Annotated in this window: 68 protein-coding genes and 2 tRNA genes (2 of these 70 only partly in view); 43 read left to right on the top strand and 27 right to left on the bottom strand. The window is 56.2% G+C overall.

Annotation, left to right across the window (positions count from 1 at the left end; all coding sequences use genetic code 11):
• The 3 genes from BKP64_RS10865 to BKP64_RS10855 form a co-directional block, all read right to left on the bottom strand.
• Positions 1–493, bottom strand: the 5' portion of a protein-coding gene (locus BKP64_RS10865) for a Rha family transcriptional regulator (RefSeq protein WP_070969719.1). 251 nt of this gene lie to the left of the window's left edge; the window shows 493 of its 744 coding nt (coding positions 1–493); it begins with the start codon at positions 491–493; the stop codon falls past the left edge of the window.
• A 65-nt stretch (positions 494–558) separates the two neighbouring features.
• Complete coding sequence (locus tag BKP64_RS10860; RefSeq protein ID WP_070969716.1) at positions 559–966, bottom strand: RusA family crossover junction endodeoxyribonuclease; 408 nt, start codon at positions 964–966, stop codon at positions 559–561.
• A 281-nt stretch (positions 967–1,247) separates the two neighbouring features.
• Complete coding sequence (locus BKP64_RS10855) at positions 1,248–1,577, bottom strand: hypothetical protein (RefSeq protein WP_070969714.1); 330 nt, start codon at positions 1,575–1,577, stop codon at positions 1,248–1,250.
• Between BKP64_RS10855 and BKP64_RS10850 the strand changes: the two genes are divergently transcribed.
• The gene (locus BKP64_RS10850; RefSeq protein ID WP_157755420.1) at positions 1,571–2,020 is read left to right on the top strand and encodes a hypothetical protein; all 450 of its coding nucleotides are present in this window, start codon (positions 1,571–1,573) and stop codon (positions 2,018–2,020) included. The two genes, BKP64_RS10855 and BKP64_RS10850, sit on opposite strands and share 7 nt — an antisense overlap.
• A gap of 93 nt (positions 2,021–2,113) precedes the next feature.
• Here the strand turns inward: BKP64_RS10850 and BKP64_RS10845 are convergent, their stop codons facing one another.
• Positions 2,114–2,515 (bottom strand): hypothetical protein, encoded by a 402-nt coding sequence (locus tag BKP64_RS10845; RefSeq protein WP_070969704.1) that lies wholly within the window; start codon positions 2,513–2,515, stop codon positions 2,114–2,116.
• A 34-nt stretch (positions 2,516–2,549) separates the two neighbouring features.
• On the bottom strand, positions 2,550–2,987 hold the full coding sequence (locus BKP64_RS10840; RefSeq protein WP_070969702.1) for a transcriptional regulator: 438 nt from the start codon (positions 2,985–2,987) through the stop codon (positions 2,550–2,552).
• 112 nt (positions 2,988–3,099) lie between these two features.
• Here BKP64_RS10840 and BKP64_RS10835 point away from each other — a divergent pair, with 112 nt between their 5' ends.
• Genes BKP64_RS10835 through BKP64_RS10825 form a run of 3 tightly spaced genes read left to right on the top strand, consistent with a single transcriptional unit; the run spans position 3,100 to position 5,050 of the window.
• Positions 3,100–3,876 (top strand): S24 family peptidase, encoded by a 777-nt coding sequence (locus tag BKP64_RS10835; protein WP_083329306.1) that lies wholly within the window; start codon positions 3,100–3,102, stop codon positions 3,874–3,876.
• A 33-nt stretch (positions 3,877–3,909) separates the two neighbouring features.
• Entirely contained in the window at positions 3,910–4,440 is a 531-nt protein-coding gene (locus BKP64_RS10830; RefSeq protein ID WP_070969688.1) for a hypothetical protein, read from the top strand.
• Position 4,441: 1 nt separating this feature from the next.
• On the top strand, positions 4,442–5,050 hold the full coding sequence (locus BKP64_RS10825) for a hypothetical protein (RefSeq protein WP_070969680.1): 609 nt from the start codon (positions 4,442–4,444) through the stop codon (positions 5,048–5,050).
• Positions 5,051–5,104: 54 nt separating this feature from the next.
• Here BKP64_RS10825 and BKP64_RS10820 read toward each other — a convergent pair whose 3' ends face one another.
• Positions 5,105–5,605, bottom strand: coding sequence for an HNH endonuclease family protein (locus BKP64_RS10820; RefSeq protein ID WP_227515372.1), 501 nt, complete (start codon positions 5,603–5,605; stop codon positions 5,105–5,107).
• A 394-nt stretch (positions 5,606–5,999) separates the two neighbouring features.
• Between BKP64_RS10820 and BKP64_RS10815 the strand changes: the two genes are divergently transcribed.
• The 15 genes from BKP64_RS10815 to BKP64_RS10740 all read left to right on the top strand — a co-directional run bounded on the left by BKP64_RS10815 (position 6,000) and on the right by BKP64_RS10740 (position 11,871).
• Complete coding sequence (locus BKP64_RS10815; protein WP_070969676.1) at positions 6,000–6,389, top strand: response regulator transcription factor; 390 nt, start codon at positions 6,000–6,002, stop codon at positions 6,387–6,389.
• 242 nt (positions 6,390–6,631) lie between these two features.
• A complete protein-coding gene (locus tag BKP64_RS10805; protein WP_070969672.1) occupies positions 6,632–7,129 on the top strand; it encodes a hypothetical protein in 498 nt (165 codons plus the stop codon).
• Positions 7,101–7,289: a carbon storage regulator gene (locus BKP64_RS10800; protein ID WP_070969669.1), complete on the top strand. Its 189-nt coding sequence runs from the start codon at positions 7,101–7,103 to the stop codon at positions 7,287–7,289. The genes BKP64_RS10805 and BKP64_RS10800 overlap by 29 nt, the downstream gene beginning before the upstream one ends.
• Positions 7,282–7,488 (top strand): hypothetical protein, encoded by a 207-nt coding sequence (locus BKP64_RS10795; RefSeq protein WP_070969666.1) that lies wholly within the window; start codon positions 7,282–7,284, stop codon positions 7,486–7,488. Before BKP64_RS10800 ends, BKP64_RS10795 begins: the two co-directional genes overlap by 8 nt.
• Positions 7,469–7,690, top strand: a complete 222-nt coding sequence (locus BKP64_RS10790) for a hypothetical protein (protein ID WP_070969663.1) — start codon at positions 7,469–7,471, stop codon at positions 7,688–7,690. Before BKP64_RS10795 ends, BKP64_RS10790 begins: the two co-directional genes overlap by 20 nt.
• Positions 7,691–7,693: 3 nt before the next feature.
• Positions 7,694–8,308, top strand: coding sequence for an HNH endonuclease signature motif containing protein (locus tag BKP64_RS10785; protein WP_070969660.1), 615 nt, complete (start codon positions 7,694–7,696; stop codon positions 8,306–8,308).
• 42 nt (positions 8,309–8,350) lie between these two features.
• On the top strand, positions 8,351–8,539 hold the full coding sequence (locus tag BKP64_RS10780; protein ID WP_070969657.1) for a hypothetical protein: 189 nt from the start codon (positions 8,351–8,353) through the stop codon (positions 8,537–8,539).
• Positions 8,536–8,796: a hypothetical protein gene (locus BKP64_RS10775; RefSeq protein ID WP_070969655.1), complete on the top strand. Its 261-nt coding sequence runs from the start codon at positions 8,536–8,538 to the stop codon at positions 8,794–8,796. The genes BKP64_RS10780 and BKP64_RS10775 overlap by 4 nt, the downstream gene beginning before the upstream one ends.
• Positions 8,777–8,968 carry a hypothetical protein gene (locus BKP64_RS10770; protein ID WP_070969652.1) on the top strand — a complete coding sequence of 64 codons (192 nt, stop codon included), beginning with the start codon at positions 8,777–8,779 and terminating at the stop codon, positions 8,966–8,968. The genes BKP64_RS10775 and BKP64_RS10770 overlap by 20 nt, the downstream gene beginning before the upstream one ends.
• Entirely contained in the window at positions 8,962–9,189 is a 228-nt protein-coding gene (locus tag BKP64_RS10765; protein WP_070969649.1) for a hypothetical protein, read from the top strand. Before BKP64_RS10770 ends, BKP64_RS10765 begins: the two co-directional genes overlap by 7 nt.
• On the top strand, positions 9,189–9,836 hold the full coding sequence (locus BKP64_RS10760) for an ASCH domain-containing protein (RefSeq protein ID WP_227515371.1): 648 nt from the start codon (positions 9,189–9,191) through the stop codon (positions 9,834–9,836). The genes BKP64_RS10765 and BKP64_RS10760 overlap by 1 nt, the downstream gene beginning before the upstream one ends.
• Positions 9,836–10,135: a hypothetical protein gene (locus tag BKP64_RS10755; RefSeq protein WP_070969644.1), complete on the top strand. Its 300-nt coding sequence runs from the start codon at positions 9,836–9,838 to the stop codon at positions 10,133–10,135. Before BKP64_RS10760 ends, BKP64_RS10755 begins: the two co-directional genes overlap by 1 nt.
• The gene (locus BKP64_RS10750) at positions 10,128–10,409 is read left to right on the top strand and encodes a hypothetical protein (RefSeq protein WP_227515370.1); all 282 of its coding nucleotides are present in this window, start codon (positions 10,128–10,130) and stop codon (positions 10,407–10,409) included. The genes BKP64_RS10755 and BKP64_RS10750 overlap by 8 nt, the downstream gene beginning before the upstream one ends.
• A complete protein-coding gene (locus BKP64_RS10745) occupies positions 10,406–11,494 on the top strand; it encodes a hypothetical protein (RefSeq protein ID WP_070969641.1) in 1,089 nt (362 codons plus the stop codon). The genes BKP64_RS10750 and BKP64_RS10745 overlap by 4 nt, the downstream gene beginning before the upstream one ends.
• Positions 11,491–11,871, top strand: coding sequence for an ATP synthase subunit B family protein (locus BKP64_RS10740; RefSeq protein WP_070969638.1), 381 nt, complete (start codon positions 11,491–11,493; stop codon positions 11,869–11,871). The genes BKP64_RS10745 and BKP64_RS10740 overlap by 4 nt, the downstream gene beginning before the upstream one ends.
• Positions 11,872–11,873: 2 nt before the next feature.
• On the opposite strand, the gene BKP64_RS10735 is transcribed toward BKP64_RS10740, so the two are convergent.
• On the bottom strand, positions 11,874–12,536 hold the full coding sequence (locus BKP64_RS10735) for an SOS response-associated peptidase (RefSeq protein ID WP_070969635.1): 663 nt from the start codon (positions 12,534–12,536) through the stop codon (positions 11,874–11,876).
• Between the two features lie 51 nt (positions 12,537–12,587).
• Between BKP64_RS10735 and BKP64_RS10730 the strand changes: the two genes are divergently transcribed.
• The 5 genes from BKP64_RS10730 (at position 12,588) to BKP64_RS10710 (ending at position 15,552) form a co-directional block, all read left to right on the top strand.
• Positions 12,588–13,037, top strand: a complete 450-nt coding sequence (locus BKP64_RS10730) for a hypothetical protein (protein WP_070969632.1) — start codon at positions 12,588–12,590, stop codon at positions 13,035–13,037.
• A 1-nt stretch (position 13,038) separates the two neighbouring features.
• Positions 13,039–13,401: a nucleoside triphosphate pyrophosphohydrolase family protein gene (locus BKP64_RS10725; RefSeq protein ID WP_070969629.1), complete on the top strand. Its 363-nt coding sequence runs from the start codon at positions 13,039–13,041 to the stop codon at positions 13,399–13,401.
• A gap of 12 nt (positions 13,402–13,413) precedes the next feature.
• On the top strand, positions 13,414–13,818 hold the full coding sequence (locus BKP64_RS10720) for a hypothetical protein (RefSeq protein WP_070969626.1): 405 nt from the start codon (positions 13,414–13,416) through the stop codon (positions 13,816–13,818).
• Positions 13,819–13,820: 2 nt separating this feature from the next.
• Positions 13,821–14,216, top strand: coding sequence for a hypothetical protein (locus tag BKP64_RS10715; protein ID WP_070969623.1), 396 nt, complete (start codon positions 13,821–13,823; stop codon positions 14,214–14,216).
• Positions 14,217–14,436: 220 nt separating this feature from the next.
• Positions 14,437–15,552: a tyrosine-type recombinase/integrase gene (locus BKP64_RS10710; RefSeq protein WP_070969621.1), complete on the top strand. Its 1,116-nt coding sequence runs from the start codon at positions 14,437–14,439 to the stop codon at positions 15,550–15,552.
• 21 nt (positions 15,553–15,573) lie between these two features.
• Here the strand turns inward: BKP64_RS10710 and BKP64_RS10705 are convergent.
• From BKP64_RS10705 to BKP64_RS10665, 9 genes are all read right to left on the bottom strand, one after another.
• Positions 15,574–15,650 (bottom strand) — tRNA-Met (locus BKP64_RS10705).
• A gap of 91 nt (positions 15,651–15,741) precedes the next feature.
• A complete protein-coding gene (gene ychF / locus BKP64_RS10700) occupies positions 15,742–16,833 on the bottom strand; it encodes a redox-regulated ATPase YchF (RefSeq protein ID WP_070969618.1) in 1,092 nt (363 codons plus the stop codon).
• Positions 16,834–16,914: 81 nt separating this feature from the next.
• Complete coding sequence (gene pth / locus BKP64_RS10695; protein WP_070969615.1) at positions 16,915–17,505, bottom strand: aminoacyl-tRNA hydrolase; 591 nt, start codon at positions 17,503–17,505, stop codon at positions 16,915–16,917.
• A gap of 21 nt (positions 17,506–17,526) precedes the next feature.
• A complete protein-coding gene (locus BKP64_RS10690; protein ID WP_070969611.1) occupies positions 17,527–18,171 on the bottom strand; it encodes a 50S ribosomal protein L25/general stress protein Ctc in 645 nt (214 codons plus the stop codon).
• A 165-nt stretch (positions 18,172–18,336) separates the two neighbouring features.
• Positions 18,337–19,287: a ribose-phosphate pyrophosphokinase gene (locus tag BKP64_RS10685; protein WP_070969608.1), complete on the bottom strand. Its 951-nt coding sequence runs from the start codon at positions 19,285–19,287 to the stop codon at positions 18,337–18,339.
• A gap of 52 nt (positions 19,288–19,339) precedes the next feature.
• Positions 19,340–19,414 (bottom strand) — tRNA-Gln (locus BKP64_RS10680).
• A gap of 19 nt (positions 19,415–19,433) precedes the next feature.
• Positions 19,434–20,321 (bottom strand): 4-(cytidine 5'-diphospho)-2-C-methyl-D-erythritol kinase, encoded by an 888-nt coding sequence (ispE, locus tag BKP64_RS10675; protein ID WP_198402608.1) that lies wholly within the window; start codon positions 20,319–20,321, stop codon positions 19,434–19,436.
• Positions 20,294–20,935, bottom strand: coding sequence for a lipoprotein insertase outer membrane protein LolB (gene lolB / locus BKP64_RS10670; protein WP_070969602.1), 642 nt, complete (start codon positions 20,933–20,935; stop codon positions 20,294–20,296). Before lolB ends, ispE begins: the two co-directional genes overlap by 28 nt.
• Positions 20,935–22,680, bottom strand: coding sequence for a tetratricopeptide repeat protein (locus tag BKP64_RS10665; RefSeq protein WP_070969599.1), 1,746 nt, complete (start codon positions 22,678–22,680; stop codon positions 20,935–20,937). Before BKP64_RS10665 ends, lolB begins: the two co-directional genes overlap by 1 nt.
• A gap of 234 nt (positions 22,681–22,914) precedes the next feature.
• Here BKP64_RS10665 and hemA point away from each other — a divergent pair, with 234 nt between their 5' ends.
• Genes hemA through BKP64_RS10645 form a run of 4 tightly spaced genes read left to right on the top strand, consistent with a single transcriptional unit; the run spans position 22,915 to position 26,908 of the window.
• Positions 22,915–24,204, top strand: coding sequence for a glutamyl-tRNA reductase (gene hemA / locus BKP64_RS10660; protein ID WP_070969597.1), 1,290 nt, complete (start codon positions 22,915–22,917; stop codon positions 24,202–24,204).
• Positions 24,201–25,289: a peptide chain release factor 1 gene (prfA, locus tag BKP64_RS10655; protein WP_070969594.1), complete on the top strand. Its 1,089-nt coding sequence runs from the start codon at positions 24,201–24,203 to the stop codon at positions 25,287–25,289. Before hemA ends, prfA begins: the two co-directional genes overlap by 4 nt.
• The gene (gene prmC, locus BKP64_RS10650) at positions 25,279–26,169 is read left to right on the top strand and encodes a peptide chain release factor N(5)-glutamine methyltransferase (protein ID WP_070969591.1); all 891 of its coding nucleotides are present in this window, start codon (positions 25,279–25,281) and stop codon (positions 26,167–26,169) included. The genes prfA and prmC overlap by 11 nt, the downstream gene beginning before the upstream one ends.
• Positions 26,159–26,908 carry a molybdopterin-synthase adenylyltransferase MoeB gene (locus tag BKP64_RS10645; RefSeq protein ID WP_070969588.1) on the top strand — a complete coding sequence of 250 codons (750 nt, stop codon included), beginning with the start codon at positions 26,159–26,161 and terminating at the stop codon, positions 26,906–26,908. The genes prmC and BKP64_RS10645 overlap by 11 nt, the downstream gene beginning before the upstream one ends.
• Positions 26,909–26,954: 46 nt before the next feature.
• Here the strand turns inward: BKP64_RS10645 and phrB are convergent, their stop codons facing one another.
• Entirely contained in the window at positions 26,955–28,355 is a 1,401-nt protein-coding gene (gene phrB / locus BKP64_RS10640) for a deoxyribodipyrimidine photo-lyase (RefSeq protein ID WP_070969585.1), read from the bottom strand.
• A 155-nt stretch (positions 28,356–28,510) separates the two neighbouring features.
• On the opposite strand from phrB, the gene BKP64_RS10635 reads away from it, so the two are divergent.
• The 10 genes from BKP64_RS10635 (at position 28,511) to BKP64_RS10590 (ending at position 39,893) form a co-directional block, all read left to right on the top strand.
• A complete protein-coding gene (locus BKP64_RS10635) occupies positions 28,511–29,320 on the top strand; it encodes a hypothetical protein (RefSeq protein WP_070969582.1) in 810 nt (269 codons plus the stop codon).
• A gap of 51 nt (positions 29,321–29,371) precedes the next feature.
• The gene (locus BKP64_RS10630; RefSeq protein WP_070973649.1) at positions 29,372–30,232 is read left to right on the top strand and encodes a mechanosensitive ion channel family protein; all 861 of its coding nucleotides are present in this window, start codon (positions 29,372–29,374) and stop codon (positions 30,230–30,232) included.
• A complete protein-coding gene (locus BKP64_RS10625) occupies positions 30,213–30,710 on the top strand; it encodes an ATP-dependent zinc protease family protein (protein WP_070969579.1) in 498 nt (165 codons plus the stop codon). Before BKP64_RS10630 ends, BKP64_RS10625 begins: the two co-directional genes overlap by 20 nt.
• The gene (gene rimK / locus BKP64_RS10620; RefSeq protein ID WP_070969576.1) at positions 30,707–31,612 is read left to right on the top strand and encodes a 30S ribosomal protein S6--L-glutamate ligase; all 906 of its coding nucleotides are present in this window, start codon (positions 30,707–30,709) and stop codon (positions 31,610–31,612) included. The genes BKP64_RS10625 and rimK overlap by 4 nt, the downstream gene beginning before the upstream one ends.
• Before the next feature lie 3 nt (positions 31,613–31,615).
• Positions 31,616–32,680, top strand: a complete 1,065-nt coding sequence (locus tag BKP64_RS10615) for a succinylglutamate desuccinylase/aspartoacylase family protein (protein WP_070969573.1) — start codon at positions 31,616–31,618, stop codon at positions 32,678–32,680.
• A 24-nt stretch (positions 32,681–32,704) separates the two neighbouring features.
• Positions 32,705–33,130 (top strand): secondary thiamine-phosphate synthase enzyme YjbQ, encoded by a 426-nt coding sequence (locus BKP64_RS10610; RefSeq protein ID WP_070969570.1) that lies wholly within the window; start codon positions 32,705–32,707, stop codon positions 33,128–33,130.
• Between the two features lie 251 nt (positions 33,131–33,381).
• Positions 33,382–34,359 carry a TAXI family TRAP transporter solute-binding subunit gene (locus BKP64_RS10605; RefSeq protein ID WP_070969567.1) on the top strand — a complete coding sequence of 326 codons (978 nt, stop codon included), beginning with the start codon at positions 33,382–33,384 and terminating at the stop codon, positions 34,357–34,359.
• Positions 34,360–34,452: 93 nt separating this feature from the next.
• Positions 34,453–36,633, top strand: coding sequence for a TRAP transporter permease (locus tag BKP64_RS10600; RefSeq protein ID WP_070969565.1), 2,181 nt, complete (start codon positions 34,453–34,455; stop codon positions 36,631–36,633).
• Between the two features lie 96 nt (positions 36,634–36,729).
• On the top strand, positions 36,730–38,544 hold the full coding sequence (locus BKP64_RS10595; protein ID WP_070969562.1) for a sensor histidine kinase: 1,815 nt from the start codon (positions 36,730–36,732) through the stop codon (positions 38,542–38,544).
• On the top strand, positions 38,541–39,893 hold the full coding sequence (locus BKP64_RS10590; RefSeq protein ID WP_070969559.1) for a sigma-54-dependent transcriptional regulator: 1,353 nt from the start codon (positions 38,541–38,543) through the stop codon (positions 39,891–39,893). Before BKP64_RS10595 ends, BKP64_RS10590 begins: the two co-directional genes overlap by 4 nt.
• A 7-nt stretch (positions 39,894–39,900) precedes the next feature.
• Here BKP64_RS10590 and BKP64_RS10585 read toward each other — a convergent pair whose 3' ends face one another.
• Together BKP64_RS10585 and BKP64_RS10580 are read right to left on the bottom strand one after the other, a co-directional pair.
• The gene (locus BKP64_RS10585) at positions 39,901–40,422 is read right to left on the bottom strand and encodes a cytochrome b (protein WP_070969556.1); all 522 of its coding nucleotides are present in this window, start codon (positions 40,420–40,422) and stop codon (positions 39,901–39,903) included.
• Positions 40,423–40,435: 13 nt separating this feature from the next.
• Positions 40,436–40,783, bottom strand: coding sequence for a hypothetical protein (locus tag BKP64_RS10580; RefSeq protein WP_070969553.1), 348 nt, complete (start codon positions 40,781–40,783; stop codon positions 40,436–40,438).
• Positions 40,784–41,034: 251 nt separating this feature from the next.
• Between BKP64_RS10580 and BKP64_RS10575 the strand changes: the two genes are divergently transcribed.
• The 3 genes from BKP64_RS10575 (at position 41,035) to BKP64_RS10565 (ending at position 45,023) form a co-directional block, all read left to right on the top strand.
• On the top strand, positions 41,035–41,760 hold the full coding sequence (locus BKP64_RS10575; RefSeq protein WP_070969551.1) for a response regulator: 726 nt from the start codon (positions 41,035–41,037) through the stop codon (positions 41,758–41,760).
• A gap of 1 nt (position 41,761) precedes the next feature.
• On the top strand, positions 41,762–43,189 hold the full coding sequence (locus BKP64_RS10570; RefSeq protein WP_070969548.1) for a sensor histidine kinase: 1,428 nt from the start codon (positions 41,762–41,764) through the stop codon (positions 43,187–43,189).
• 139 nt (positions 43,190–43,328) lie between these two features.
• Positions 43,329–45,023, top strand: coding sequence for a methyl-accepting chemotaxis protein (locus BKP64_RS10565; RefSeq protein ID WP_070969546.1), 1,695 nt, complete (start codon positions 43,329–43,331; stop codon positions 45,021–45,023).
• Between the two features lie 54 nt (positions 45,024–45,077).
• Here BKP64_RS10565 and BKP64_RS10560 read toward each other — a convergent pair whose 3' ends face one another.
• The 3 genes from BKP64_RS10560 to BKP64_RS10550 all read right to left on the bottom strand — a co-directional run bounded on the left by BKP64_RS10560 (position 45,078) and on the right by BKP64_RS10550 (position 47,785).
• Positions 45,078–46,463 (bottom strand): PhoH family protein, encoded by a 1,386-nt coding sequence (locus BKP64_RS10560; protein ID WP_070969543.1) that lies wholly within the window; start codon positions 46,461–46,463, stop codon positions 45,078–45,080.
• Positions 46,464–46,487: 24 nt separating this feature from the next.
• A complete protein-coding gene (locus BKP64_RS10555; protein WP_070969540.1) occupies positions 46,488–46,979 on the bottom strand; it encodes a CBS domain-containing protein in 492 nt (163 codons plus the stop codon).
• Between the two features lie 68 nt (positions 46,980–47,047).
• Complete coding sequence (locus tag BKP64_RS10550) at positions 47,048–47,785, bottom strand: START domain-containing protein (RefSeq protein WP_070969539.1); 738 nt, start codon at positions 47,783–47,785, stop codon at positions 47,048–47,050.
• Between the two features lie 136 nt (positions 47,786–47,921).
• Here BKP64_RS10550 and BKP64_RS10545 point away from each other — a divergent pair, with 136 nt between their 5' ends.
• A complete protein-coding gene (locus tag BKP64_RS10545; protein WP_070969536.1) occupies positions 47,922–48,929 on the top strand; it encodes a DUF2804 domain-containing protein in 1,008 nt (335 codons plus the stop codon).
• Between the two features lie 29 nt (positions 48,930–48,958).
• Here the strand turns inward: BKP64_RS10545 and minE are convergent, their stop codons facing one another.
• The 5 genes from minE to BKP64_RS10520 all read right to left on the bottom strand — a co-directional run bounded on the left by minE (position 48,959) and on the right by BKP64_RS10520 (position 51,517).
• Complete coding sequence (gene minE, locus BKP64_RS10540; RefSeq protein ID WP_070969534.1) at positions 48,959–49,210, bottom strand: cell division topological specificity factor MinE; 252 nt, start codon at positions 49,208–49,210, stop codon at positions 48,959–48,961.
• A gap of 3 nt (positions 49,211–49,213) precedes the next feature.
• Complete coding sequence (minD, locus tag BKP64_RS10535; protein ID WP_070969531.1) at positions 49,214–50,026, bottom strand: septum site-determining protein MinD; 813 nt, start codon at positions 50,024–50,026, stop codon at positions 49,214–49,216.
• Positions 50,027–50,103: 77 nt separating this feature from the next.
• Positions 50,104–50,862 carry a septum site-determining protein MinC gene (gene minC / locus BKP64_RS10530; protein ID WP_070969528.1) on the bottom strand — a complete coding sequence of 253 codons (759 nt, stop codon included), beginning with the start codon at positions 50,860–50,862 and terminating at the stop codon, positions 50,104–50,106.
• Complete coding sequence (locus tag BKP64_RS10525) at positions 50,859–51,239, bottom strand: HopJ type III effector protein (protein ID WP_070969526.1); 381 nt, start codon at positions 51,237–51,239, stop codon at positions 50,859–50,861. The genes minC and BKP64_RS10525 overlap by 4 nt, the downstream gene beginning before the upstream one ends.
• A complete protein-coding gene (locus tag BKP64_RS10520; protein ID WP_070969523.1) occupies positions 51,239–51,517 on the bottom strand; it encodes a DUF1244 domain-containing protein in 279 nt (92 codons plus the stop codon). The genes BKP64_RS10525 and BKP64_RS10520 overlap by 1 nt, the downstream gene beginning before the upstream one ends.
• Positions 51,518–51,632: 115 nt before the next feature.
• On the opposite strand from BKP64_RS10520, the gene dinB reads away from it, so the two are divergent.
• On the top strand, positions 51,633–51,821 hold the 5' portion of the coding sequence (gene dinB, locus BKP64_RS10515) for a DNA polymerase IV (RefSeq protein ID WP_070969519.1). 876 nt of this gene lie beyond the right edge of the window; the window shows 189 of its 1,065 coding nt (coding positions 1–189); its start codon is at positions 51,633–51,635; the stop codon falls past the right edge of the window.

The following is a 51,821-nucleotide window of genomic DNA, read 5'->3' as shown; positions in this document are numbered from 1 at the left end:
TGGCCAGTGCCTGGCTTACCTTCTGGCAGTTCACGCCGTTTAGGCGTTTGGCGAACTCCGTAGGGGTCATGCCGTCTACGAACAGGTTCTGTAGCGATTCGATCTGCACGGCCTGCTGCTGATTGGCCAGGGTTAGCTGCTCGTTCTTCTCAGCCATTTCAGCTGCGAGGCGTAGCGACTCGGAAAGTGTCTTTGGGATTTTGTGGGCGCCGGCCTCGAGCTCCTGCCAACGATCGACAACTGCAGCGGTAAAATCTGGAGACAACCGAGCAACCAGTACCAGGGAGTCCCGTTTGTTGAATCGATACTCCTGATAAGCGTTGCCGCGGTGTTCGTAGCTGAACCCCTCCAATGGAGAGGTTAAAATTTGATCAGCCGCCAGCCGTTCTGCGGATCTCTTTACGTTGTCGTGGCGACTACCCGTAAGATCGGCGATTTCGCGACTACTCATCGTCGGAGCACTGGTGTTGCTGCTCAATATCAGTTCAGTCATAATCATTCCTTCTACTGATTGCCCGGCGAGGTGTTCCAGCACCGTTTGAGCCGGGTTTTCTTTTTTCAGGCCTCCGGCCCTTTCCCTGTAATCACCACTCGCACCTCTCCACCGATCACGACCTCGTCGCGCTTCAGGAATGGATGTGTCCGGAAGTGGCAGTCATCGATACCCAGCGCATCCGCCAGCCCATCACGGCCAGACTTGAATGCCGAAATAATGTTGTCGTCGTCCCGGGCTCGCCTGTTTGGCGGATAGAAGTCCAGGAACACGTGAATCTCACCGCCAGCCTCAACCAAGGCACGTAGAGGCTGCAGATCCCACTTGCCCTCCTGGATGGCTTCCTTGCTGATCATCTTGCAGGTGTACCGGTAGACCTCAGTAGCCCGGTGGCGCTTTCGCCAGTGTCCCCGGGCATTCGGGTTCAACGCCTTTGGTGGCCACGGAAGGGTGATCTCGAACTTGTCTGGCATTGCCTGCTCCGTTTCCGTAATTCAAAAACTGTCTTTACGTGACATGTCACGTTTTCTCGGAATACTTCCGGACATTCCGCCAGCCTGGCTTTTCTTTCGTCCCGATCGGTGCCTGCAGCTACGTAGGCATTCCACTCACCGAGACTTTCCAACGCTGGTTTTTCCATCGCCCTACTCAATACACGGATCGATATGTCGATTTTCGGAAACTTTTTCCGAACCCGAAGAAAGGGCCTCGCTCAGAAGCCCTTTCCGGCTTCGTGCTCGTCAGAGCAATTCGCTTAACTGGTGGTAGGTCCGCGTATGCCGATGCTGGCCACGCCAGCTGCACCCCCGGGCAGCACTTCTTTTTCGTTCGTGGTAATAGCAGTCGAGACGGTTACCTTTGCGATCACCCCGCCGGGTGACTCTGGCAATCGTTCCGGTGAGGCCATGGCCGCTGTTACTTCGCCAAGGTCGTAAACCGAAAATACATCGACGGATTGCTCCATCGGATCGAGCTGTAAGGCGTGTTGCTTAATTGCCTCAGCAGCAGCTGGCATGGATGCCAGCGAACACAACGCGAATACTGCGGAAGCCGCTGTGAGAACGATGATTCTCTGTCGTGCCATCCGGTGTTCCTCGTCGTTGGTTGCCGGGCTTCAAGGCGGGCCCGGAGTCGCCTACAAGTTCACTGCTGTCATTGCGATTGATGCGATGGCCGGATTCAAACCGACAGAACGCCATTACCTCGGGGATTCAGTGCCATACCCTCGACTTCGCTTTCGCTTTCGCTTTCAGCCCTGATCAAATTCGGCACGCTTTACGGGCCACCTATCGCATCGGGGAGGATTCTGCTGACGCTGGCGCGGCTGCCAGGGTCATCCTTGGTCAGAGGGACAGAATCCTCCCCGATGCGGCCTGTCTTTCCAGGCTGTCAGCGCGATCAACTGGGGCGGTGGTGGGTTACCTTTGCCTCGCGCTGCTGGCGTTCTATCGCCGGGACCCTGTCCCCGGCTGCAATGTCGGCACCTTGGCGATCTTCTGCCTGGCCAGCTTTACCGGCTGCTTCTGATAGCGCTGCAGCTCGCGCCTTCACTTTCTGTGCCTGGGCTACACTCTCCCTTGCCAATTCATCAAGGAAGGATCGATATGCCCAGGTATAAACTCAGATTTGAGGCCGATAATGACGACAGCAACCCGACTCACCACACAACTGAGCACCCCCTTGAGATAGGGGAAGTAATTCTTCTCGAGAACGGGTGGCATCACTGTGTGGTAGATCTTCGAACTGGTCGTCGAGACGTCGTCGCCATTCTGTCGAAATCCGCTCAAGATCCTGAGGAGGCACTGCTGCTAGCAAGGCAGTATGGACACTTATGATCAGCTCAGCGGCCTCCTTCGCTACCAGGTGCGGGCGAGTGACGTAATAGGGCCAGGTCACCCTGCTGGCCGTGCCAACCCCCACGTTCTCAGCGCCCATGGCCGCAACAAACAGGGCGGCCGCGTACTGCTGTGCAAACGTGGGCTCTGGCGCCTTCGGGTTAACGTCTTTCACCAACTTCGCCATTACTCGCTCCTATGTCCGCTACCAGTGATGGCCATCACGCAATTGACCGGCGATCATGATCCCGCCTCTCAGCTTCTCTGCGCTCAGAGTGGCGCCGCTCCTTATCTCGACGCTCTCTATCGCGACGCTCTGTCTCTCGACGCTCGCGCTCCTTTTCGCTGTATATGTATTCACCCCCTGTAAACGGGGTAAAAACCCTGGCCTGAGCTGGTTTAATAGCTTCAACGGTCGCAGGTAGCTGGGTGGCCAACTGATCAAAAGGCAGGCCGTCGTATGGGTTGGGATAAATATCCGGTCTCAACTCGTGAGGGGATACCTGCCAGTCCAAAGCACGACAAAAGTTAAGAACCATGTCAGCAGGTACTCGGCCACGGCTTCGCCAGTTAACGAGACGCTGAATCGTGATCTTCAACTGCTTCGCCAGTGCTTGAGGTCCGCCAGCGCGTTGTATTTCTTTTTCGAGAATGGTCATGCAGATGAATCTAAACGCTACGTGTAGTTCAGTCAACAGATTGTTCATTGCGAGTGACCGCGATTCTGTAAACAATCTGTTTATGAGCGACATATTAAGTAGGGTGGAATACATGCTGTCTGATCTCGGGTGGAGCTGGGCAAGGTTTGCCCGAGAGCTCGACACCACGGATCAGCGTGTTTACAACTGGAGAAAGCGCGGGGTACCCAAAAGTGAGGTTGATCGCATAGCAGACATTTTGGGTTGTAGTACCGATTTCCTGCTCAAGGGGTCTGACTTCGAGACCAGGGATGAAGACGGTAACCTGTTGATGCTTGTTGAAACTAAACAGGCTACTCGACGCATGCGGCGCCCCGACGAGCTTAAAGAGCATGAAATTGAAGAGCGGGAGCGGCGTGCAAAACATGAGTTAGAGTTCTTCGGCCACATGGATGCCTGGGACAGCAACACACCATTGGATGAGGACGAAGTTGAATTGCCTTTGTTCAGGGAAGTCGAGCTGGCCGCCGGCGCGGGCCAGACTCAGGTAGTTGAGAACCATGGCGCCAAACTCCGCTTTGCAAAATCCACGTTGTCCAGGGCAGGGGTGGAGCAGGAGTACGCCGCTTGCGCGTTTGTCCGGGGTAATAGCATGGAACCGGTCATGCCTGACGGTACATGCGTTGGTGTGAACACAGGTGACACCACTGTCCGTGACGGCGAGATCTACGCGATCGATCACGATGGCATGCTTAGGGTTAAGTACCTACACCGTCGACCAGGTGGCGGAATTAAGATTGTGAGCCAGAATGCATCAGAGCATGCGACTGAAGAATATTCGGCTCAGGACGTGATCGATAACAACATTCGGATTATCGGGCGTGTGTTCTGGTGGTCAGTATTGAGATAGTCGGCGCAAGTCAGAGTAAATAAGGAGAAGAAATTGAGTGGTAGCGAGACTCAATATTCGCAGGACGCTGTCAGTATAGAGGCTCTTCAAAAAGAGAATGATCTTCTTAAAGATCAAGTCGATTTTTTTAGGAGTTCCGCGTACCAAACCGCCCTTACCGGGTTAGTGTCGAAGCTGGTCCCGTGGATAGGGACTGCAGTATGTCTTTGGTTGGTTGCTTCCAGCAGCGTTGATATCGCTGGCGTTTTAGCAGGAAAAGAAACAAATGCCGTTATTGACTTCAAGACTGAAATGATTGGAGGCCTCGAATTATCAGGCGAGAAGGCAAAGGAAGTCATTGAGGCCGCGGGCGGATACACTATCTGGCAACTGATTTATTCGTCAGCTTTGGGCTGGATATTTGGAATTATCGGTATTATGTTTGGTCTCAAACATCGAAAGCTCCGAAAAAAAGCAATAGAAAGTATGTCGTCCAGAATGGAGGAATACGAACAGCGAGTCGACCCAGGCAGAACAAGCAGTGGTTTGGATCGAACTGGAGACACGCATAAAAGGGACAAATAATATGGGCTTCGTAACAGGTGTTTCGCTTCTACTTCTGTGGCTTTTTTACATTATTTTCTACCGGCAGTTTTGTGTCGATCGCCATAGAGCTGAGCTTTTTGAAATCAGAAATCGGCTTTTTGATCGAGCAGCTGCGGGAGAGATCTCCTTTGATAACAAGGGATATCAGCTAACTAGGTACACCCTAAACGCGTTCATCAGGCACGCTCACAAGTCGTGCTTGGCAGAATTTTTGATGACGCTGGTCTCTCAAAAGAGAATGCCGGAATCAATCAAGGATTCGTTCCGGCTGCGTCTCTCCGAATCGTTAGAGGGCTGTACTGAGGAAGAGAAGGAAATTATAAATGGTGTTTTTGAGGATCTTCACGCTCGATACGTCATTTTAATAGTGAAAACTTCTCCGATCGCATTGCCCGCTTTCCTTGCTTACGTGGTATTTAGCTCTGTATGGAAGCCAATCAAACAGATTGCATTTAGGAACCTTAAGAAGCTCAGCAATCCGTCTTCGAAGGGATCTGCTTCGGCTGCGCTGCTGTACGTCGACGAGCAGATATACAGCGAATCCGGGAATGATGTTTCGAGGGAGCGATTCCCGAGGGCCGTCGCGTGATAATGATTGTTAAAGCATTTTACGAGATATAGCCCGCTACGAGCGGGCTTTTTGTTACCCGCAATAATCAGCCAGCTGCTGCTTGTGTCGGTTGAAGTCTCCCTGTGACGGTTTCAGCCCGTAGACCTTTACGATCCTGACAAACCTGCTCACGTACTGGCACCGTCCAACTGGTGGAAGCCAACTCTCCGGGCCCTGGGCGCCTTTCTGGCGGTTCAGTGATCGTTCAACACTCCATAAATTCCCTGGATCATTTGCGAACTTCTCTCGCTTATCCCTAGACCAGGTGTTGGCTCCGTGATCCCAGGCCCACTTTAGGGGCACCACGTGATCGATGTCGATATCTGAGGCATTCTGTATTACTTTGCCGGTGAACGGGCTGATCCAGCGCCCTGTGACCACTCTGCAACGACGTTCATCCGCAAACCTGACATCTGTGCTTGATTGAGCAACCAGGGCCTCTGCTCGGCTGTTCTGGCAGTCCCCGTCCGCATCATCCCACCCATACCCAAATTTACTTCTCTCGTAATCTGAGTCGACACTGGCCAGCGCCATACCGGTGCTCCGAACAGACTCCCGATATCTGCTCAAGTCTTTCGGTAACCGTCCGCCGGACGCCAAGCATGACTCCACCGTGTCGAACTGCCGGTAATTCTTTGTCCGGTCGTAGTAGGAGCTGGCTGGCGGATGACATATCCCTGACTTTGATTTCTTTACCAGGTCAGCGCTGGTGGATTGGGATGTAAGTAAGAGCAGGGCAGACAGTACAGCTAAAACAATCCTTGGCACATCAAACTCCTTTGATTAGATGTGGCCAAAAAATAGCGCACTTTTGCTAAATAAAACAGCGGCCTAAATATCCAACTAAACAAAATAAACATTTTGTGTTGCACAAAACTAAACGTGGTGTTTATACTGAGCTCATAACGTTGATCAGGGAGACAACAGCATGAGCCGCAAACCACGAATCACTTTCCCCCGAATGGACGTCGAGCTGGCGGATAGAGCCGCACTGCCAAAGCGTCGTGGAGAAGTCCTCGAGCTCGCCGCCCGCGGCATGCAGTCAAAAGAGATCGCCCGGGCCATGGGCATATCGGTAGACACCGTCGACTGGCACCTCAACGAATTGAAAGACCAACTTTGCGCGTTTAGTCGGGCTGACCTGATCAGTCAGGGCTGGATGCACGGTCTGTTCCGGGCTCGTGCGCTGGCACTTCTTCTGATGGCGCTCTCAGTGGTTCCGGTCATGCGCAGCCGGCCTTCGCCGATCAACGGCACCCGGCCGCCAGCCGTCCGACACACCATTGGCAGAACCGCTATACGCGAAATCCGCGCATAACCAGGAGGGGACCGTATGAACAGAACAACCACAGACGCCCATATTGCCAGCAACGTGCATCCGAACTACCGGGAATTGGGCCTTTCCTCGATTCGGCAGATTCGACTGTATGGCCGCAGCCCTTGGTGCCAATCAAGTCGGTCTGAAATTAAAGAGCTTGTAAAAGCTGAACAGAGATCTCTCGCCCGCAAGAGAGCACTTCTGAAATCTGCTGAAAAGCACTCTTAACCGGGAGATCAATCATGGCAACTCTCACTATCGAACTGCCTTCACACGTTACCCAGGGCCAGATGATGGAAGCGCTCGAGTCCATCGGTTGCGAGCTACGACTTGCCCGGGACGGGCGCAACTACACCGCGGTACCGAAAGCCCGGGATATCCGTCCGACGTTGAGCGCGATGCAGCAACAGGCCCGGGTATTCCGCCAGCAGTACGACAAAACCCACTGCGGTGGCTACGTCATCTTTTTTAAGGGCCAGCCCGTGGCCTGGAAGCGTTGGCTGGACCACCCCAGTGGATGGGAACCGGGCTGCATTGCCCTGGCTGAATCGGGCAAGCAGTGGGTGGCTGCTGGTGGCAATGGCTATGAGGGCGCCATGCGCTGGGAGGAAGTGGCCGAAAAGCCCGCCAACGTAACCCGTATGCCGGCACGGATCCGGGCAGTCCGCCAGCCGGGACCCGGCGGCGCAGAACCAATACAAGGAGAGATGAATGCTGATTCTGACGCGCAGAGCTGGTGAGGCCCTGGTAATCGAAACCGAGTCCGGCGAGACCATCAAAGTGGTGGTCATCGAGACCCGAGGTATCCAGACCCGGCTGGGAGTGATTGCCGACCGACAGGTTTCTGTAGACCGGGAGGAGATCCACCTGCGCAAGAAAGCGGAGAAGCATCGTGCGTAATCGCCTGCGGTTTGTCCGCCAGCGGCATGCAGATGATCTCTACCAGGTTCTCAAGGACCTGACAGCCATGGCAAAGCTGGCCGCGCCGATCACCGCTCTCAATACCTACCAAGCAGCAGTTAGGAATGCTGACGAGCTGCTGAACAAGATCGATGAAGAATCCAAGGAGGATCCTGGCAATGAAGAACAAGCTCACTGACCTGAACGACCACTTATTCATGCAGCTTGAACGCCTGAATGACGAGAGCCTGAAAGGCGAGGAGCTCCAGGAAGAGATCGAGCGCAGCAAAGCCATTACCGGTGTCAGCAAGGAGGTGGTTTCTAACGCCAGGCTCGTGCTCGATGCCGAGAAGCACAAGCGTGAATTCGGGCTCACCACCGGCCCAAAACTTTTGGAGTGAGTCATGGTTACCTGGACTGCACAAAAGGATGAGTGGCTGAGATCGCTGTATCCGGACACTCCGAATCGGACGATCGCGAAGATGCTTAATTGCAGCTACCTGGCAGTGAAGAACCGGGCCACCGTTCTGGGCCTCAAGAAGTCTGAGGACTACATGACAAAGGGCCCTGGACGCTTCAAGCCAGGTCAGAACAGCTGGAACAAGGGCCTGAGCTATCAACCAGGTGGCCGAATTGCTGAGAGCCAGTTCAAGCCTGGGCACAAGCCTCAGACCTGGGTTCCGGTTGGAACGGAAACTGAGGACAAAGATGGATACCTCAAGCGCAAGGTCAGTGACGATCGGACGGTGCCGAGTCGGTACAACTGGAAGTTCGTCCACGTCCTCAAGTGGGAGGAGTACCACGGCCGGCCGGTACCGCCAAAGCACGTTGTGCGTTTGAAGGACGGCGATAAGCGGAACTTCTCCAAAGAGAACCTGGTGCTGGTGAGCATGGCCGAGAACGCGATCCTGAATAAGTTCTTTGCCATGAAAGAGCCGCCGGAAGGTGGCTTCGAAGTCCTCCTGAACCTGGCCAGAATCAAGCTGGCCACGACTAAACGGAAGCGGGAGCTGGCGTAATGAGCGGTTATACCCCCCCCCCAGATCAAGGTGTTGCAACACATGCGTGACACCAGGCAGAGCATCAACGTGGATGCCTCCGGACAGGCTTTCATGGTTGACGGTACGAAAGTAAATCAGCTGACACTTAGGGCGCTGGTAAAGAAGCAGGCGCTGGTCCCGTGCGGAACTGATCTGTTCGGGGAAGGGGTGACGGCTTACAGGATTTCGGAAGAGGCGAAGGCAGCATGAACGGAATAGATGCGAGGACCATCCTCAGCCTTAACGATCAGCGGGACAAGGCTGAAGCGAGTAAGCGCGAAGCTCTCCTGGAACTGGCCGAGATGAAGCATGAGCTGCAGATGCTCAGGCACATGAAGCGGGAAATTCTGGTCTGTCTGCTCGATCGGCGGTTGCCGATGCACAAGCGGCACGGCTCATCCGCCAGCTGTCAGCACACCGTGAGCCGGATAGCGAGGATTGTACGCAGTGCACACGCAGGTAACTGACCTAAGCCACGAGGATCGCGCTGAGGCGATTGTCGAGCTCATCGAGAGCACCGGCCTGGCCTATATCCATTCAAGCGGCTGCGCGGTGCTGAAAGACGGAACATGGCTTCAACCTGAGCAGTGGGATATGTGGTTGAAGCACCTGGAAGAAGGGGAGTGCGAAGCATGCTGACACAAGAGCAACGAGATGAGGCAAAGCGGGTAATTGGTACGTCCGCCAGCGATTGCGAAACCGGAATGATCCTGAGCGCCACAACCAGCCCGGTCAGCACACTAGCAACGGTTGCCGAGACGCTTCACTACATGAACGCCAACGGCATAGAGAAAATCAGTCACCGCAAGGCGCTGATGAAGGCCGGGCGCAAGGCGCTGAACGTGCTGGGAGTCCTTTGATGGATAGGCCAATTCTTTTCAAAGACGAAATGGTCCGGGCCATTCTGGAGGGCCGGAAGACGCAGACGCGGCGGGTGGTGAAAGGTATTGATCACGACCTGCTGGACATGATGAGCGAGGACTTGGAAACCGAGGCGCCGAATAGCGAGTTGCTCGAGCTCATTTATGGCCCCTCGACCGACGATGACGGCAAACGTGTGGCTGATCAATGGCTCGTGCGATGCACAGACTGCCCGGAGGAAGGAGTTTTAACCATTGGGCAAGGTCATGGAAAGCCCGGTGACCACCTTTGGGTGCGGGAGACATTCGGTTATCGAGACGACGGACGACTCTATTTTCAAGCCGACCAGACTCTCGGGCAACTCAATGTGGATCGTTGGAAGCCGTCGATACACATGCCCAGGAGTCTCAGCCGGATAACGCTGGAGATCACCGATGTTCGGGTGGAGCGGTTGCAGGACATCAGCGAGGAAGACGCCTGGAACGAAGGTGTTCAGGACTGGATGGGGAAAGAAACACCGTGGAAAGGCGAGCTTGCTCCTGTATCCGTCCACGCTTTCGCGGCGCTATGGGAATCTATCAACGGCAGTGACTCCTGGGACGCCAACCCCTGGGTATGGGTAATCGAGTTCCGGAGGGTTGATTGATGGCCATGACACCAACTGAGCGCAAGCGCCGCCAGCGCGAGCGCAACAAGTTCCTGGACATGAAGAACTTCACGATGGAGCTAGCTGCCAACGAACGGGAAGCGATCGAGGAGGCCGCCAACCTCCGGGAGTTCGATGACCAAACCGAGTACATCCTAGCGCTGGTTTACAAAGATCGTGACATGTCACGAAAAGAAAACGTGTGCAGCTATCCAAACTGCCAGTGCCCGTTTGATATGGGGCCGGATGGCAAATGCCTGGTTGGGAAGCCTCGGGAGCAGGAGGTGGAAAGTGACTGAATTAGAGCCACAGGTACAGATGCCCCGGGCCTGTGATAGCTGCGAACACTATAAGCCGGTCGGGTGGGACGAGGACAAACACTGCCCCTTCAAGGCTCGCTACGCCAGCTCACCAACGCCAACACGCACACCATACGGTCGGTGCGATCTGCACGGCGCAGAGGTATTCGCCACCGAAATTTGCAACAGCCACGAGCCGGAGCCGTTCGTTCACCTAGTGGACGTGACCAACCGGCCGGAGCCGAGAACTGCGATACAGGAGATACTGCTGTGAGCCAGATTCAGAGAGAAGGTGAAGTGCGTTTTGGTGATGCCAGTTTGAGCGTCTGGGAGAATCCGGAGCGCCGGGGCTGGGACCAGTGGCAGGAGTATGAACGAGACTTCAAGCGCCAGGTGTTTAAGAGGATCGTCCAGCAGCTGAACCGCCTAGGGTGGAGCGTTCAGGTGCCATCGGAAATGATCGAGCAGTATGGCCGGAGCTTTGCTGAAGGCCACCGCTACTGCCGGAAGGGCGACCTTCAGGGCTATCTAGATCTGAGCGGCCGTTGCATCAAGTTCGAAATGTGGCAAGACGTGGCTAATGGCGACAATCCCAATGGCGGCCGCTATGACTTCGACAAAGAAAAGCGTATGCCGTACCTCCTCTGGCTGGAAACGGAGCGCACTCGGCTCCGGGTCCGTGACTACCTGTGCAATGTTTTCTCGGGCTATGGGTTCTGCGACCGCAAGGGTGAAGGGCGACATGCAAAGCGTGGCCCCGGTGGCCTTACTGCAGTGGAATGGGTAGAGCAGTCCAATCGCTCGGGCGGCCATTACGACTCTGCACTGGGGCGTGCTCGCATCAACATGGCAAGCAACGCTCGGTCTGCTGACGGCGAGACAATCAATCATGGCGCACAAGTTTTTGCGATCGGGTATGACGACCGCGTTGTTGTCGGCACCGCTTACTACAACCTGAACAATATGTGGTGGGTGGTCACCGGCAAGTACGGCTTGCTCAATGTTCACAGCGGCGCCATCTATCTCACGAACCCGGGCGACCTCCGCCGTAAGCGTAACGATGGTAAGCGCCGTAGCCGTCTTGAAAGGGAACTGTCCAGGGCTGTGAAAGCAATGGACTTCCAGCGCGCTCAAGTCATCAAGGACATTCTTTTTCCGACCAACGAACCGTTGTTCATGGTTTACCACAAAGAGCATGGCTGCTATCACCGCTCGAATTTCTGCGGCTATGCGAGGGATTTAGTAGATGCAGGGCGATTTACCTGGGAAGAACTGGGGAGATTCCGGCCTAGAAACGGTGGCATGGAGGACGATCTAAGCCGAATTGTCCCGGTTGATCAGGAGGTAAAGGCGGCATGAGTGAGCACACTAGGATCTATCTGCAACCAGAATGCTGCGCCGGAGAGGAGGGGCGACTGTGGTGCCAGGACGATGAGCCGCAGTCCTGCCCGGATGGTGAGAAGTGGACGCCATACATACTGGTGAGTGAGTTCGACAAGGTTAAAGATCGGCTTGAAAAGGCGAACACCAGAATCGAGGAGCTGGAAAACGGTGAAGAGGTCGCTGCCCGGGAGCTTCTATTCTGGTGGGCGGAACGGTTGAGCAACGCACCAAACGAGAACCTCCGGCAGGTTATCAAAGAGGGTTACCAGCGAATAATCAACCTGGCGAACGTACTCGAGGATACATCTGTCCGAGTCCGATCGTACGCAGGCGGCTCGGGAGCCGCTCGATGATGTCAATCAGCTTCCAAAACTTCCGCATCACCCACGGGATCCAGATAGTTGGCGCTCCGAACGGGCTGGCAAATCAGCGGGGCCGCGATGTGGCTCTTCATCATTCCCTGGAATGCATCGGTCTGGTTGAAGTTCGGATCCAGCCACATGTCAAAATCATCCGGCCTGAGCATCAGCGGAATGCTCTTTGGGTGGATGTGACTGAATCGCGGGTGCGGCGGGAGCGTTATCACAGTGAAGGAGTTAACCAGGTCACCTCCAAACCGCCAGCTCTGCCACAGTCCGGCGAGCGCCGTGGCTTCACCTTTGGGGTGAATGTTGTACACCTGCTTTCCGCGCCATTCGTGGAAGGCGCTGACAGGGACGATGCAACGCCGGCTCGGGTATGCCTTGTTCCAGAGCGGGCTGGAAGTGAGTCGATCGGATCGGGCATTGAAGGTGTGGAACTTCGGGTTCGGTCTGTACCCGCTCCCGTCAGGTTTCTGCTCAATGAGCAAGGACCAGATGCCGTCGACCAGCTGGCGGCCGGCGCCGCCCTCAATGACAAATTCCGCATTGCCACCAGGTGGGACGTTGAGTTGAGGTCGCGGCCGCAACGGCATACCAAGCTTGTCCATCAGGTCTCCGACTACAGGGCTGTCAGTTACATTGAATCTGCCACACATTGCGGATCTCCAGTCATTCGCTGCCAGAGTATAGCCAAGGAGCTGCACTAAATGAGCCTGCCATACGAAAAAGCCACCAGCGGTGACAAAGCCCTGGGCGAAATCCAGAAGATCCTGCGCGGGTTCGGCTGCCAGAAGTTCGGAAGCATGGTCGACGACGAAGAACAGAGCCTTACGGTTCAGTTCCAGTATCGAGGAAAGATGGTAAGCGTGAAGGCCAGCTTTTCCGGATACGCCGCGGCCTGGCTACGTGAGCATCCCCACACCAGTCGGATGCACAAAACCAAAGCGGAGCACGAACGCCAGGCATACGACAAGGCCAGCGTTGCCGTGTACTCAATTCTCCGGGACTGGATCAAAGGGCAGGTGACAGCTATCGAAACCGGGATCCTTTCGTTCGAGGGCGCGTTCCTTGGGCAGATGATGCTCGAGCACGGCGAGACTGTTCTGGATTATGCGCAGAGGCAGAAGCTTTTGCCTGTGCCTGAAGGAGGTGAGTGATATGAAAAATCCAAGAAACATTGGCGGTGTGGCCATCGAGTACAGCGGCTCCCACCCTCGGGGGAAGTTCCTATTTGATGTCGCAATGGAAAATCAAAGGGCCAGAGAAAAATTTCCGCGCGGCGCCAATCTCGACACAGCCCTGATGGAAGAAGTCGGGGAGCTGGCCCAGGCTCTTCTGAAGATAAAGGAGTCTGGCTGGTCACCTGAACAAGTCTACAAAGAGGCTGTTCAGGTCGCATCCACCGCCATGCGAGTCGCAGTAGAGGGCTGTCCTGAGCACGACTATAGGGGCATGAAGTGTGGATTTGGCGGCTGCAAACAACCGGCCACCGGCGGGCCCTGTGCGCTCTGCTATGAGTAAGGGAGGTGGAAAGTGACCATTCAGCCTGATCTTTTCGAGGAGCAGTTGCCGCCAGCACGGGAAAGCAATCTCAATGAACACGGGATTCTTGAGGCGCTGGAGGTTTTGCGTATGCCGAAAGCCGGAAGTCGACCGGAGGCGCATGCAGAGATAAGACTGGCCTTCTGGAAAGGTCAGTTTTTCTGGTCGACAGATGTGAACCTGGTAACCGAAGGCAGCAGCTTCGCTCCTGGTGTGAAGTGGAAGGGTACATCAGCACCGGATCGCTTCAACGCGATCGCGGCCGCAGTGGAAAGTATCCGAAGAGATCTTGCTCGGCGTAACAGGCCTCGAGATACAAAGAAGATATTGGGGTGGCTGGAAAAAGTGTTCGGTCAACAGCCCGAAATTATACCACCTGAGAATTGGAGCCACTGATCATGAGCCAGGCAGAACTATTCCCAGTAGATCCGCCAGCACCCGCCTTTGAACATGGCGGTTACATGCCGCCAGCAACTCGGACCTTTCGAAAAGAGGAATTTCCGGCCAGATACAAAGATCTGCATGGCCTTATCACTGTGGAGGTGCCAACTCTGTTCTGGCTGATGGATCGGGTGATTGAGGTACTACGAGGTGGGCCTGTTCATTGGTATGGCATGGACAAGGCGATCGGTTTGCCAGTTTATACGACCACCTTGTCGCGGCACCTGGATCTGATGGCAAGTCGGGGCCTGATTCATGCGGAGCCGGTCTACTTCGGTAGTTCATCCCCGCACCTGGGGAATTACCGGGGCTTTCAGTATCGCTATTCACTGCCACAGAGGGTGCCTTCATGACGGAAGTAATGATTCAGCCGCGGATCATTCGGGCAGGCCAGGCCCCGGACTATTGCGGCATGGGTCGGGAAGTCTTTAACAAAGAAATCCGGCCGTATCTCACTGAAATTCCAATAGGCGAGATCGGAAAGGGATTTGACCGCCTTGATTTGGACAGTGCCCTGGACGAGTATATTTCTCGGCGAGGGCGTGCTCCGGCCCAAAAATGGAGTGAAGTAACATGTCGAAAAGTGGGAACGGTCTCCGCCTCCGTGGTGGGATCTGGCACATCGAGAAGCGAATTAACGGACGGAGGATTCGCGAAAGCACTGGAACGAGCGATCGGGTAGAGGCTGAGCAATACCTTGTCCGAAGGCTTGAGGAAATCCGCCAGGCTTCGGTCTACGGTGTTCGGCCAAGCCGAATCTGGCGAGAGGCAGCTCTCAGGTATGCCCGGGAGTTTGCTCACAAGAAGAGTATAAAGCGTGACGTGCAGGACCTGAAGTCGCTGGATCCGCACATCGGGAAGCTACCCCTGAACCAGGTGCACTCCGGAACGCTACAGCGGTTCATTGATGCGCGTCGTAAAGAGGGCATGAAGGCTGGCACCGTTAACCGATCACTGGCCGTAGCCCGGAGAATTCTCCGGCTGTGTGCCGAGCTGTGGCGGGACGAATTCGGGATGACCTGGCTGGAAACCGCCCCGATGATTCCGGATGTTGACTGGAAGGATAAGCGGGATCCGGCACCGGTAACCTGGGCAGAGCAGGGAAGGTTGTTCCAGGAGATGCCGGAGCACCTGAAGGAGATGGCCGAGTTCGCGGTCCATACCGGGTGCCGGGAAAGCGAGATCTGCGCTCTTAAGTGGGAGTGGGAGGTGTCGTTACCCGACAAGGGATTCGGGTTTATCTTGCCCGCCAGCGCCACGAAGAACGGATGTGATCGTCTGGTGGTGCTAAACGCAACGGCGAGAGCCGTGGTAAACCGCCAGCGAGGGAAACACGAGCACCAGGTGTTTACCTTCAGCAGTCGACCTGTGGCCTCAATCTTCAACAACGCCTGGAGGAAAGGGCGGAAGAAGGCAGGGCTAACTCACGTCCGCGGTCACGATCTCAGGCACACTTTCGGAAGGAGGCTGAGGGCGGCAGGGGTATCAGAAGAAACCAGGGCAGAGCTCCTGGGGCACAAACGCGGATCGGTCACCACACATTACTCGTCGGCGGAGGTTGCTGAACTGGTGAAAGCGGTGGAGCTGATCGCGGAGAAGAGAGGGCCGGATTCCGATGGCGTGGCCGTGGTGAAATTCCGGTTTGGGCACAAAATGCCCACAGTCGAAAAAAAAAGGGTCACGACGTGAGTCGCAACCCTTTATAAAACTTGGTAGCAAGGGGCGGAGTCGAACCGCCGACCCCAGCATTATGAGTGCTGTGCTCTAACCAACTGAGCTACCTTGCCATTTCGCTCTGGGCAACGCCCTAAACGAGGCGCGTATTTTCAGTATTTGGGTCCTTGCTGTCAAGGCTTGACCCCGTTTTTCCTGAAAAAATTACACGTTAAAGCGGAAGTGGATGACATCACCGTCCTGAACGATGTACTCCTTGCCTTCCAGGCGCCATTTGCCGGCATCTTTGGCACCTGCTTCGCCGTTGTACCGGACAAAGTCGTCATAGCCCACCACTTCGGCACGGATAAACCCGCGCTCGAAATCGGTGTGAATCACAGCGGCCGCCTGAGGGGCCGTGGCGCCAATTTTGACAGTCCAGGCGCGCACTTCCTTCACGCCGGCCGTAAAGTAGGTCTGAAGGCCCAAGAGCTCGTATCCGGCGCGAATCACACGGTCCAGACCGGGCTCTTCCATGCCCATTTCGTCCAGGAACATGGCCTTTTCGTCGTCTTCCAGCTCGGAAATCTCGGCTTCCAGCTTGTTGCAGATTGGCACCACCACGGCGTTTTCGGACTCGGCGATTTTTCGCACGGTGTCCAGGTGCGGGTTATTCTCGAAGCCGTCTTCATTTACGTTGGCGATGTACATGGTGGGTTTGACGGTGAGCAGGCAAAGCTCACGCACCAACCCCATCTGGTCTTTGTCCAGGTTCATGCTGCGAACCGGCTTGCCTTCGTTGAGAACCGGGAGCAGTTTCTCAAACATTTCCAGTTGGGCCTTGGCCTCTTTGTCACCGCTCTTGGCGACGCGCTGAACCCGTTTGATCGCTTTTTCCACGGTGTCGAGATCGGCCAGCGCCAGTTCGGTGTTAATGACCTCAATATCGGAGGCAGGATCTACCTTGTTGGCCACGTGAATAACGTTACCGTCTTCAAAGCAGCGGACCACGTGTGCAATGGCGTCGGTCTGGCGGATGTTGGCGAGGAACTGGTTGCCCAGGCCTTCGCCCTTGGAGGCGCCGGCGACCAAGCCGGCGATGTCCACGAATTCCATGGTGGTGGGCACCACGCGCTCCGGTTTTACAATTTCGGCCAGCTTGGTCAGGCGGGGGTCGGGCATGGCCACTACACCGGCGTTCGGCTCAATGGTGCAGAACGGGAAGTTTTCCGCGCCAATGCCAGATTTGGTCAGTGCGTTGAACAGGGTGGATTTGCCGACGTTGGGAAGGCCGACGATGCCGCAGTTAAATCCCATGGAATGCCTCTGCTGGTACTGAAAAATGTGGGCGGATTATACCGGTGTCTGCCGGATGGTGCGAGTAGGGGTAAGTGCGCCTCAGGGCGCTGGTTTGAAACTGTGCAGGCGGTTCATGGCTGCAGCCAGTTTGCCATTGGCGGCGTCTGGCAGCACCCGAATTACCTCGTCGAACACCAGGTTGAGTTCTTCGGTTTCCTTTTTACCGAGCCGGCCCAGGACAAAACCGGTGACTTTACGACTGTCTCCGGGGTGGCCGATGCCAAGGCGCAAACGCTGGAACTCTTTGGTGCCGAGATGAGCAATGGTATCCCGCAGACCGTTGTGGCCACCGTGGCCACCGCCTTTCTTCAGCTTGGCGGTGCCGGGAGGCAGGTCGAGCTCATCGTGAGCAACCAGGATCTGTTCGGGAGCAATCTTGAAGAAGTCCGCCAGTGCCTTAATGGACAGGCCGCTGCGGTTCATGAATGTGGAAGGGTTGAGCAAGTGCAGGTCAAGACCCTGCCACTGAATGCGGGCGTAAAGCCCGTGGTATTTTTTCTCGGGACGGAGCGTCTGGCCCGCATGGCGGGCCAGCGCTTCGACGAACAGGGCGCCGGCGTTGTGGCGGGTATTCTCGTAGTCAGGACCGGGATTCCCCAGGCCAACCACCATGACAATATCCTGTGCCATTCGCCGTTGCCCCCGGAGTACTTACTCCTTCTCTTCGCCTTCTTCGCCTTCTTCGCCTTCTTCACCCTCGTCGACTTTCGCGCCGCGAGGCTTGTGAATAGCGACAACCGGCAGGTCGTGATCTTCACCCTGAAGCAGTGCGGCGATCTTGACGCCTTCCGGCAGTTTCAGGTCACTCAGATGCACTACCTGGTCCATGTCTACGGTAGACATGTCAACTTCGATGAACTCCGGCAGGTTCTGCGGCAGACAGATGACTTCCACTTCGTTGATCTGGTGGTTTGCAACGCCGCCTTGCAGCTTGATCGCCGGTGCAGATTCTTCGTTGATGAAGTGCAGCGGTACGTTAACGTGGATCTCGTGATCCTTGTCGACGCGCAGGAAGTCAGCGTGGGTCAGCAGCGGCTTGTACGGATGACGCTGAAGATCTTTCAGGATCACGCTCTCTTTCTTGCCGTTCAGCTCTACGGTCAGAACGTGGGAAAAGAAGGCTTCGTTTTCGAGCGCTTTCTTCAACTCGTTGTGCCAGATGGCGATCGCAGTTGCTTCTTTGTTGCCACCGTAAATGATGGCCGGGATTTTCCGTTCCTCACGACGCAGGCGGCGGCTCGCACCTCTCCCCTGATCGTCGCGAGGAAATGCTTCGATAACAAATTCCTGAGACATGGTAGTAACCTCAATCGTCACCCGAACTGCCCGCGACCAGGCGTTGGATCAGGTGATGTTTCTGAAAAGCCGGGTTTTCCGACTGACTAAAAGAGTCGGGAGCCTTATAAGGCTCCCGACCCGGTAACTGCTCATTTTGCCTGACAATTAAAGCGTTAAATTCGCTCAGGCATTCTCGAACATGGCGCTGATGGACTCTTCATTACTGACTCGGCGAATGGACTCCGCCATCAGTCCGGCCATTCCGAGGACGCGGATTCTATCACAATTCTTCGCTTTGTCACTCACCGGAATGGTGTCGCAGACAACCAGTTCATCCAGCTGGGAAGCGTTTATGTTGTCAATTGCGGGGCCAGATAAAACCGGGTGCGTAATATAAGCGACAACGCGGGCAGCGCCGTGCTCTTTAAGCGCGTTTGCGGCTTTGCACAGAGTGCCGGCGGTATCGATTATGTCATCCACAAGAATGCAGGTCTTGTCCCGGACATCACCGATGATGTGCATGACCTGGGAAACATTGGCCTTCGGGCGACGCTTGTCGATGATGGCCAGGTCGGCATCGTCCAGTTTCTTGGCAACGGCGCGGGCCCGGACAACACCGCCAACGTCAGGAGAAACCACGACGAAGTTCTCAAAGCGCTGCTTTTCGATGTCTTCGAGCATGACCGGGGTGGCGTAGATGTTGTCCACCGGGATATCGAAGAAGCCCTGAATCTGATCGGCGTGCAGGTCAACGGTAAGGACCCGGTCGACACCGATGCTGGAGATCATGTCAGCTACCACCTTGGCGCTGATAGCAACCCGGGTAGAACGAACCCGGCGATCCTGACGCGCGTAACCATAATAGGGGATAACCGCGGTAACACGTGTTGCGGACGCACGGCGAAGCGCATCGGCCATCACGATCAGTTCCATCAGGTTATCATTGGTGGGGTAGCAGGTCGGCTGGATGATGAACACATCATGGCCGCGAACATTCTCATTGATTTCGACGGTTGTTTCACCGTCGCTAAACCGGCCTACAGTGGCCTGACCCATGGGAATGTGGAGTTTCTGGGCGATGGCTTTGGCAAGCTCTGGATTGGCGTTGCCAGTAAAAATCATCAGTTTGGACACGACGGCATCCTTCTCGGTATCGGCGGTTGATTCAGAAGAAGCGGGAGAAAGGTGGCTGGGGTGGCAGGATTCGAACCTGCGCATGACGGGATCAAAACCCGTTGCCTTACCACTTGGCGACACCCCAGTATCGTGCTTTTTTGGCATCATTTTAGCTCTGTCAGCTTTTTGTGTAGCGGTGAAATGTTCACCCCTTTAGCTACGAACCCCGTGATGCCGGAGGGTTTGCTTTCCCAGATAATCCGGGCTGCGGATTCTGTAGGGAAACGTCCAAATATGCAAGCCCCGGTTCCGGTTAATCTTGCAGGTCCGAATTGTGCAAGCCATTCCAGGCTCTGGTTAACCTCAGGATACAGTTTTCGAACTACATCCTCACAGTCGTTTCGGGACCTCGAGGCGTCTCCCTCAAAAGCGGGCGCTATTTTGATTCTAGGGGTGTTCCTTGTCAACCCTTCCTCTGAAAAAATCTTTCCAGTGTTGATGTTACAGTCGGGTTTCAAGACCACAAACCAGTCTTCCGGAGGGTTGGCCGGAGTGAGTTGTTCGCCTATGCCTTCGCCAAAAGCGGCATGGCCGCGCACGAATACCGGCACATCAGCGCCGAGGGCCAGCCCCAGGTGTGCCAGTTCCTCAATGGTCAGATTCAGGTGCCACAGATGATTCAGTGCCAGTAGGGTTGTGGCAGCATTTGAGCTGCCGCCACCGAGGCCGCCTCCCATAGGCAGGCGTTTGGTAAGGCTGATCGTGACGCCGGGGACGGGGCTCGTTGCCCGCGCCTCCAATGCCCTTGCCGCCCGGACGATCAGGTTGTCTTCATCTGCAACACCCTCAATGGATTCTGCCAACCGGATGCCGGGTTGGTCCGGCGTGGTGGTATAGGTGATGTCATCACCGTAATCCAGAAACTGAAACAGGGTTTGCAGTTCATGGTAGCCGTCTGGCCGCCGGCCAACGATGTGAAGAAACAGGTTGAGTTTCGCGGGTGAGGGCAGGGATAGGGTTGTGGTCACCGGGTCGGCTCCAGGTTTCGCCATTCGCTGACGACCAGCCGTACCCTCTTGTCTCCCTTCAGGGCTGTGATTTTTGACGGCAGCGCGGGATGGTCCGGCAGAAACTGCTGCCAGCGATCGTAGCGGATTTCCCAGCCGGCCTGTCGAATCATGGCCAACTGCCGACCTTCATCAAACAGCAGTCTGAAATCGCCTTCGGGGGCTGGCAGGCCGCGGATCCACCATGTCAGGTGGGTCAGGGGCAAATGCCAGCCAGTAGCCGCCTCCACCAGGGCTTCTGGTTCTCCGGAACGGTAGATGTCGCCATTGGGCATGGTCAGCTCAATAAAACCCGGTACACCTTTGAGGGCGGTTCGGCCCATGCCGAGAACGGAGGATGAGAGGGCAAGGTCGTAGGCTTCCCCGTTCTGGATCCAGTGATTGATCAAGGCGGTGCCGCTGTCCGATGGCTGGCGCACGGCCAGCTTCCCCATTAGTTGCCAGTGGTCAAAGCGGCTAAGCTGTGTCGCACGTTCCGTCCAGTCAGCCGGTGGCTGATCTGTCATGCCCTCTGGCAGCGGTTCAAGCTGAATGGTGGTGCAGGCGCCCAGAAGTGAAATAAGCGGCAGCAGAAGCCATGGGCGGAGCCACTCTCCCATTACAGGTCACCGTTGTTGGTCAGCCGCTCAATGGTTTCCCGGAGAATCTCGTGGCTGGCATCCTGTTCCAGCCCTTTTTTCCAGATAATGCGTGCCTGCTCCTCTGCGCCATTCATCCACAGTGCTTCGCCATAGTGGGCGGCTACTTCCGGGTCCGGGTAGGCGGACCAGGCGCGGGACAAATACTGCAGTGCGGCCTGTAGCTGGCCTTCCCTGAAAAGGACCCAGCCCATGCTGTCGAGAATGGCCGGGTTTTCCGGATCAAGGGTCAGGGCCCGTTCAATATAACTGCGTGCTTCTCTTAGCCGGTCGGTACGGGTGGTCAGGATGTAGCCGAGGGCGTTGAGTGCAACGGCGTTATTCGGCTGTTCTGCGATAATCTGTTTCAGATCGTCCTCAGCCGCAGCCGTTTGGTCCAGGGAGTCCAGCAGCATGGCGCGGGCATATCGGATCTGGACGTTTGCCGGGAACTTTTCAAGCGCAGTTGCGGTGGCTTCCAGTGCGGCCTGCGTCTGTTGCTGGTCCAGCAGCAGGTTCACCTGAAGAAGCCAGAAATTCTCGGCCTGCTGAGGATTGGCTCCACGGAGAGTGCGGATGTTTTCAATGGCCTCGTCCAATTTTCCGTCTGAAGCGAGAAGTGCGCTCGCCCGCGCCAGGGCAGGGAAGTAGTAGTTGCCCTGCTCTACGCTTTGGTAAAAGCCGATGGCCTGCTCGGTGTTGCCGGCCTGGTCTTCCAAGCGGCCGAGGTAATAGTTGGCTTCATTAGTGTGGTGGCCTTGTTCTATAAGGCGGGTGAGCTCTTCTTTTGCCAGATCGGTCTGGCCGTTTTCCAGTGCCACCAGTGCGTAGGAGAGGCGAAGTCCGGGGGTGCTGGGGTAACGTTGAACCAGCCTGTTGAACTCGTCCTGGGCGGCCTGCAGTTCGCCTTCGCTGATTAGCATGCGGCCGTAAAGTGTGCCCATCTGCCGGCTCTCGGGGAAGCGGCGGGTATTGGTCATCAGATGGTCCAGCGCCTCTCTCCTGTTACCTGTCTGGTACAAAAGGTCTCCCTTGAGGATTATGGCCGGCTGGAAATTGGGGCTTTCCGCCAGCAAAGGCGTCAGTCGGTCAAGGGCTTCGGCGGGGTTGTCTGTCACCTTCAGAAGCAGTGCAATGCTGTACTCCAGTTCAGGTGTGTCCGGGTGACGGTCGGCCATCTGGGTATATAAAGAGAGCAGTTCCTGCTGCTGGTCTGGACGCAGGTTGCCAGCCATGGCAGCCAGGCTGTCAAAATCGGCATCGCCTCCCTGGTCCATGATCTGTTCCATGTGGTCCAGCGCGGATTCCAGTTCGTCGCGTTTTACAGCCTGAATCGCGGAAACCCGGTGGGCCTGGATGTTTTGCGGATCAACCTCAAGCCAGAGTTCTGCAAGCTGTTTTTGGGCGTTGTCGCCATTGAGGGACTGTGCAATGCGCATCGCTCGCTCAATCACGCCTTCGTCCCGGGATTTCTGTGCGGCTTTCACATAGTTGACGAGGGTGACATCGAAGCGGCCCCGCTGTGCAGCAATTTCAGCCGACAACAAAAGGTACAGAACATCCGGTTCAAAGTTGGCGTATTCGATGTTCTCTTCACTGGTGGTTTTGCCACTGGCCTGCGCGGCATCCTTGATGGGGGGAGTGTCCCCGGGAGCAGTAAGGCTGGCGCAGCCTGATAATGAAAGGCCAATCAGGCAGGTAACCAAAAACAGTGCGGATTTGTGCATGCAACTTCCCGTGATTCTGTCGACAACGCATCGAAATTACCCATAAGTCAGCGCTTTTTTGCGCTGGGTCGGGGCGCGGCCTTGGCCGGTTCCCTATAATGGCATAAGCGTCTGATCTTGCCCAACCTGTCCGCAGTTGCCGAAGCGTCAGAGGTTTTGGGTGGCAGCAGAGGTCGCTGGCCGTTAAAATGGCGGTAATTTAACGTTCGTTGGCATAAGGTTGTTAAACCATAAATGGCATTGGTAACGCTGGGAATCAATCATCGCACCGCTCCGGTAGAGCTGCGAGAGAGAATTGCGTTCACGCCTGAACGTATGGGAGAGGCGTTTGCGGAGCTGCGCGCTGCGACCGGTGCTACAGAAACCGCCATTCTTTCGACGTGTAATCGCACCGAGCTTTACATTGCCGGCGACGACGACTGCGCGCCCACGGTTTTGCGCTGGCTCGCTGGCTTTCACGATCTTGAACCCGCAGAACTGGAACAGGCGTTGTATGTGCACCGCGATGGCGATGCCGTTCGGCATGTAATGCGCGTGGCGGCGGGGCTCGACTCCATGGTGCTCGGTGAGCCCCAGATTCTGGGGCAGTTAAAGGATGCCTACGCCCTTGCGCGGGAGAGTGGGGCCAGCGGCTCGTTCCTTTCCCGCCTGTTTGAACAGACATTTTCCGTTGCCAAACGGGTTCGAACCCAGACGGCTATTGGTGAAAACCCGGTGTCCGTTGCCTACGCCGCTGTCAGCATGGCGCACCATATTTTTTCAGACATGTCCCGGAACAAGGCTCTGCTGATTGGCGCTGGCAAGACCATGGAACTGGTGGCCCGGCATCTGGCCGAGGCCGGTGTGAATGACTTCCTGGTCGCCAACCGGACACTGGAGCGAGCACAGACTCTGGCCGCATCTCACGGTGGCAAAGGTATTCTGCTATCCGAAATTCCGGATCATCTGGCTGACGTGGACATTATAATTGCTTCAACCGCCAGTCCGCTGCCCGTTTTAGGCAAGGGCGCGGTTGAGCGGGCCCTCAAGAAGCGGAAGCATCGCCCGTATTTCATGGTGGATATCGCCGTACCGCGGGATATTGAGCCGGAGGTGGCTTCACTGGCTGATGTGTACCTTTATACCGTTGACGATCTGCGACACGTGATAGAGGAAAACATTCGCTCCCGGGAAGGCGCTGCCCGGGAAGCCGAAAACCTGATTACGGCCGGGGTGCAGGATTTCTTGAATCAGCTCCGCGCCCTGGATGCGGTATCGACACTCAAACAGTTCCGCCAGCGAGCAGAGCTGTTGAGGGATGCCGAGACGGACAAAGCCCTCCGTGCCCTGCGTAACGGCAGTGATCCTGAGACAGTCCTGCGCGGCCTCGCGCGTGGCCTCACCAACAAATTACTGCACGAGCCATCGGTTCAGGTGCGCAAAGCCACCACTGAAGGCCGCACAGAGGTAACCGAGTGGTTGCGTGAGTTGCACCAGCTGGATGCCTTGGAAGCGGACGAGCCGATCACTCCGGAAAAACTATGAAACCATCGATACAATCCCGCCTCGAACAGCTCACTGACCGGTTCGAGGAGGTCAGCGCGTTGCTCAGCGATCCCTCCGTCATTGCCAATCAGAACCAGTTTCGCGACCTTTCCCGGGAGTTTTCGGAGATTGAGCCGATCGTTCATTGCTTTGAGGCATGGCGCCGGTCTCTCGATGACATTGAGGAAGCCAGGGAGCTGGCAAAAGACAACGACGCGGACATGCGTGAGATGGCAGCCGACGAACTGGAGGCTGCTCAGCAGAAGAGCGAAGAGCTGGACGAGGAATTGCAGCGACTGATGCTGCCCAAGGATCCCAACGATAGCAAAAGCATCTTTCTGGAAATCCGGGCTGGTACCGGAGGCGATGAAGCCGCTATTTTCGCCGGTGACCTGTTCAGGATGTACAGCCGTTATGCGGAACGTCGCCGCTGGCAGGTTGAAGTGCTTAGTGAGAGTGAGGGTGAACATGGTGGCTACAAGGAAATCATCGCCCGGGTTGCCGGTGACGGTGTTTATGGTGCGCTGAAATTTGAATCCGGCGCGCACCGGGTTCAGCGGGTGCCGGAAACGGAATCCCAGGGACGCATTCATACCTCCGCATGTACCGTGGCGGTCATGCCGGAAGCGGACGAAGCCGAGGCCGTTGAAATCAACAAGGCCGATCTTAGGGTCGACACCTTCCGCTCCTCGGGCGCAGGTGGTCAGCACGTCAACAAGACGGACTCGGCCATCCGGATTACGCACCTGCCCACCGGCATTGTTGTGGAGTGCCAGGAAGAACGTTCCCAGCATAAGAATCGGGCCAAGGCTTTGAGCTTTCTGGCGTCCAGACTCCAGAATGCCGAAACGGAACGTCAGCAGAAGTCAGTGGCGGAGACTCGTAAGAGCCTGGTTGGCAGCGGTGACCGTTCTGAACGTATCCGCACCTATAACTTCCCCCAGGGCCGTGTAACCGACCACCGCATCAATCTGACGTTATACAAACTTGATGAGGTGGTCTCCGGTGATCTGGACGCGGTGATTGTCCCGCTGCAACAGGAACATCAGGCCGAGCTACTGGCCTCACTCGCTGATGATCAGTAAAACCTCAGTGGCCTGTGAGAGCCTTTTGCTCAAGGCGTCAGAATGCATAGGTGGCGACAGCCCCAGGCTGGACGCGGAATTGTTGCTTAGCCATGTAACTGGTCTGAGCCGCACGAGCTTCCGGGCCTGGCCGGATCGGGAAGTCTCCGCCGACCAGGCGGCGGACTTTGAATCGCTGGTGTCTGAGAGGGTGAGTGGGAAGCCCATTGCTTACCTGCTAGGGCATCAGGAATTCTGGTCACTTACCTTACTGGTCAGTGCCTCCACCCTGATTCCACGGCCCGATACCGAGTGCGTGGTGGAAGTTGCGCTTTCACTGCCGCTGCCCGGCAGTGCGAGGATTCTGGATCTCGGCACCGGCACCGGAGCCATTGCCCTCGCATTGGCCAGTGAACGCCCGAACTGGCAGGTGACCGCATGTGATTGCGTGGATGCGGCGGTGGAACTGGCGCGGCGCAACGCACGCGAACTTGGGCTGTCGGTCAGTGTGGTACGAAGTTCGTGGTTTTCCGGTCTGATGGCCGGGAAGTTTGATCTGGTTGTCTCCAATCCACCTTATATAGCCAGTGCCGATCGCCACCTTGAACAGGGGGATGTGCGGTTCGAACCGTCGTCCGCTCTGGTCTCTGGCAGTGATGGTCTGGATGATATACGGCTGATCGTCAGACAGGCGCCGGGTTGGCTGGAAGTGGGTGGTTGGCTGCTGGTGGAGCATGGCTTCGATCAGGCCGAAGCGGTCCGTTCGCTGTTCGAGTCCCGTGGATTTGTGGCGGTGGAAAGCCGAAAGGACTACGGTAATCGCGATCGGATGACTCTGGGGCAGTGGACTGGGGTCTCTGGGTTATCAAATAGGGAAACAGGAGACAAACATGCTCAGTGATGACGAGCTGCTACGGTACAGTCGGCAGATTCTGATGCCCAGGTTTGATGTGGCGGGCCAGGAAGCACTTAAATCTGCCCGTGTGCTGGTGATTGGCGCTGGCGGCCTGGGATGTCCGGTGGCGCTCTATCTCGGAGCGGCGGGCGTGGGCCGCCTCACTCTTGTGGATGATGATGACGTTGAGCTGGCCAATCTCCAGCGCCAGATCGGGTTTGAAAGTAACCAGCTCGGCGAGTCGAAAGCGGAAGCTCTGGCGGATCGTGTAACGCGAATTAATCCACGGGTGTCGGTAACCGCTCTGAATCAACGTTTGAGCGGCCATGAATTAATCCGTCAGGTGGAGGAGGCGAGCCTGGTGTTGGATTGTAGCGACAACTTCAACACCCGTTTTGCCCTGAACAGGGCTTGTGTTGCTGCCAGTGTTCCCCTCGTTTCCGGCGCCGCCATTCGAGGCGAGGGCCAGCTCTCGGTTTACGATTCGCGTGATGACAACAGCCCCTGCTATCACTGCCTGTATCCGGAGCAGGGCAATGAGGACCTGACGTGTTCTGAGGCTGGTGTTATCGCACCCCTGGTCGGCATGATCGGTTCTGCTCAGGCGATGGAGGCCATCAAGGTGATCTCGGGTGTTGGCAAGCCCTTGATTGGCCGGCTGTTGATTCTCGATGCCTGGGAAATGCAATGGCGGGAAATGAAGCTTGCCCGCGATCCCGAGTGCCCGGTCTGCGGAATACCTTAGCCGGATAGCAGAGGTCTTCCAGTCCGCGGCTGCACGATGCCTGTTTTTACTCCTTCAGCGCCTGAAACTTCGCTATGGCCTCCTTTCGACTCTCCTTCAGATCCACAATCGGTCTTGGGTACCCCTTCGGAATCACGCCGCTCTTGCTGGGGGCGTGAATCCGCTTATTGTCCAGTTTTGCCAGTTCCGGTAGCCATTGCCGGATAAACTCCCCCTTTGGATCAAACCGCTCGCTCTGGGTAACCGGGTTGAAGACCCGGAAATAGGGCGCGGCATCTGTGCCCGTTGAGGCACTCCACTGCCAGCCGCCATTGTTTGAAGCCAGGAAACCGTCCACCAGTTTTGACATGAAGTACGCTTCACCCAGGCGCCAGTCGATGAAAAGGTTTTTGGTCAGGAACATGGCCGTCACCATGCGCAGGCGGTTATGCATCCAGCCTGTTTCGTTGAGCTGGCGCATGGCGGCGTCAACAATAGGAATTCCGGTTCTGCCTTCTTTCCAGGCGCCAAATGTCTCGCCGGGATTATTCCAGGTAAGGGCTTCTGTTTCCGGCTTGAAGGCCCGGTGCATGCTCACCCGAGGGTAGTGGTAGAGAATGTTGATGTAGAAGTCGCGCCAGGCAATTTCGTTGATCCAGGTGCCAAGACCCTCCTGGTTGCCGCCCATTCCCTGGGCCTTGCGTGCGGCCAGCAAGCATTGGCGGCCTGAGAGAACGCCGTTGGCCAGATAAGGTGAAAGCTGACTGGTGCCGTCGATGGCCGGGAAGTCGCGCTCGTCCCTGTAAGCGCCGCCGCGCTCGTCGAGAAACGCTTCAAGCTGCTTGTGGGCTTCATCTTCTCCAACGGCCACCAGTGCCGGTGGAGCATTTCGGAAAGCTTCCGGAACACCGTCGAGAAGGGCCGGCTCAACAGGCTCACCCTGGGCGGGGGGGATCGGGAAGGCGGTGGGCGAGATTTCATCCAGCCAGCTGCGCCAGCGACGTGAAAACGGCGTGAATACCGAGTAAGGCTCCTGTTGTTGGGTCAGGATTTCGCCGACCGGCGCGACGGTCTGGTCCCGGTACTTGCATACGTCGATTCCCAGCTCATCCAGCTGTTGCTTGAGAGCTTTGTCCCGGCGACGTTCATTGACGCCGTATTCTTCATTGAAGTGCACTCGTGAAATGCCCTTGTCCAGGCAATGCTGTTTCAGCTTGCCGAGGCTGTCATCGAACCGGCTGGCGGTGACGAAGGTCAGCTGTATGCCCAGTGCTGCGAGTTCCTTCGAGAGCGCGTTGGCGTGAGCGATGACAAAGTGCACTCGTGCAGGTGACCAGTCGTGCTCCAGCCATTGCTCCGGTGTCACGATAAAACAGGCGTGCACGCCTGATCTCGCCTTGCAGGCGGCGGTAAGGGCGGGGTTGTCGGCAACCCGGAGGTCGTTCCGGAACCAGACCAGCTGTGTCATTGGAAGTCCTGTATCAGGTTGTGCTTGCAGGCATAGGGGTAAATACATGCCAGTGTTTCAATAAAATCACAGACTTGGATATTCGCTGAGGTGCCATGATTGGATTATAGTTAGTGAAATTCGCCAGCAATACTCAGAGGATGTGTGTGGCTCATATGGGACCTGAAACCGAAGGCCGACGCGATGGTGTCTGGGCTAAGCCCTATAGTCTGGCCTCGGGGCAAACCCAGTCTCATCAGCTGGGCCACGTTAATCTTTGGGTGACATTGCTCGACCGGGAATGGCAGATCCGTTCAGAAACGCTGGAGGTGGAGACCGATCCTGTCAGCTGGTCGGAGACCATAGGCCACACCCTCCCCTCGAAAGACGTTTCATTACAGCGTTTTATCCGTTCCGAAGGCTCGGATACCGTTACGTTTATTCCCGCCGTTGCTTCGCTTCCCACGGTGATTCGCCCCTATCAGCCGCTGACGATCCCGGCAGGAGAGCAGTGCGTTATTTACGTGGGTACATTGGTGTGGATGCAGGTTTGTGTCGGTGATGGGCGGACTGTACTCACGGAGGTCCCGTTGGCGGTGCCTTCGCTAACCTGGGTGGGGCGCAACACGATGGAAGGAGAGCTGTGTTATTCATCAGCCAGTGTTGCGCGCCTGGTACTGGAAGCGGTGCCCAAGCGACCCTGGCGGGCGGTAACGCCGGTCACGATTATCAACCGCCGGGAGGAGCCTCTGCTGCTGGAGCGTTTCAGCCTTCCGACACCCATGTTGTCGCTCTACCTGAATGAGCGCGGCCAGTTATGGACACCGGGCGTAACGGTGGAGTGCGAAACTGATATGAACTCGGCCAGTTTGCATGTGGATCAGACAGTATTTGCAGCCGCAGGTAAGTGTCAGCAGGTGGGGCTTGCACGGGAGAAGGTTTCCCGTGGTCGTTTTGTGCGCGCCTTTGACCGCATGTTCGGTTAACGCCGCTTTGAGGGAGTTGGAATTTTGTTAGAACAAATCCAGACCGGCGTTATGGCGGTGTTTACTGGTGTTGCCTGGGGCCAATGGGTCAGCTCGATTTTTCTGATGGTCCTCGGATTGGTGTTGGGCTCACTGGCGGCCCGAAGTGTCACCCGTTTTATGGCCCAAAGAAGTACCCGGCACCACACCGTTATGTTACGGCGGTTCGTGTTCTATCTCATTGTTGTGCTGTTTGCTATCGCCGCTTTGAGGGAAGCCGGGTTTTCACTGGATATTGTTTTAGGTGCTGCCGGCATCCTGACTGTTGCCATTGGCTTTGCATCGCAGACTTCCGCATCCAATATGATCAGTGGGCTTTTTCTGCTGGTGGAGAAGCCATTCGAAATCGGTGACTTTATTGAGGTTGATGCCACGATTGGTGAGGTAATCGGCATTGATATGCTGAGCGTAAAGCTACGCACACCGGACAACCTCTACGTGCGCATTCCCAATGAGACGTTGATTAAGACGCGGGTGGTGAATCGGTCCCGATTCCCCATTCGCCGGCTCGACCTGACAGTGGGTATTGCCTACGCTGAAGATGTGGAACGAGTCGAGGCTCTGTTATTAGGACTGGCTGAAAAGAACCCTGTGTGCCTCGAAGAGCCGAAACCATTTGTATTGGTTACCGCATTCGGGCCGTCCTCCGTTGATCTGCAGTTCTCATTCTGGGTCCCCAAAGACAAGGTGCTGGATGGACGCAGCAGCATCATGGTGGCGATCAAGAAAGCTCTGGATCGTGAAGGTGTCGAGATACCTTTCCCTCACACCAGTATTTATGCCGGTAGCCATTCCGAGCCCTTCCGCGTGCAGTTGCTGGGGCCGGAAACAATCACCGAGAAGGAAATTCCGGATGTCGACAAAGACCGTTGAAGTGATCAAGCCCATTGCCCCGAAGCCCAATGATAACAAGATCAGTCTTGGATGGCGGGAGTGGGTGTCGCTGCCGGACCTGGATATCAGCCGTATCAAAGCCAAGGTGGATACCGGGGCGCGTACGTCTTGTCTGCACACCTTTCGAACGGAACCCTACAACGAGAATGGTGAGCGTCGGGTCCGGTTCTGGGTGCATCCGGTGCAAAACGATATGCACAATGTCATCGAGTGTGATGCCAAAGTCCTGGACGAACGAAATGTTTCTGATTCGGGCGGCCACATGGAGTTGCGCGTGGTGATCGAAACCACATTGGTGGTGGGTGACCAGAGCTGGCCTATTGAAATGACATTGACCAACCGGGACTCCATGCGGTTCCGCATGCTGCTCGGGCGTACCGCGATGTCGGGGCGCTCCGTTGTTTATCCAGAAGCTTCTTACCTTGCCGGTGAGCCGGCCCTAAGGACTGAAAAATGAGAATTGCGATCCTGTCGCGTAACAAGAACCTTTATTCCACCCGCCGTCTGGTGGAGGAGGGGATCAATCGGGGCCATGAGGTAAGGGTAATCGACTGCCTTCACTGTTCCATGAATATCACATCCGCCAACCCCCAGATCCACTACCACGAGGAGGTTCTGGAAAACTACGACGTGGTGGTTCCGCGTATCGGGGCCTCGGTGACGTTCTATGGAACGGCGGTATTGCGGCAGTTCGAGATGATGGGTGTGTTCCCCGTCAACGAATCGGTCGCCATTACCCGCTCCAGGGACAAGCTGCGGTCACTGCAGCTGCTGGCCCGCAAGGGTGTCGGTATGCCTGTGACCGGTTTTGCCAACAAGCCGGACAACGTGCCGGAGTTGCTGAAAATGGTGGGCGGTGCGCCGGTGGTGATCAAGCTGCTTCAGGGCACCCAGGGCATTGGTGTGGTCTTGGCGGAAACCCGCAAGGCTGCCGAGAGTGTTATTGAGGCCTTTATGGGTCTGAAGGCAGATATCCTGGTGCAGGAGTTTATCAAGGAAGCCGGCGGTGCCGATATTCGCTGCTTCGTGATTGGTGACAAGGTTATTGCCGCCATGAAGCGCCAGGGCGCGGAAGGCGAGTTTCGTTCCAATTTGCATCGGGGTGGCAGCGCTTCCCTGATTCGCATTACGCCGGAAGAGCGCAGGACCGCGATTACTGCCGCCAAGTCCATGGGCCTCAATGTTGCTGGTGTCGATTTGCTGCGCTCCAGTCGGGGACCCCTGGTCATGGAGGTGAATTCCTCGCCTGGTCTTGAAGGAATTGAGAACGCGACCGGCAAGAATGTTGCCGGCATGATCATCAACTGGACCGAAAAGAATCAACAGCCGTGGAAAACCAGAACCAAGGGAAGGGGCTGATATATGGCCCGAGCACCTTTTAAAATCGCCGGTGCCACCGTTGAGGCCGGCACCCGAAAAACAGTAGAAGTCCCCGTTGCCAAGCTGTACACGCACACGCCTCTGCATATTCCGGTGGAGGTGGTACATGGCCGCCGGGACGGACCGGTGCTCATGGTGTGTAGCGCCATTCACGGTGATGAAATCAACGGTGTTGAGATTGTCCGGCGGGTTCTTACCAACTCTGCGCTCCGGCATCTGCGGGGAACGCTGGTGGCCGTGCCCATCGTCAATATCTTAGGGTTTGTCCAGCGCACGCGGTATCTGCCGGACCGCCGTGATCTGAACCGTTGTTTCCCGGGCAGTGAGTCGGGTTCGTTGGGGGGGCGTATTGCTTACCTGTTGCGTACCCAGATCATGGAAAAGGTGACGCACATTATCGACCTGCACACTGGTCCGGTTCACCGGTTCAATCTGCCGCAGATACGTGCGGAGCTGAAAAATCCTGAAACTACCCGCATGGCAGATGCCTTCGGCGCGCCCATCATTATCAATGCCGGATTGCGGGAAGGCAGTCTGCGCGCTTACGCCGATTCACTCGACATTCCTGTGATCACCTACGAAGGAGGTGAGGCGCTGCGCTTTGATGATGTCGTGATTGGCAGTGGCGTCAAGGGCGTCATCCGGGTTATGCGGGAGCTGGAGATGATTCCAGCGAAGAAAGCGCCCAAAGCCCCGAAGAAACGCTCCGAAACTGCCGCCAACTCCCAGTGGGTAAGGGCGGATATCGATGGCATCATGCGGCCAATAGCCAGCCTTGGGCAGAAAGTTCGCAAGGGGCAGCGCCTGGCCATGGTGGCAGATCCTTTCGGTGAGTCGGAAACGGCGATTGTGTCCCCGTGTTCCGGGATCGTGATCTGCGTGAACAACCTGCCGCTGGTAAATGAAGGGGAAGCCATCTACCACATCGCCCGGTTTGATGAGTTGAGTGAGGCCGAGAAGGCGATGGATTATTTCCGGAGTTCGTTTGAAGCGGAAGTCAGTGAGGCTGTGGTGCCGGTTCATCCCTGGGACGAGCTGCAAAAATAGAATCGACCGTATTGGTGAGCACCGATGATCTGGGATCAGACGATTATTGAACTGGCACCGTTACCTCGCGGGTTTCATCTGGTAACCAATGAAATTCTGGCCCAGGCGCCGGGCCTGACCAACTGTGAGGTTGGACTGTTACAGCTGTTTATTCAGCACACGTCTGCTTCGCTGGCCGTTAACGAAAATGCGGACCCGGACGTGCGTGGAGATCTGGAACGCCATTTCAACGTGATGGTTCCAGAAAACGCACCGCACTTTGCGCATACTCTGGAGGGGCCGGATGATATGCCGGCGCACATCAAGAGTGTTCTGATTGGCCCTTCCCTGACCTTGCCGGTCAATCGCGGCCGTCTGGCCCTTGGTACCTGGCAGGGAATCTATCTGTGTGAACACAGGGACAAGGCTGCCGGCCGCCGTATTGTCGCTACGCTCCAGGGCAGGTGGTAGGTTCTCTGCCAGTCGTTTATCTAATAACGCCCTAGTATCCGTTCCAGGGTGTGGCATTCCACCCATTGCCTGAAAATAATGGGTGGAGACTAACCCATTTCTGACCAAGATAGCCTTTGCGTTTCCCAAAGATTCTTGTTTTTTAACGTGTTTTTTAAACTGGCTTGCTCCTTGCTGTATGCAAGCCAGCGGAGTCTGTGACGGCTTCGTTGAAGCACCCAATAAACAAAATCAAACGGGGAGCATCCTCTATGAAAACCCAAGTTGTTATGGCGGCAGCGTTCGCTTCTACTCTCGTTGTTGCAAACCCTGCAGCGGCCCAGGACCGGTCCGGCTGGCCAGAAAACTTTACGGTCGGCACTGCCAGCCAGGGTGGCACTTACTTCGCTTACGGGTCTGGATGGGCCAACTTTGTTGCTGAAAGCCTGGGCGTTTCCGGTGGTGCGGAAATCACGGGCGGTCCAATGCAGAACATGGCACTGGTTCACACCGGTGACCTGCAATTCGGTCTGACCACGATGGGCCCGGCCCGGGAATCCATGGACGGTAACAGCCCCCTGGCTCCGGGCATGAAGATGGACAATGTCTGCGCCATGTTCCCCATGTATGAGACGCCGTTCTCCGTCACCGCATTGTCCAGCTCCGGAATCACCTCTATCGCAGATATCCCGGCCGGTTCCACCATCGGTTTTGGCCCGGCTGGTTCTACGTCGGATACCTATTTTCCCCGTATGATGGAAACTCTGGGCGTAGACTTTGAACGCCGTAACGGCAGCTGGTCTGACCTCGGTGGTCAGCTTCAGGACGGCCTGATTGATGTCGTGGCGTTCGCCGCAGGTATACCTATTCCGGCGGTTAGCCAGCTCGAAGTTCAGGCGGACGTGAACATCATCGAAATGACCGACGCCGAAGCCAAGACGATTACCGATAACTACCCGGTTTCCGAGTTCATTATTCCGGCCAGCACCTACCAGTCTCTGGAAAAACCGTCTCGCGTGGTTTCAATGTGGAACTTCGCCATGGCGAACTGTGACCTGCCGGAAAGCCTGGTGTATGAAATCACCAAGCTGACCATGGAGAACAACGATAGAATGGTCTCCATCCACAAGGCGTCCCGCAATTCCGTCCCACAGAACTACAGCAAGAATAATGTCTTGCCCTGGCACCCGGGTGCAGCACGTTGGTTTAACGAAAACGGCTACGCGATCGAAGCAAGCATGATCAAGTAACAGCCGGACGCAGCTCAGGGGCTGGCTGTCAGCCCCTGATACCTGGCCGACAGTCAGTCGGCAATATTTGAGTAACTGCCCTTAGGTCGCCCTATGTCCACAAATCCCCAACACCAGGAGTCGTCTACGGCTCTGCCCGAAGATGATCACATCCTCGCCCATGACGTCGATCAGGAGCCGGTTGAAGCCAACCGGCGGCTCTTTGAGGGCGGATTGGTGAAGTTCGTTGCACTGCTTTGCATCCTCTATTCGGCGTTTCATCTTTACACACTGAACATTGCGCCACTGGAAACCTGGTCCTATCGGATTATTCACGTTGCCGGTGCTTTGGTACTTGGTTTCATCCTTTACGCTGGCGCCCGTTTTGTCTCGTCTGAGGAAGGTGAGGCACGACATCGCTGGACAACCTGGATCAGTGCCGCAGCGATGCTGCCAGCAGTCTATGCCCTGTATCAGACCCTGGCTTTCTACCAACTGGTTCAAGGTGGTGCCCTGCGCATTCCGGTTGAGCTGGAGACCTGGCACTTTGGCTGGCCGCTGTTGGCAGCAACTGCCATAAGTATCGTAATGAGCTGGTTTCACCAGCGTCAGCGGTCCCGCTTCAGCGTGCCAGACCTGGTGCTGGTAGTCTGCTCAATCGCCGTCGCATGCTACTTTCTCGTGGCTTATAACACGACCATGCGGATGTCCACCGGAACATCATTTGCACCCATCGGAATTTCGTTTGCCGCAGTTGGCGGCACTGCGCTGATTATGGAGCTGACACGCCGTGTTGCCGGCCTGGCTCTGGTGATCATCGCCATGGTTTTTCTGGTTTATGTTTTTGCCGGCCCCTATTTGCCCGGCTTTCTGGGCTATCCCGGCCTGTCTGTGCAGCGTTTCTTCAGTCAGGTGTATACCGATGCCGGCATCCTTGGGCCAACCACGGCGGTTTCTTCGACCTACATCATTCTGTTTATCGTCTTTGCCGCCTTTCTGCAGGCCTCCAAGGTGGGCGATTATTTTGTGAATTTCGCATTTGCGGCGGCTGGTCGCTCTCGGGGTGGTCCCGCGAAAGTTTCCATCTTTGCTTCCGGTTTGATGGGCATGATCAACGGCACCAGTGCAGGTAACGTCGTATCGACCGGCTCCCTCACCATTCCGTTGATGAAGAAGGTGGGTTACAGCAAGCAATCGGCTGGCGCAGTCGAGGCCGCAGCGTCCACTGGTGGTCAGATCATGCCGCCGATTATGGGTGCCGGCGCCTTCATAATGGCCGAAATTACCGGAATTCCTTACTCCGAAATCGCCATTGCAGCGATCATTCCGGCCATCCTGTACTTCGCATCGGTCTATTTCATGGTGGATTTCGAAGCTGCGAAGACGGGCATGCGCGGTATGCGGGAAGACGAACTGCCGAACCTGAGAAAGCTGGCCAAGCAGGCTTACCTGTTCATTCCTATTGTTATTCTGATCGTAGCGTTATTTGTTGGATACTCTGTGATTCGGGCGGGTACACTCGCGACGGTGTCAGCGGCGGTAGTGAGCTGGATATCCCCGAACAAAATGGGCATCCGGCAGATTCTCCATGCGCTGGAGATCGCCGCCCACATGTCGATCCAGATCATTGTGGTGTGTGCTGCTGCTGGTGTGATTGTAGGCGTAATCTCCCTGACCGGCGTTGGCGCCCGCTTCTCTGTGCTGCTGCTGGATGTAGCCGCAACGAGCCAACTCCTGGCGCTGATTTTCGCCATGTTTATTTCCATTCTTCTGGGTATGGGTATGCCGACGACGGCCGCTTATGCTGTGGCAGCGTCAGTCGTGGCACCGGGCCTGGTGCAGTTAGGCATTGAGCCGCTGACCGCGCACTTCTTTGTGTTCTATTTTGCCGTGGTATCGGCCATTACCCCACCCGTGGCACTGGCCTCCTACGCCGCGGCAGGTATTTCCGGTGCCAAGGCCATGGAGACGTCGGTTGCCTCTTTCCGGATTGGCATCGCAGCATTCATCGTGCCTTTCATGTTCTTCTACAACAGTGCACTGCTGATGGACGCGGGCTGGTTCGAAATTGCCCGGGCTCTGGTTACTGCTACCTTTGGCGTGTACATCCTGTCGGGTGGTGTTCTGGGCTGGTTCGCGAATGTCTCGGCACCATGGGTCACCCGCATCCTGTTGATTGTCGCAGCCTTGCTGATGATCGAGGGTGGTTTGTGGACCGATCTGGGCGGTGTCGGCCTGGCGGTTGTGGCCTTCCTGAGCCAGCGCCAGCGAGCGCTAAGACAGGCTATCGCCTGAGCCTGGCGCCAGGGCGGGCGGGGCGGTCACACTCGTTGTGGTTGTCCTGCCCGACTCCGGGCGCTAATCTAGCCGCTTTTACAGGAGCCGGTTTTTATGCGGTACCGGATTGGCGCAGTTTCACTTCTTGTTGCGACGTTGGTGATCTCCTGGATATTCGGTGGCTGGGTTGGCTATCGCCAGGTGGAGCAGGAGAGCCTCGAAGAATCCTTTCGCTATCGGCAACTCGTTGCCAATGAGTTAAACCGTTATTTGCCTATTCCCGAGCTGATGGCTGAGCATCCCCTGCTCGAGGAAGCCCTGAAACGCCCTGATGATTCAGAGCTTATTCTCCAGGCCAATGAAGAAATGCAGCGCATGGCAACTATCGTTGGCAGCTCCGATGTCTATCTTATGGACATAGACGGCTTGACCATTGCCGCCAACAATTACCTGCAGGCAGACAGTTTCGTTGGCAGCAACTATTCGTTTCGCCCCTATTTTTCCGATGCCGTTGAATCCGGTGATTCGGCCATCTATTTTGCTCTTGGTCTTATGTCCGGAGTGCGTGGCCTGTATTTCTCCCATCCTATTCGTGGTCCGCAAGGCACAGTACTTGGTGTTGTCGCCGTGAAGGTTCTTGTGGATGAGCTGGAATCCCAGTGGCATCGTCCAGCCTCTCTCAGTGAGGCGGAAATGGTGGTGCTCGATCATGCGGGAATAAGCTTTTTGGCCAGCACCCCCCGCTGGCTCTACCGGGACTTTAAACCTGAAAATGGAGCAATGCCGACACAGGCGTCCCGCCAGCGCTACCCGGACCGTGAGCTCGCCCCTATTGATATCGAATACCTGAATCGGCCTTTGGGACTCTCAGAGCAGTCCGGCAAGATTCGCATTCTTGAAAGCAAAGAGCGCGGAGAGTATCTCAGTGTTCGAACGGCACTACCCAAACTGGACTGGACCCTTCAGGTAATGGTGAGCACGGGCCCTGTTCTGTGGACCCGGATGGGCTTTTTGCTTGGGGGGCTAGCTGTTTTCTCCGGAGGGTTCCTGACCTGGCTATACGTCCGGGAACGCTATCGGCGGGAAGCGGAGCTTGCCCTGCGTGGCGAACAGCTCGAGATCAGTGTTGCGGAGCGCACCGCTGATCTCGAGCGCTCCAATGAACAGTTGCTTGAGGAAATAAACGAGCGTGAGCGCACCCAGAACGAACTGCGGGAAACCCAGCAGGAACTGATTCAGGCGGCCAAGCTGGCCGTGCTTGGCCAAATGTCCGCCGGGCTGAATCACGAAATGAATCAGCCTTTGACGGCGATTCAGACCTATGCCCGCAACAGTCGGAAATTCCTTCAGAAAGGCGCTGAGACGATGGTGGATGATAACCTCGTCGAGATCATTACCCTGTGCGACAAGATGGCGGAGTTGACCCGTCAGTTCAAAGTATTTGCGCGCAAGTCTGAAGGGCCGCCCGCCATCGTCGATTTGCGGCTGTCCGTCGATGCCGCTCTCAAAATTATTGTTGCCCAGGAAAACAGTGCCGGCATCAATATCCGTTGGCATCGGCCGGAGAAGCCGGTTTGGTGCCACGGTGACCTGATTCGCATTGAGCAGGTCCTGGTCAATCTGATGGCTAACGCCGTTCAGGCGGTCGAGGAACAGGCCCAGCCCCAAATAACGATTGATATTGAGGAAGATGACGATTGCTGGCGGTGTATTGTTAAAGATAATGGTTCGGGGCTTCCCGGCAACACCGAACAGATTTTTGAGCCCTTTTTTACCACAAAATCCATCAAGCAGGGGCTTGGGCTGGGTTTGTCTATCTCACGCCAGATTGTAGATGCCCTTGGCGGACGGCTGACCGGCCATAACCGGAAAGACGGCGCAGGTGCCGAGTTTGTACTAACCGTGAAAAAGCGAGAGGCAACGGAATGACAGAACCCTCAGTAATTTTCGTGGATGATGACCCGCATATTCGCAAGGCAATTGCCCAAAGCCTGACTCTGGAAGAGCTGTCTGTGGCCTGTTTTGAGGGTGCGCAGTCCGCCCTGGATCTGATTTCTCCGGAGTACGAGGGTGTGGTTTTATGTGACTACAACATGCCAGGCATGGACGGCCTGGAGATGCTGGACAGGGTGAGCTCGATGGATGATGCCATTCCCGTCATCATCCTTACCGGACAGGGGGACATCAGTACCGCAGTGACCGCCATGCAGCAGGGGGCCTATGACTTCATCGAAAAGCCCTTTGATCACGACGAGTTGATTGAGCTTCTGCGCCATGCCCTGGAGAAGCGGCACCTCGCTCTCGAAAATCGCCGGCTGAAAGCCCAACTGCGTCAGTTGGCCCGCCCAGGTCCGCGAATGCTGGGTGATTCACCCATCATGCAGAAAGTGATGGCGACCATTGATCCGATACTCGATATTTCTGCCAATATACTTCTGCACGGCGAAACCGGCTCTGGTAAAGATGCATTGGCTCGGTATATTCATGAAAACAGCCAGAGGAGTGCCCATAATTTTGTAGCGATTAACTGCGGAGCTGTTCCGGAAAACCTGATTGAAAGTGAGCTCTTTGGTCATGAGGCTGGCGCTTTCACCGGCGCTGAGAAACGCCGGATCGGAAAGATTGAACACGCTCACAAGGGCACCCTGTTTCTGGACGAAGTTGAGAGCATGCCCATGCCGTTGCAGGTAAAGCTGCTCCGTGTGCTGGAAGAGCAGAAAGTTGAGCGGTTGGGCAGCAATCAGGTTCAGGACGTGGATGTGCGGATTATTGCTGCCACCAAGGCTGACCTGAAGGCGCTCAGCGATGAAGGGGCATTCCGTTCGGATCTCTACTACCGCCTGAACGTGGTCAAGGTCGATATTCCGCCACTCAGGGCGCGGAAGGAGGACATTCCCCTGCTGTTTCACCATTTTGTGCTGATTGCCGCTGCCCGATATGACCGTGAGAGCATTCCCGTGGATGCCTGCCAGGCGGCGCGGTTGATGCAGCACTCCTGGCCAGGTAACGTTCGGGAGCTGAGAAACCTGGCAGAACGCTATGTGTTGCTGGGCCCGGGGTCACTGGATGAAGGTGAGTCTGCCGGCCCGACGAACGTCGCTGGCCGGCAAACCTTGTCCGAGATGATGGATGGGTTTGAGCGCTCGGCAATCATCAGCGCACTCAATGCCAGTCACGGCAGCATCAAAGACACTATGGTACAGCTGGGCATCGCCCGAAAGACCCTGTACGACAAAATGAAGAAGCACGGACTGGACAAGGCTGAGTTCAAGGACTGAGCCCCGTTCAAGCCATTTTCCGCAGGGTGCCGTCACCTTTCACGTGTTGATGAAAGAGTGCCGCAGCAACATGGCCGGCAATCACGAACCAGAAAAGAGTGGTGGTGAATTCGTGAGCCTCCTCGCCACCGTCTTCGAGCCATTCCATTTCGGGCCCCGGAGAAATAAGGTGCAGTCCGAAGAAATCAACGCCATGGCCGCTGCCCCATGCGGCCAGAAAGCCGGTCAGCGGAATGATCAGCATCAGGCCATAGAGGGCGAGGTGACCAATCCGTGCGGCCAGCTTCCAGCTCTGTGTCGGCTGTACACGGCCACGGTTAATCAGTCGCCACACCAGTCGTACACCGAGAAGCGCAGCCAGTGCCAGGCCTGTGCCCTGATGGATGGCCATTCCGGACAGACCGGCGATATGTTCCAGTGCCTCCATCCACCACTCACTGAGCAACATAAAAACCAGTACTGCGGCCATCAGCCAGTGGATAACACGCGAAACCAGACCGTAGTGATTTTCAGAATCCAGCCATGTCATTGGCTTGCCTCCGTTATTTAGCGTCTGATGGTTGCTGTAACTGACCGAGAACATTCACCTCGGTTTCCTGAACGACATTGTGCCGGCTATCTTTGAGTTGGATCTTGTAGCTGTCGCTATCCTTATTGGCGATGATTGTAGCGGTTGCACCAGGGCCATAGCGTTTCAGGGCATTGGCTCGCGCAAGGGTACGGATCTCCTCCATGGAATAGCTTTTTCCCATATTGCTGTGGGCCCAGTCGTGACGGTTTCGGTCATCATAATCATTGCCTGCCAGCGTATAGATGGGTGCCAGGCTGATCACTGCCGCCACCGAGATGGCGGCAAATGGGTGGCGCTTAATGGCGCTGGATAGGGTCACGGTCAATATTCTCCTTTACCGGATATGTCATGATGGCGGGCCTTCAACGGTCCATAGGGTTGGCAGTCGGCGCCCGTTCAAGGGATACAGTTAACCTTGGCCTTGTCGCTAAAGTTTGTCGGGCTGCGGGTAATTTTGTCGCAAATTGTCGCAGGCAAGAGTGTGGCGACAGGCTGCGACACATTCGGCTCCCATACTGTCTCTTTCGGGCCTTATACTTTTCCAACAAGTCGGACGTGCCAAAGAGAATGATGAACGAGGATCAGAACCCGCAGATCCTGGTGGTTGATGATCACCGGGAGATTCGAGACCTTTTGGGTCGGTACCTGAGCGATCACGGTTTTAGGGTGGTGTTGGCTGGCGATGGCGCAGCCATGAAAAATCAGCTCCGAAACCACCGCATCAGTCTTGTCTTGCTGGACATTATGATGCCAGGGGACGATGGACTGGTGCTTTGCCGGTTCCTGAGAGAGCACACATCACTACCGGTGATTCTTTTGACTGCCATGGGTGAAGACACGGACAAGATTATCGGGCTGGAAATGGGGGCCGATGACTATGTCACCAAACCGTTTAACCCGCGAGAGGTATTGGCGAGAATCAAGTCTGTTCTTCGGCGGGTGGAGGCACTTCCGCCCAGAAGGGGCGAAGTGTCTGGTCAGCAACTGGCGTTTAATGGCTGGCACCTCGATGTTGACCGCCGACGCCTGACCGATCCGGACGGCGTCGAGGTGGCCCTCAGCACCGCAGAATTCAACCTTCTTCTGGTGTTCCTGAACCATGCCGGCCGGGTTCTCTCCCGCGATCGCCTGCTGGATCTCGCGGAAGGTCGTGAGGCTTCGCCATTCGAGCGAAGTATTGACAATCGGGTGAGTCGACTTCGCCGCAAGCTGGAAAAAGATCCGCGTAACCCCGAGTTGATCAAGACGGTCTGGGGTGGAGGTTATCAGTGGACCGCATCCGTGGAGGCTGGCTGACATGGGATTGCTGCCCCGCCGCGCGGCTAGTCAACTGGTAGTGCTGGTCATCGTCATGATGCTCGCGGCCCAGGGTATTACTTTCTGGATCATGGTGAATGAACGCCAGGGGGCGCTGCAGACCGCAGGGCTCAACACTCTGTTGAATCGGGTTGGCAATGCGTATTCACTGGTGGATGTCATGGCGCCTGAGGACCGGGAGCGCGCGCTGGTGGCACTTGAGGATCCCATGCTGACACTTTCGAGTGACAGTGTCCCGGCGCTTCCCACCGATGTTTCGACGCCTTTTTCTGAGTGGTTACTGTCTGAGGGACCGCTGGCCAACCTAGTTCCGGGGAGCGAAGCCCTCCATACGAGGATTCTGGTGGATGATGACCGCTGTGAAAGAGGTGAGGACGATGACCATGAGCATGACGAGCATCATTACCGAGGCGGGGACCTGATCGATGAGTATCACGAGGACTGGCGCAAGCGCATGCGGAAAATGGATTGTCCCCCAGTGCTTGAACTCTCTCTCGAACTGGCCGATGGCGAATGGCTGAATGCGGTTGCGAGCCCGCCGCAACCGTCCTGGCTCTGGCTAAAGGCGGCGCTGATGGGCGCAGGAATAACGGCAATCCTTCTGGTTTCGGCGGTGTTGTTTGCCATTCGCTATATCCTTGCACCGGTTCGCCGGTTGAGGGAGGCCGCCCAGGCATTCTCCCGGGGTAACCCGAGGCAGTTGCCCGAACAGGGCCCGGACGATATCCGGGATGTTATCCGTGCCTTTAACCATATGCAGGTTCAGGTGGGTCGTTCCCAGGACGAAAAAGCGCGCCTGCTGGCTGCACTGGCTCATGATCTGCGAACACCGGTGACCGCGATGCGGTTGCGGGTTGAAATGCTGCCGGAGGGGGAGGACCGAAACCGCTTATTGGAGAATCTGGCGGAGATGCAAAGCCTGGCGGAAGATACCCTGGAATTTATTCGTGGCAGCGCCTCGGAATCCGGTCGACGTTACGATCTCAGCGCTCTGCTGGAAAGCCTTTGTGACGATCTCGCCGAAATTGGCATGCCGGTTAGCTGCAACGAACTTCCCCGTTGCGTTCTGGTCGGCCGCCCCGAAGCTGTGCGCAGGGCTATTCGGAACCTTATTGAGAATGCCGTTAAATATGGAGAGCAGGCAGATGTCTCTCTGTCGACCGAGTCTGGCTGGGTGTCGATTACCATTGCCGATCACGGGCCGGGCATTCCCGGCGAGCTTCGTGAAAAGGTCTTTGAGCCCTTCTTCCGGGTGGAAGCGTCCCGCAGCCGGGAGAGCGGAGGAGCCGGACTCGGTCTGGCGATTGCCCGGACGCTGATATTGGGGATGGGCGGCAGTATCTCCATTAACGATCGGAAGGGCGGGCAGGGAGCTATCGTCACGGTTCGATTGCCATCCGGGCAGTAACCTGGACAGTTACACTCTGTATACAAAATACGCAGTACCCTCGATGATATTTTTCCTCGGTCTTCTGTAGCATCGCGCTCCTTTGCCAAGGGCCGGAGTATCCGGCCGTTCCCTGGAACAGACAGAAGACATTCCTGCCATGAAAAATCTGACGATACAGACTCGAGTGCTGTTGCTGGCGCTGGTGCCGGTGATTGTGCTCACTGCGTTCCTGACCACCTATAACCTGAATCAGGCCCGAGAAATTGGTGATGGCGCGGTGGCCAGCTTTTCCTCCGATATGGAGGAGAGTAAGCGTCAGGAGCTAAAAAACTATCTGGAGCTGGCTCGTACCTCAATTGCCCACCTTTACAGTCAGCCGGGATCAGCTGATAACCCTGATATTCGTGAGCAGGCCTGGGAAATTCTGCGCCAGCTGCGCTTTAACGATTCTGACAATGCCGGTTACATGTTCGCCTATGACACCAACGGCGTGAATGTCATGCATGGTGTAAAGCCTTCCCTGGAAGGCAAGAACCTCTGGGATTTTCAGGATCCCAATGGCACTTATCTGATTCGCGAACTTGTAAAAGCGGCACGCAGCGGCGGTGGCTACGTTTCCTATGGGTGGCAGAATAGCGACACCGGTAAAGTAGCGCCTAAGCTTGGTTACGCCGAAATGCTGCCGAAATGGAACGTCATGATCGGTACAGGGTTCTGGGTAGATGGTCTGGAAAACCAGGTTAATGCTATGGATAGCAAAGTAGGGGAGGCGCTTTCCGACGCGGTGATCGGCTCAGTCACGACCTCGCTGATTGCATTGGCGATCATCGTATTTCTGGCTCTGATCGTCGTGCGCAGCATTATCCGGCCGCTGAAATCGGCAGTGACTGCCATGAACGACATTGCGAGCGGCGATGGCGACCTGACACGTCGGCTGGAAATGGACGGCAAGGACGAGCTTAGCCAACTGGCTACCGCGTTTAACAGTTTTGCCGATCAGGTGCACGGGTTGGTGGAACGGGTTCTTTCCTCCACACGCACGCTCAATGAAGCCTCTGAAGAGCTGAACCAGATAATGGGCGAGGCAGAGCAAGGCGTGGAGCGTCAGAAGTCCGAGAGCGACCAGGTGGCGACTGCCATGAATGAGATGACGGCCGCGGCCCAGGAAGTCGCCAACAATGCCAGCGAAGCCTCTGATGCCGCAGACCACGCCAATGTCCAGGTATGCGACGCCCAGGGTATGGTGCATCAATCCATCGAAGTGATTGGCGGCCTTTCCGAACAGGTGGAAGAGGGCGTTAAGGTTATTGAGAAGCTTGGGGCGGATTCCCGCAAGATCGACAACGTTCTGGAAGTTATCAGGGAAATTGCCGATCAGACGAACCTGCTGGCCCTGAATGCAGCCATCGAGGCGGCCAGGGCTGGTGAGGCGGGCCGGGGTTTCGCGGTGGTCGCGGATGAAGTTCGTACCCTGGCGAGCCGGACGCAAAAGAGTACCCAGGAAATTCAGGACACGATTGAGAGGTTACAGGCGGGTGCCGGCAACGCGGTAAAGCTGATTGGTGCGATCAATGAACGCAGTGAGGCCACTGTTGTGGAGACACGTCAGGTGAGCGATGCTCTGCAGCGGATCAATAAGGCTGTGGGAACTATTAATGAGATGAACACCCAGATCGCCAGTGCCGCCGAAGAGCAGACCAGCGTCTCCGAAACCATCAACGAGAATGTTCACGAAATCGTTGCCATAACTGAACAGACCTCCCAGGGAACACGTCGGGCGGGGATTGCTACCCAGCGACTGAAAACCCTGGCGGCAGAGATGTCGGAACAGGTGGGTCGTTATCGCGTGTAACTGACAGGCCGACACAAAAAACCGGGGTTCTCACCCCGGTTTTTTGTGTCGGCATCAGAGGTTGGCTTCAGCGAATTCCGCCAGAACCGAACGTGGCACGCCCTGCAAGTGGATGTGCGCGCCATGCCGAAAGCTCTTGAAGCGTTCGGTCATGTAGGTCAGGCCGGAACTCAAGGCGCTCAGGTACGGTGTGTCGATCTGGGCCAGGTTGCCCAGACAGATTACCTTGGAGCCATTACCGGCTCGGGTAATGATGGTCTTGATCTGATGCGGGGTCAGGTTCTGGGACTCGTCAATGATGATCAGGCTGTGCTGGAAACTGCGCCCGCGGATATAGTTCATGGACTTGAAGTGCAACGGGACCTTGCTGAGGATGTAGTCAACGCTGGCGGTCATGTTCTCATCGTCCTCGTGGAGCGCTTCGAGGTTGTCGACAATAGCGCCCAGCCACGGCTCCATCTTCTCGGCTTCGGTCCCGGGCAGGAAGCCGATATCCTCGTCCAGTCCCTGGGTGGAGCGAGTCGCGATGATGCGCTTGTACAGCTTGCTGGCGACAGTCATCTCGATACAGGCGGCGAGGGCCAGAATGGTTTTACCGGACCCTGCGGAACCCGTCAGGTTAACCAGGTGGACGTCGGGATCCAGCAACAGGTTGAGGGCCAGGGCCTGATAGATATCCCGCGGCACGAGCCCCCACACTTCCTCGTTCATCAGATCGTGCTGATGCAGGTCCCGGATCACAATCTGGGTGTCCGAGAGATCTGAAACCTTTCCGACAAAACCTTGTTGATCAATGACAAACTCGTTGATGTTGAGCCTCGCCAGCTCACCCTCGCGCTTGAGGATGTGTTCGGTAATACCTTCCCGTTGTACGGTTTCGACTTTTTCAATGGTGTCCCAGAAGGAGTTTGGAAATTCCCGATAACCCTTGGGCAACAGGTCGATGTCATCAATCAGCTGATCGTTATGGTAGTCCTGTGCTTCAACCCCGAAGCCGCGCGCCTTGAGGCGCATGTTGATGTCCTTGCTCACCAGGATGATGTCCCGGGCTTTGTGCTTGTTCTGGAGGGCCGCCAGGGTATTGATGATCTTGTTGTCGTTCAGATGTTCGGGCAGTGAGTGGGAGTTCAAATGCTCCGTGCTCATCAAGATAAGCAGCTTGCCCAGGGGGGCTGCTTTATTTCCCCGAACGATGGGAACGCCTTTTTCGATGTCCTTGGGAGTTGCATCACCCAGCAGCTTGTCGATGTTGCGGATGGCCTGGCGACAATCCGCTGCCACCGCCTGTTTGCCGGATTTCAGGCTATCGAGTTCTTCGAGGACCGTCATCGGGATGATGACATCGTGTTCTTCAAAGTTCAGGAGGGCGTTGGGGTCGTGGATCAGGACGTTGGTGTCGAGGACATACATCTTTTTGCGAGCTTGCGGTGCTCTGGGCATAGGGGGCGCTACCTCTCTGGTGGCTCAGTCGTTTAGGGCGCAGCGTTGCGTGAGTTCCTTTTCCGAAATCAGTTTCAGCATATCGTAAGTTGTTATGATACCGGTAATTTTTGAGCCTTTCGTGACGAAGATCCGGTGCAGGTGCTCGCGCATCATGATATTGGCAATGTCGCGCACAGGGGTCTGTTCGTCAACCGATAAAACGCTGGGCGTCATAATGTCCCGGACTTCCACCGGGACCTTGCCCATTTCTTCGAAGATCACCATTCGCAGGCGGCGGGCTTCCTGCTCTTCTTCCGGGGTGAGCAGGGCGTCGGGTTCGGACCTGTTGGCGTTCCAGCGGAATTCGGTGATGTCTTTGAGTGTCGCAATCCCGACGATATCGCCGTTCTCATCGGTAACCGGGCTGCCGGTAATTTCGTTGTCTGTGAGAAATCGGGCGAGCCTGTCCATGGTCCAGGACTGAGGTACTGCCTTGATACTTGGAGTCATGATCTCGAATGCGAGAACCGTCATTTGGCTGGGCCTGTCTCTGGGGTTCCTTTTGCTAAAGCTTAACGCGTCCTCCGGGACACGTCATCCCCTCAGCCGTCTGAAAGGCGCACATCGATAAGGTGGCCATCCGCATCGTACACAAGTCTGAACCCCTGATAAGGTTCTGTTGCAGCAACCTTCTCAAGTGCCTGAAGCGAACGGACTGGAATGTCCACCAGTAACGAATTAACCAGCCAGCCGGGCAGCGCGCCATTGGGGTCGGTATGCTGAACCCAGATCATACGGGTTTGATCGCCCTCGGGGATAAAACGGTAAAGTGTGTCTGAACGGTCTACCCGGACACGGTTATCATTCTCGGCCCGCTGGTTAGGCGTCGCATTCAGATCCATAATGATTTCGCCGGACGTTTCGTCGCCATAGGTCCGGATTCGGAGCACGTAATCCCGGTCAGTCACCGGCCAGGGCATATCATTCACGGAATAGGCGTAACGGTCGTGAAAGCTGCCCTTGCCAAAGGCATAGGACTCGGTGCAGTTGTACACCCACTCAACACAGGACCGGGGGTTGACCATCACCGCCATCAGGTTTCCGATGGGTACATCCAGCAGCGCTACTGCTTTGAATGCCTTGAAACTGGATTGGTCCTGGTCGATTGTGTAAACGCGGATATTTTCTTCTTCCTTGTGCAGGCTCCAGCCTTCGGCATCCTCCGCGGGTAATTCTGCCCGTGCATTGGCCGCTGCGAGGGCGGTGACCAACAGGGCGCATATCGCGGCGCTGATGGCTGGGGCCCAGCCCGTAAAGCGGTGGGCTCCGGTCTTTCTCATAAGGTACACTTCCTTGACGATGGTGGCCGGAGTCTAGCATGAGGCTGTGACCAGCATGGCTGCGGAAGCAAGGGATTGTGAACCAGGTAACTCCTCGGGTGACCGGACCTGTTAATTCGCCTGAACTGACGAACCTATGACAATAAAAAAGCTGATCGACGAAAACGGGAAAATCTCCGCTGGCGTTATTGAGGAGCCTGTAGAGGAGATTAATTACCTGGACTATGACCTGAGAACGGTGATGGACCGGCCACGCTCACGCCTTGCGCGCCGGTGGCGTTTTAACCAGTTCCAGTTCGTGAGCGCTATGGGGCCGGGCTGGGTATTCGGCATGGCGCTTGTGGATCTGAACCTGGTCGGAAACGGTTTTTTCTATCTGTACGATTTTGAAACCGGCACGATGCTGGAGGAATCTTATCTCCGGCCATTCGCTTTTGGTACCGAGATTGAGCCCAGGCCTGAGCACGGCACGGCATCGTTCGACAAGGGTGAGGTTTCACTGCGAATCACTGCCGGGGTTGGTGGCCGTAATATCACCGTTTCTGCACCGGGAGGCATAAGGGTAGACCTGGAACTGAAAGGGGATAATGATCCTCTAAGGCTGGTCTGCCCTGCGGGTTATAATGGTTGGGTATTTACCCGGAAATCGGCCGGAATGTCGGTTGAGGGGGAAGTCCGCTGGAATCACCGGATCTGGCGCTGTGACGAGAATACCCGTGGCACGATCGACTGGACATGCGGTTTTATGCGCCGAGAGACAGCCTGGAACTGGGCCTGCCTGGCCGGCAAACTCGCTGACGGGCGCTCGCTGGGACTGAACCTGGCAGCGGGCGTGAACGAAACCGGGATGACGGAAAACGCGCTGTGGCTGGAGGGGCAGTGTATCAGGCTGGGCGCAGCCCGCTTCGTGTTTGATCGGTACCGCCCGGGCGGGGATTGGCACGTAAGCACGGAGGATGGGCGGGTCGATCTTCAGTTCGTACCCGCTGGCGTGCGAAAGGAAAAGCTGAATGTATTGGTGCTCGCGTCCAATTTCCGTCAGTTTGTCGGCACCTTCCGTGGACACGTTACGGACGAGGCGGGCAAAAAAATCCCCGTAGAGGGCCTACGGGGATTGATGGAAGATCATTTCGCTCGCTGGTAGGTCATGCCTGGCTGCCACCCGCTCCCTTGTCAGCGCTCCGGGAGGGTGACGTTCAGCTCGAGGACCGAGCAACTCTCGTTGCGGTCGACCTCCACCTGCACCATGTCGTCGCTGATCTGAACGTATTTGCGAATCACTTCCAGCAGCTCCTGCTGGAGTTGCGGCAGGTAGTCGGGTTGCTCGCGCTGACCGCGTTCGTGGGCCACGATGATCTGCAATCGTTCCTTGGCAACGCTTGCGGTGTTGGTTTTCTTGCCCTTGAAGTAGTCTAGGAAACTCATCCGTCAGCCTCCCTTGAACATCCGTGAGAAAAATCCTTTCTTCTGAGCGGTCATGAACCGGTGTTCCCGGTCTTCGCCCAGCAGTCGTGCGACCGCGTCGTCATAGGCCTGGCCGGCATCACTGTCTTCCTCCAGAATGACCGGAAGGCCCTGGTTGGAGGCGTTCAGTACCACCTGACTTTCGGGAATGACGCCCAGCAGGGGGATTGCGAGGATTTCTTCAACGTCACTGACCGAGAGCATTTCACCTTTCTCGACCCGACCAGGGTTGTAACGGGTCAGCAGCAGATGCTCCCTGACCGGGTCCTGTCCCATTTCCGCCCTGCGGGATTTACTCTGCAAAATGCCCAGAATCCGGTCGGAGTCCCGCACGGAAGATACTTCCGGGTTGGTGACAACAATGGCTTCGTCCGCGTAATACAGAGCCATTAGTGCTCCGTGCTCGATACCCGCGGGCGAGTCACAGACAATATAGTCGAAGGTTTCGGAAAGCTCATTGATGACCTTTTCGACGCCTTCTTTGGTGAGTGCTTCTTTCTCGCGGGTCTGAGAAGCGGGGAGTATGTACAGGGTATCAACCCGCTTGTCGCGGATGAGCGCCTGGTTAAGAGACGCCTCACCCTGGATGACGTTAACGAAGTCATAGACCACCCGTCGTTCACAGTTCATGATCAGGTCCAGGTTACGCAGACCTACGTCAAAATCGATCACAACGGTTTTGTGCCCGCGCTTGGCAAGGCCCGTGCTGATTGAGGCGCTGGTGGTGGTTTTGCCAACGCCGCCTTTTCCTGAGGTAACGACAATAATTCTAGCCAAGGTTACATTCCTGTTTCGCGGTGGATTCGTCGTGTCTGCCGAATTGTCCGGTCAATTTTTTGTGTTCAGGCTGAACATCAGGCCTTGTCCAGTGGTGTCACCACCAGCAGGTCATCCCTGAGCTGGATCTGCACAGCGCTTTTCCAGCCATTGTCCTGAAGATCTTCGGAGATTTTATAGTGTCCGGCGATGGACACAAGCTCTGCTTCAAGAGACTGGCAAAAGATTCGGGCGGATTCCGCGCCATGGATACCCGCAAGGGCCCGACCACGCAACGGCCCGTATACATGAATATTGCCAGCTGCCAGTACTTCAGCACCGGCTTGTACCGGTGCCAGGATAATGAGGTCTCCATCCGGCGCGTGAATCTGCTGGCCAGAGCGGACTGGTTGATTGATAACCTTTGCCGGTGCCGGCTCCTTGGTGCCTGTGGCTGCAGGCTGTTCTGCGGCAGATGTATTCTGAGGGGGCGCTGCTTCAACATCGGGCTCAGGTTCGCGCTGACGGTTGCCTGGAAGAAGGGCCAGCGCCGCGCCCCTTGCCAACCTGCGTTGGTCATCGTTGCCGCCACGAACACCCACCACATGGATATTGTGGCGGCGGCAGGTACCTATAATTTTGAAGAAATCCAGTTCGCTGTCGAGACCTTCGTATTTCTCCAGGCTGATGATGATAGGAATATCCTTGAAAAAACCCGGTGCCTGGCTGATCTTGTCCCTGAGAGTCTCTTCGAATTCCTCATTTTCAAAGTAGTAGAGTTCCAGCGCCGTCATTGAGACGCTGGCGCTTTTCAACTGAAACCCCTGTTTTACCCCGGAGGTGGCGGTATCGGTCATGAATGGTTCTCTTCCATGGTGTTGGGCGTTGAGCGCGGCCGCAGCGGCTCATCTTCAAATTTGATGCCAGACCAGCCGGTACTGATAAACTGACGAATATTGCCATGGCTGTCACCGGCCGGGTCATCCATAACCTGGGCATAATGCTGGGCAAAGAGCCTGAGCGTATCAGCCTCTGGCAAATTGCAATAGCGACCGAGGGCAAAGACCTTGCAGGAGCCTGCGTTTTCGCCGGCTTCATTGCGGAGCGGTCCGTTCTGGAAAGCGGTGGGCTGGTATTCAAAGTGGCGCTCAACAAGTGCCAGGGTGTCGTCGAAATCCCCATGCCCCGCCCCAAGTGCTGCCAGGTGAATCCGAACCGCCTCGTTCGCGTTCATTATTTATGGTCCTGCTTGGGGCCTGTCTGGTGAAGGGATTTCCACTCTTCGTAGGGCATACCATAGATCTCCTCCCGGGCATCCGGGTCCGAGATCTCAAAACCTCGTTGTTCGGCTTCCGCGCGATACCACTTGGACAGACAGTTGCGGCAGAAACCCGCCAGATTCATCAAGTCAATGTTCTGAACATCATTGTTGTCCCGCAGATGTTGCACGAGACGGCGAAAGGCTGCTGCTTCGATTTCGTTGCGGTCGGATTCGGGAATAGGGTTGCTCATAGGGCCTCGCGATGGTTTCCGGTCGTTGTCATTGGAGTTCCTGACATTCTCTGCATGTTAGCTTAAGATACAAGGCTGTATAAATGTACAGAAAGTTAACGTGAGCCCTTCGACTATGCCCCAGCGCAAGATAATCCATGTGGATTGTGACTGCTTCTATGCGGCGGTTGAAATGCGTGACGATCCCACCTTGCGGGATGTGCCTCTGGCAGTAGGCGGTGCCGGTGGTCGCGGAGTGGTCACCACCTGCAACTACAAGGCGCGGGCATTCGGTGTGCGATCGGCCATGCCGGGGAGTGAGGCG

The organism is Marinobacter salinus, assembly GCF_001854125.1.
Lineage (GTDB): Bacteria > Pseudomonadota > Gammaproteobacteria > Pseudomonadales > Oleiphilaceae > Marinobacter > Marinobacter salinus.
Note: the sequence above shows the minus strand (reverse complement) of the source record. Positions and strands in the feature narration are given on the sequence as shown.

Bases quoted from the DNA above. Each gene is read 5' to 3' on its own strand.
- BKP64_RS10855 (WP_070969714.1), bottom strand. From the start codon at position 1,577: ATGGCACGACAGAGAATCATCGTTCTCACAGCGGCTTCCGCAGTATTC.
- BKP64_RS10550 (WP_070969539.1), bottom strand. From the start codon at position 47,785: ATGAGAAAGACCGGAGCCCACCGCTTTACGGGCTGGGCCCCAGCCATC.
- BKP64_RS10605 (WP_070969567.1), top strand. From the start codon at position 33,382: ATGAAAACCCAAGTTGTTATGGCGGCAGCGTTCGCTTCTACTCTCGTT.
- BKP64_RS10840 (WP_070969702.1), bottom strand. From the start codon at position 2,987: ATGACCATTCTCGAAAAAGAAATACAACGCGCTGGCGGACCTCAAGCA.
- BKP64_RS10665 (WP_070969599.1), bottom strand. From the start codon at position 22,680: ATGCACAAATCCGCACTGTTTTTGGTTACCTGCCTGATTGGCCTTTCA.
- BKP64_RS10845 (WP_070969704.1), bottom strand. From the start codon at position 2,515: ATGGCGAAGTTGGTGAAAGACGTTAACCCGAAGGCGCCAGAGCCCACG.
- BKP64_RS10715 (WP_070969623.1), top strand. From the start codon at position 13,821: ATGAGCCAGGCAGAACTATTCCCAGTAGATCCGCCAGCACCCGCCTTT.
- BKP64_RS10645 (WP_070969588.1), top strand. From the start codon at position 26,159: ATGCTCAGTGATGACGAGCTGCTACGGTACAGTCGGCAGATTCTGATG.
- BKP64_RS10765 (WP_070969649.1), top strand. From the start codon at position 8,962: ATGCTGACACAAGAGCAACGAGATGAGGCAAAGCGGGTAATTGGTACG.
- BKP64_RS10790 (WP_070969663.1), top strand. From the start codon at position 7,469: ATGAAGAACAAGCTCACTGACCTGAACGACCACTTATTCATGCAGCTT.
- BKP64_RS10860 (WP_070969716.1), bottom strand. From the start codon at position 966: ATGCCAGACAAGTTCGAGATCACCCTTCCGTGGCCACCAAAGGCGTTG.
- BKP64_RS10820 (WP_227515372.1), bottom strand. From the start codon at position 5,605: ATGGCGCTGGCCAGTGTCGACTCAGATTACGAGAGAAGTAAATTTGGG.
- BKP64_RS10575 (WP_070969551.1), top strand. From the start codon at position 41,035: ATGAACGAGGATCAGAACCCGCAGATCCTGGTGGTTGATGATCACCGG.
- BKP64_RS10615 (WP_070969573.1), top strand. From the start codon at position 31,616: ATGGCCCGAGCACCTTTTAAAATCGCCGGTGCCACCGTTGAGGCCGGC.
- BKP64_RS10570 (WP_070969548.1), top strand. From the start codon at position 41,762: ATGGGATTGCTGCCCCGCCGCGCGGCTAGTCAACTGGTAGTGCTGGTC.
- BKP64_RS10805 (WP_070969672.1), top strand. From the start codon at position 6,632: ATGGCAACTCTCACTATCGAACTGCCTTCACACGTTACCCAGGGCCAG.
- BKP64_RS10565 (WP_070969546.1), top strand. From the start codon at position 43,329: ATGAAAAATCTGACGATACAGACTCGAGTGCTGTTGCTGGCGCTGGTG.
- minC (WP_070969528.1), bottom strand. From the start codon at position 50,862: ATGACCGATACCGCCACCTCCGGGGTAAAACAGGGGTTTCAGTTGAAA.
- BKP64_RS10725 (WP_070969629.1), top strand. From the start codon at position 13,039: ATGAAAAATCCAAGAAACATTGGCGGTGTGGCCATCGAGTACAGCGGC.
- BKP64_RS10785 (WP_070969660.1), top strand. From the start codon at position 7,694: ATGGTTACCTGGACTGCACAAAAGGATGAGTGGCTGAGATCGCTGTAT.
- ispE (WP_198402608.1), bottom strand. From the start codon at position 20,321: ATGGCGAAACCTGGAGCCGACCCGGTGACCACAACCCTATCCCTGCCC.
- BKP64_RS10815 (WP_070969676.1), top strand. From the start codon at position 6,000: ATGAGCCGCAAACCACGAATCACTTTCCCCCGAATGGACGTCGAGCTG.
- rimK (WP_070969576.1), top strand. From the start codon at position 30,707: ATGAGAATTGCGATCCTGTCGCGTAACAAGAACCTTTATTCCACCCGC.
- BKP64_RS10590 (WP_070969559.1), top strand. From the start codon at position 38,541: ATGACAGAACCCTCAGTAATTTTCGTGGATGATGACCCGCATATTCGC.
- lolB (WP_070969602.1), bottom strand. From the start codon at position 20,935: ATGGGAGAGTGGCTCCGCCCATGGCTTCTGCTGCCGCTTATTTCACTT.
- hemA (WP_070969597.1), top strand. From the start codon at position 22,915: ATGGCATTGGTAACGCTGGGAATCAATCATCGCACCGCTCCGGTAGAG.
- BKP64_RS10625 (WP_070969579.1), top strand. From the start codon at position 30,213: ATGTCGACAAAGACCGTTGAAGTGATCAAGCCCATTGCCCCGAAGCCC.
- BKP64_RS10825 (WP_070969680.1), top strand. From the start codon at position 4,442: ATGGGCTTCGTAACAGGTGTTTCGCTTCTACTTCTGTGGCTTTTTTAC.
- BKP64_RS10585 (WP_070969556.1), bottom strand. From the start codon at position 40,422: ATGACATGGCTGGATTCTGAAAATCACTACGGTCTGGTTTCGCGTGTT.
- ychF (WP_070969618.1), bottom strand. From the start codon at position 16,833: ATGGGATTTAACTGCGGCATCGTCGGCCTTCCCAACGTCGGCAAATCC.
- BKP64_RS10730 (WP_070969632.1), top strand. From the start codon at position 12,588: ATGAGCCTGCCATACGAAAAAGCCACCAGCGGTGACAAAGCCCTGGGC.
- minE (WP_070969534.1), bottom strand. From the start codon at position 49,210: ATGAGTTTCCTAGACTACTTCAAGGGCAAGAAAACCAACACCGCAAGC.
- BKP64_RS10545 (WP_070969536.1), top strand. From the start codon at position 47,922: ATGACAATAAAAAAGCTGATCGACGAAAACGGGAAAATCTCCGCTGGC.
- BKP64_RS10710 (WP_070969621.1), top strand. From the start codon at position 14,437: ATGTCGAAAAGTGGGAACGGTCTCCGCCTCCGTGGTGGGATCTGGCAC.
- BKP64_RS10610 (WP_070969570.1), top strand. From the start codon at position 32,705: ATGATCTGGGATCAGACGATTATTGAACTGGCACCGTTACCTCGCGGG.
- BKP64_RS10525 (WP_070969526.1), bottom strand. From the start codon at position 51,239: ATGAACGCGAACGAGGCGGTTCGGATTCACCTGGCAGCACTTGGGGCG.
- BKP64_RS10600 (WP_070969565.1), top strand. From the start codon at position 34,453: ATGTCCACAAATCCCCAACACCAGGAGTCGTCTACGGCTCTGCCCGAA.
- BKP64_RS10555 (WP_070969540.1), bottom strand. From the start codon at position 46,979: ATGACGGTTCTCGCATTCGAGATCATGACTCCAAGTATCAAGGCAGTA.
- pth (WP_070969615.1), bottom strand. From the start codon at position 17,505: ATGGCACAGGATATTGTCATGGTGGTTGGCCTGGGGAATCCCGGTCCT.
- BKP64_RS10775 (WP_070969655.1), top strand. From the start codon at position 8,536: ATGAACGGAATAGATGCGAGGACCATCCTCAGCCTTAACGATCAGCGG.
- BKP64_RS10800 (WP_070969669.1), top strand. From the start codon at position 7,101: ATGCTGATTCTGACGCGCAGAGCTGGTGAGGCCCTGGTAATCGAAACC.
- BKP64_RS10595 (WP_070969562.1), top strand. From the start codon at position 36,730: ATGCGGTACCGGATTGGCGCAGTTTCACTTCTTGTTGCGACGTTGGTG.
- BKP64_RS10560 (WP_070969543.1), bottom strand. From the start codon at position 46,463: ATGCCCAGAGCACCGCAAGCTCGCAAAAAGATGTATGTCCTCGACACC.
- BKP64_RS10735 (WP_070969635.1), bottom strand. From the start codon at position 12,536: ATGTGTGGCAGATTCAATGTAACTGACAGCCCTGTAGTCGGAGACCTG.
- BKP64_RS10635 (WP_070969582.1), top strand. From the start codon at position 28,511: ATGGGACCTGAAACCGAAGGCCGACGCGATGGTGTCTGGGCTAAGCCC.
- BKP64_RS10760 (WP_227515371.1), top strand. From the start codon at position 9,189: ATGGATAGGCCAATTCTTTTCAAAGACGAAATGGTCCGGGCCATTCTG.
- BKP64_RS10740 (WP_070969638.1), top strand. From the start codon at position 11,491: ATGAGTGAGCACACTAGGATCTATCTGCAACCAGAATGCTGCGCCGGA.
- phrB (WP_070969585.1), bottom strand. From the start codon at position 28,355: ATGACACAGCTGGTCTGGTTCCGGAACGACCTCCGGGTTGCCGACAAC.
- prmC (WP_070969591.1), top strand. From the start codon at position 25,279: ATGATCAGTAAAACCTCAGTGGCCTGTGAGAGCCTTTTGCTCAAGGCG.
- BKP64_RS10690 (WP_070969611.1), bottom strand. From the start codon at position 18,171: ATGTCTCAGGAATTTGTTATCGAAGCATTTCCTCGCGACGATCAGGGG.
- BKP64_RS10835 (WP_083329306.1), top strand. From the start codon at position 3,100: ATGCTGTCTGATCTCGGGTGGAGCTGGGCAAGGTTTGCCCGAGAGCTC.
- prfA (WP_070969594.1), top strand. From the start codon at position 24,201: ATGAAACCATCGATACAATCCCGCCTCGAACAGCTCACTGACCGGTTC.
- BKP64_RS10755 (WP_070969644.1), top strand. From the start codon at position 9,836: ATGGCCATGACACCAACTGAGCGCAAGCGCCGCCAGCGCGAGCGCAAC.
- BKP64_RS10780 (WP_070969657.1), top strand. From the start codon at position 8,351: ATGCGTGACACCAGGCAGAGCATCAACGTGGATGCCTCCGGACAGGCT.
- BKP64_RS10520 (WP_070969523.1), bottom strand. From the start codon at position 51,517: ATGAGCAACCCTATTCCCGAATCCGACCGCAACGAAATCGAAGCAGCA.
- BKP64_RS10630 (WP_070973649.1), top strand. From the start codon at position 29,372: ATGGCGGTGTTTACTGGTGTTGCCTGGGGCCAATGGGTCAGCTCGATT.